At 67.0% G+C, this 45,608-nt stretch carries 39 protein-coding genes and 1 pseudogene; 23 read left to right on the forward strand and 17 right to left on the reverse strand.

Features of this window, described 5'->3' with window-relative positions:
- Positions 1-281 (reverse strand): annotated as a pseudogene (locus tag ACPXB3_RS19965) (HNH endonuclease); the annotation flags it as partial.
- Positions 282-448: 167 nt separating this feature from the next.
- Between ACPXB3_RS19965 and ACPXB3_RS19970 the strand changes: the two are divergent.
- Positions 449-1,981, forward strand: coding sequence for an ATP-dependent DNA ligase (locus ACPXB3_RS19970; protein WP_425729258.1), 1,533 nt, complete (start codon positions 449-451; stop codon positions 1,979-1,981).
- 19 nt (positions 1,982-2,000) lie between these two features.
- Here the strand turns inward: ACPXB3_RS19970 and ACPXB3_RS19975 are convergent, their stop codons facing one another.
- Genes ACPXB3_RS19975 through ACPXB3_RS19990 form a run of 4 tightly spaced genes read right to left on the reverse strand, consistent with a single transcriptional unit; the run spans position 2,001 to position 7,226 of the window.
- Positions 2,001-4,085, reverse strand: a complete 2,085-nt coding sequence (locus ACPXB3_RS19975; protein WP_425729260.1) for an iron ABC transporter permease — start codon at positions 4,083-4,085, stop codon at positions 2,001-2,003.
- Between the two features lie 19 nt (positions 4,086-4,104).
- Positions 4,105-5,088, reverse strand: coding sequence for an ABC transporter substrate-binding protein (locus tag ACPXB3_RS19980; RefSeq protein WP_425704079.1), 984 nt, complete (start codon positions 5,086-5,088; stop codon positions 4,105-4,107).
- Between the two features lie 29 nt (positions 5,089-5,117).
- Positions 5,118-5,963, reverse strand: a complete 846-nt coding sequence (locus tag ACPXB3_RS19985; RefSeq protein WP_425729262.1) for an ABC transporter ATP-binding protein — start codon at positions 5,961-5,963, stop codon at positions 5,118-5,120.
- Positions 5,964-6,023: 60 nt separating this feature from the next.
- A complete protein-coding gene (locus ACPXB3_RS19990; RefSeq protein WP_425729264.1) occupies positions 6,024-7,226 on the reverse strand; it encodes an MFS transporter in 1,203 nt (400 codons plus the stop codon).
- Between the two features lie 91 nt (positions 7,227-7,317).
- Here ACPXB3_RS19990 and ACPXB3_RS19995 point away from each other — a divergent pair, with 91 nt between their 5' ends.
- Positions 7,318-8,007 (forward strand): FadR/GntR family transcriptional regulator, encoded by a 690-nt coding sequence (locus ACPXB3_RS19995; RefSeq protein WP_425704076.1) that lies wholly within the window; start codon positions 7,318-7,320, stop codon positions 8,005-8,007.
- A 30-nt stretch (positions 8,008-8,037) separates the two neighbouring features.
- On the opposite strand, the gene mgrA is transcribed toward ACPXB3_RS19995, so the two are convergent.
- Both mgrA and ACPXB3_RS20005 read right to left on the reverse strand, forming a co-directional pair.
- On the reverse strand, positions 8,038-9,093 hold the full coding sequence (gene mgrA, locus ACPXB3_RS20000; RefSeq protein WP_425729266.1) for an L-glyceraldehyde 3-phosphate reductase: 1,056 nt from the start codon (positions 9,091-9,093) through the stop codon (positions 8,038-8,040).
- A 46-nt stretch (positions 9,094-9,139) separates the two neighbouring features.
- On the reverse strand, positions 9,140-9,898 hold the full coding sequence (locus tag ACPXB3_RS20005) for an SDR family NAD(P)-dependent oxidoreductase (RefSeq protein WP_425729268.1): 759 nt from the start codon (positions 9,896-9,898) through the stop codon (positions 9,140-9,142).
- A 182-nt stretch (positions 9,899-10,080) separates the two neighbouring features.
- Here ACPXB3_RS20005 and ACPXB3_RS20010 point away from each other — a divergent pair, with 182 nt between their 5' ends.
- The 3 genes from ACPXB3_RS20010 (at position 10,081) to ACPXB3_RS20020 (ending at position 11,930) form a co-directional block, all read left to right on the forward strand.
- Positions 10,081-11,160, forward strand: coding sequence for an aldo/keto reductase (locus ACPXB3_RS20010; RefSeq protein ID WP_425704073.1), 1,080 nt, complete (start codon positions 10,081-10,083; stop codon positions 11,158-11,160).
- 99 nt (positions 11,161-11,259) lie between these two features.
- Positions 11,260-11,517 carry a FitA-like ribbon-helix-helix domain-containing protein gene (locus ACPXB3_RS20015; protein ID WP_425704072.1) on the forward strand — a complete coding sequence of 86 codons (258 nt, stop codon included), beginning with the start codon at positions 11,260-11,262 and terminating at the stop codon, positions 11,515-11,517.
- Positions 11,514-11,930 (forward strand): type II toxin-antitoxin system VapC family toxin, encoded by a 417-nt coding sequence (locus ACPXB3_RS20020; protein WP_425704071.1) that lies wholly within the window; start codon positions 11,514-11,516, stop codon positions 11,928-11,930. The genes ACPXB3_RS20015 and ACPXB3_RS20020 overlap by 4 nt, the downstream gene beginning before the upstream one ends.
- Before the next feature lie 37 nt (positions 11,931-11,967).
- On the opposite strand, the gene ACPXB3_RS20025 is transcribed toward ACPXB3_RS20020, so the two are convergent.
- The gene (locus tag ACPXB3_RS20025; RefSeq protein WP_425704070.1) at positions 11,968-12,390 is read right to left on the reverse strand and encodes a YccF domain-containing protein; all 423 of its coding nucleotides are present in this window, start codon (positions 12,388-12,390) and stop codon (positions 11,968-11,970) included.
- 81 nt (positions 12,391-12,471) lie between these two features.
- On the opposite strand from ACPXB3_RS20025, the gene ACPXB3_RS20030 reads away from it, so the two are divergent.
- Positions 12,472-12,726 (forward strand): hypothetical protein, encoded by a 255-nt coding sequence (locus ACPXB3_RS20030; RefSeq protein WP_425704069.1) that lies wholly within the window; start codon positions 12,472-12,474, stop codon positions 12,724-12,726.
- 88 nt (positions 12,727-12,814) lie between these two features.
- Positions 12,815-14,113 (forward strand): GAF domain-containing protein, encoded by a 1,299-nt coding sequence (locus ACPXB3_RS20035; RefSeq protein ID WP_425704068.1) that lies wholly within the window; start codon positions 12,815-12,817, stop codon positions 14,111-14,113.
- Between the two features lie 13 nt (positions 14,114-14,126).
- On the opposite strand, the gene ACPXB3_RS20040 is transcribed toward ACPXB3_RS20035, so the two are convergent.
- Entirely contained in the window at positions 14,127-14,288 is a 162-nt protein-coding gene (locus ACPXB3_RS20040; protein ID WP_425704067.1) for a hypothetical protein, read from the reverse strand.
- A 356-nt stretch (positions 14,289-14,644) separates the two neighbouring features.
- Between ACPXB3_RS20040 and exaC the strand changes: the two genes are divergently transcribed.
- Both exaC and ACPXB3_RS20050 read left to right on the forward strand, forming a co-directional pair.
- Complete coding sequence (exaC, locus tag ACPXB3_RS20045; RefSeq protein WP_425704066.1) at positions 14,645-16,168, forward strand: acetaldehyde dehydrogenase ExaC; 1,524 nt, start codon at positions 14,645-14,647, stop codon at positions 16,166-16,168.
- Between the two features lie 30 nt (positions 16,169-16,198).
- Entirely contained in the window at positions 16,199-16,624 is a 426-nt protein-coding gene (locus ACPXB3_RS20050) for a DUF779 domain-containing protein (RefSeq protein ID WP_425729270.1), read from the forward strand.
- 19 nt (positions 16,625-16,643) lie between these two features.
- Here ACPXB3_RS20050 and ACPXB3_RS20055 read toward each other — a convergent pair whose 3' ends face one another.
- Both ACPXB3_RS20055 and ACPXB3_RS20060 read right to left on the reverse strand, forming a co-directional pair.
- Positions 16,644-17,444, reverse strand: coding sequence for a PIG-L deacetylase family protein (locus ACPXB3_RS20055; RefSeq protein WP_425704064.1), 801 nt, complete (start codon positions 17,442-17,444; stop codon positions 16,644-16,646).
- A 7-nt stretch (positions 17,445-17,451) separates the two neighbouring features.
- Complete coding sequence (locus ACPXB3_RS20060) at positions 17,452-18,690, reverse strand: MFS transporter (RefSeq protein WP_425704063.1); 1,239 nt, start codon at positions 18,688-18,690, stop codon at positions 17,452-17,454.
- 92 nt (positions 18,691-18,782) lie between these two features.
- Between ACPXB3_RS20060 and ACPXB3_RS20065 the strand changes: the two genes are divergently transcribed.
- Positions 18,783-19,655 carry a LysR family transcriptional regulator gene (locus ACPXB3_RS20065; RefSeq protein WP_425704062.1) on the forward strand — a complete coding sequence of 291 codons (873 nt, stop codon included), beginning with the start codon at positions 18,783-18,785 and terminating at the stop codon, positions 19,653-19,655.
- Positions 19,656-19,834: 179 nt separating this feature from the next.
- Positions 19,835-21,145 carry a DUF222 domain-containing protein gene (locus ACPXB3_RS20070; RefSeq protein WP_425729272.1) on the forward strand — a complete coding sequence of 437 codons (1,311 nt, stop codon included), beginning with the start codon at positions 19,835-19,837 and terminating at the stop codon, positions 21,143-21,145.
- 131 nt (positions 21,146-21,276) lie between these two features.
- Here ACPXB3_RS20070 and ACPXB3_RS20075 read toward each other — a convergent pair whose 3' ends face one another.
- Together ACPXB3_RS20075 and ACPXB3_RS20080 are read right to left on the reverse strand one after the other, a co-directional pair.
- Positions 21,277-21,672, reverse strand: a complete 396-nt coding sequence (locus ACPXB3_RS20075) for an ester cyclase (RefSeq protein WP_425704060.1) — start codon at positions 21,670-21,672, stop codon at positions 21,277-21,279.
- A gap of 61 nt (positions 21,673-21,733) precedes the next feature.
- Entirely contained in the window at positions 21,734-22,534 is an 801-nt protein-coding gene (locus tag ACPXB3_RS20080) for an SDR family NAD(P)-dependent oxidoreductase (RefSeq protein WP_425729274.1), read from the reverse strand.
- Positions 22,535-22,622: 88 nt separating this feature from the next.
- Here ACPXB3_RS20080 and ACPXB3_RS20085 point away from each other — a divergent pair, with 88 nt between their 5' ends.
- From ACPXB3_RS20085 to ACPXB3_RS20100, 4 genes are all read left to right on the forward strand, one after another.
- Positions 22,623-23,276: a TetR family transcriptional regulator gene (locus ACPXB3_RS20085; RefSeq protein WP_425704058.1), complete on the forward strand. Its 654-nt coding sequence runs from the start codon at positions 22,623-22,625 to the stop codon at positions 23,274-23,276.
- Positions 23,277-23,363: 87 nt separating this feature from the next.
- A complete protein-coding gene (locus tag ACPXB3_RS20090; protein WP_425704057.1) occupies positions 23,364-25,562 on the forward strand; it encodes a DUF2254 domain-containing protein in 2,199 nt (732 codons plus the stop codon).
- 350 nt (positions 25,563-25,912) lie between these two features.
- Positions 25,913-30,532: a glutamate synthase large subunit gene (gene gltB / locus ACPXB3_RS20095; RefSeq protein WP_425729276.1), complete on the forward strand. Its 4,620-nt coding sequence runs from the start codon at positions 25,913-25,915 to the stop codon at positions 30,530-30,532.
- Positions 30,525-31,979: a glutamate synthase subunit beta gene (locus ACPXB3_RS20100; protein WP_425704055.1), complete on the forward strand. Its 1,455-nt coding sequence runs from the start codon at positions 30,525-30,527 to the stop codon at positions 31,977-31,979. The genes gltB and ACPXB3_RS20100 overlap by 8 nt, the downstream gene beginning before the upstream one ends.
- Positions 31,980-32,348: 369 nt before the next feature.
- Here the strand turns inward: ACPXB3_RS20100 and ACPXB3_RS20105 are convergent, their stop codons facing one another.
- Positions 32,349-32,570 carry an RNA-binding S4 domain-containing protein gene (locus ACPXB3_RS20105; RefSeq protein ID WP_425704054.1) on the reverse strand — a complete coding sequence of 74 codons (222 nt, stop codon included), beginning with the start codon at positions 32,568-32,570 and terminating at the stop codon, positions 32,349-32,351.
- A 56-nt stretch (positions 32,571-32,626) separates the two neighbouring features.
- Here ACPXB3_RS20105 and lysX point away from each other — a divergent pair, with 56 nt between their 5' ends.
- Together lysX and ACPXB3_RS20115 are read left to right on the forward strand one after the other, a co-directional pair.
- Positions 32,627-36,046, forward strand: coding sequence for a bifunctional lysylphosphatidylglycerol synthetase/lysine--tRNA ligase LysX (gene lysX / locus ACPXB3_RS20110; protein ID WP_425729278.1), 3,420 nt, complete (start codon positions 32,627-32,629; stop codon positions 36,044-36,046).
- On the forward strand, positions 36,046-36,945 hold the full coding sequence (locus ACPXB3_RS20115) for an alpha/beta fold hydrolase (RefSeq protein WP_425729280.1): 900 nt from the start codon (positions 36,046-36,048) through the stop codon (positions 36,943-36,945). The genes lysX and ACPXB3_RS20115 overlap by 1 nt, the downstream gene beginning before the upstream one ends.
- Before the next feature lie 15 nt (positions 36,946-36,960).
- Here ACPXB3_RS20115 and ACPXB3_RS20120 read toward each other — a convergent pair whose 3' ends face one another.
- Positions 36,961-37,542 (reverse strand): TetR/AcrR family transcriptional regulator, encoded by a 582-nt coding sequence (locus tag ACPXB3_RS20120; protein ID WP_425704051.1) that lies wholly within the window; start codon positions 37,540-37,542, stop codon positions 36,961-36,963.
- A 225-nt stretch (positions 37,543-37,767) separates the two neighbouring features.
- Here ACPXB3_RS20120 and ACPXB3_RS20125 point away from each other — a divergent pair, with 225 nt between their 5' ends.
- The 5 genes from ACPXB3_RS20125 to ACPXB3_RS20145 all read left to right on the forward strand — a co-directional run bounded on the left by ACPXB3_RS20125 (position 37,768) and on the right by ACPXB3_RS20145 (position 42,970).
- Positions 37,768-39,279, forward strand: coding sequence for a M28 family peptidase (locus tag ACPXB3_RS20125; RefSeq protein WP_425704050.1), 1,512 nt, complete (start codon positions 37,768-37,770; stop codon positions 39,277-39,279).
- Between the two features lie 56 nt (positions 39,280-39,335).
- On the forward strand, positions 39,336-40,484 hold the full coding sequence (locus ACPXB3_RS20130; RefSeq protein WP_425704049.1) for a lipase family protein: 1,149 nt from the start codon (positions 39,336-39,338) through the stop codon (positions 40,482-40,484).
- 43 nt (positions 40,485-40,527) lie between these two features.
- Entirely contained in the window at positions 40,528-40,779 is a 252-nt protein-coding gene (locus tag ACPXB3_RS20135; protein ID WP_425704048.1) for a type II toxin-antitoxin system Phd/YefM family antitoxin, read from the forward strand.
- 98 nt (positions 40,780-40,877) lie between these two features.
- Positions 40,878-41,375 carry a ribonuclease E activity regulator RraA gene (gene rraA, locus ACPXB3_RS20140; RefSeq protein ID WP_425704047.1) on the forward strand — a complete coding sequence of 166 codons (498 nt, stop codon included), beginning with the start codon at positions 40,878-40,880 and terminating at the stop codon, positions 41,373-41,375.
- A 41-nt stretch (positions 41,376-41,416) separates the two neighbouring features.
- Positions 41,417-42,970, forward strand: coding sequence for a succinic semialdehyde dehydrogenase (locus ACPXB3_RS20145; protein ID WP_425704046.1), 1,554 nt, complete (start codon positions 41,417-41,419; stop codon positions 42,968-42,970).
- A gap of 18 nt (positions 42,971-42,988) precedes the next feature.
- Here the strand turns inward: ACPXB3_RS20145 and ACPXB3_RS20150 are convergent, their stop codons facing one another.
- Together ACPXB3_RS20150 and ACPXB3_RS20155 are read right to left on the reverse strand one after the other, a co-directional pair.
- Positions 42,989-43,555, reverse strand: coding sequence for an Rv1733c family protein (locus ACPXB3_RS20150; protein ID WP_425704045.1), 567 nt, complete (start codon positions 43,553-43,555; stop codon positions 42,989-42,991).
- A 185-nt stretch (positions 43,556-43,740) separates the two neighbouring features.
- On the reverse strand, positions 43,741-44,199 hold the full coding sequence (locus ACPXB3_RS20155; protein WP_425729282.1) for a DUF3224 domain-containing protein: 459 nt from the start codon (positions 44,197-44,199) through the stop codon (positions 43,741-43,743).
- A gap of 177 nt (positions 44,200-44,376) precedes the next feature.
- Between ACPXB3_RS20155 and ACPXB3_RS20160 the strand changes: the two genes are divergently transcribed.
- Positions 44,377-45,608 (forward strand): DUF222 domain-containing protein (locus ACPXB3_RS20160; protein ID WP_425729284.1); only part of this gene is annotated, 1,232 nt, incomplete at its 3' end.

Below are 45,608 nucleotides of genomic sequence, written 5' to 3' on the forward strand. Positions count from 1 at the left end.
ATCGGCTCCGACACCCGCAACCCGACGACCATCATGTCGGTCACCGACCGAAACCCGAACCGGCGCTCCGCATTCCGGTCCGATAACTCGACGATCTGCCGGTCACCCTGAAACGTCAACCGGTTGATCGCCCGTTCATTGGCTGCCGCGACCTCCAACAGTGTCTCGTCGGAGCACGGCGACAGATCCGTCGCGGCCAGGTCATCGATGAGGGCGTGCAACTGCGCAAGCTTGTCTTCGACGCTGGTTCCCGGACCACCAGTCGAATCGGTTGCGCTCATTGTCACCCCCCAGTGAAGCGATCAAACATCAGTTCGTCGCTGGTGCGTTCGAGTCTACGCCCGATACGGCCGCATGACAACACCTGATCGAAAATACATTTGACGAATTTCGTCCGCAGGTCGGTATCGTCACAGTCATGGTGAGCTCCGCTGTTCAGAGGTCGTCGATGAGATTCCGCTCGGTGGTCGAGGCGTCGGCGACGGTTGCGGCGACGCGGTCCCGTACCGCGAAAACGGTTGCGCTGCGCGAACTCCTGGCCGCTGCTGGAGCCGATGCGGAGATCGTGGTGGCGTGGATGTCGGGGGAGATACCGCAGGGGCGTCTCGGGATCGGGTGGCGGACGCTGCGCGACCTGCAGGAGCCGCCGCGCCCGGACGACGACGCCGTGTTGACCGTCGCCGAAGTCGACGACGCCTTCTCCCGGCTCGCGTCGACGACCGGCTCGGGATCGGTCGCGGCGCGAGGGGAGTTGCTCCACAACCTCTTTGGTCGCGCTACGGCCGACGAACAGAACTTCTTGTACCGTCTGCTCACCGGCGAATTGCGCCAGGGTGCGCTGGCCGGCGTGATGGTGGAGGCGATCATCGCCGTCTCCGGACAGCCCCCGGCACTGGTACGCCGCGCGCACATGCTGACCGGGTCGCTGGCGGAGACCGCGACGCTCGCCATCGAGGGCGGCTCGAACGCATTGGCAGCGGTCGGATTACAGGTCGGGCGGCCCGTGTCACCGATGTTGGCCAGTCCGGCGGAGGATCTCGATGCGGCCCTGGAAAGTCTCGGCCCCGATCTGGTCGTCGACCACAAACTCGACGGCGCACGCATCCAGGTCCACCGGAACGGTGACGACGTTGCGGTGTTCACCAGAACACTCAACGACGTCACCGCGCGCGTACCCGATCTCGTCGCGGCGGTGCGTGAACTGCCGGTACGCACGGTGATCCTCGACGGCGAGACACTCACCCTCTCCGACGACGGCCGGCCCCGGCCCTTCCAGGACACGATGAGCCGCTTCGGCTCGATGATCGCCGCCGACCCTTACGTCGACGACGGGCCACGTCTGCTGCGTCCGTTCTTTTTCGACTGCCTGCACCTCGACAGCGCCGATCTCATCGATCGTCCGCTCGCCGAGCGCCTCGATGCACTCGATTCGATCGCGCCGCATCTGCGGATCACGTCGATGCGCAACCCGACGGCCGCACAGGCCCAGGACACGCTCGACGAGGCGCTCGCCGCGGGGCACGAGGGCGTCATGGTGAAGTCGCTCTCGGCGCCGTATGCGGCCGGACGCCGCGGAAAGGCTTGGCAGAAGGTCAAACCGGTGCACACCATCGACCTCGTCGTCCTCGGCGCCGAATGGGGATCGGGCCGGCGCACCGGCTTCCTGTCGAATCTGCATCTGGGTGCGCGCGATCCCGACGGCGGACCACCGGTGATGGTCGGCAAGACCTTCAAGGGCCTCACCGACAAACTGTTGCAGTGGCAGACCGACGAGTTCCCGAAGCATGAGGACCATCGCGACGCCCACACCGTGTATCTACGGCCGGAGATCGTCGTCGAGATCGAACTCGATGGCGTCCAACGGAGTTCACGGTATCCCGGCGGCGTGGCGTTGCGCTTCGCGCGCGTCCTGCGCTACCGCCCCGACAAGACCGCCGACCTCGCCGACACCATCGATGCGGTGCGCGCGCTGCTCCGCTAGGGCCCCAGCCGTGGTGAACTCAGCCCTCGCTCTTCGCGCTCTTCAACAGGAACAGGAAGTACGGTGCGCCGACGATGGCGACGACCAGGCCGGCAGGCAACTGGGTCGGCGCGAACAGTGCGCGGCCGAGGATGTCGGCGACCACCACGATGATCGCGCCGAGCACCATGGTCAGCGGGATGACCAGCGCATGACGTTTGCCGACGAGCAGGCGGGCGGCGTGCGGTGCGATCAACCCGACGAACGCGAACACCCCGACGGCGGCGGTGGCGGCAGCGGTGAGCAGGGCCGCCAGCCCGATGTGGATCAGTCGGGAGCGCTGAACCGAGACGCCCAGCACATGTGGTGTGGTGTCATCGAATTGGAGGACATCGAGATCCCGTCGGGTCCGTATCGTGACGACGACGCCGATCGCGATGAGGACGAGCAGTGGGACCAGTTGTGCGCCGGTGGTGCTGTACGTCGAGCCGCCGAGCCACGTCATCGCTCGCGATTGATTCCACGGATCGCTGCGGATGAGCAACAGGGTGGTGACCGCGCCTGCACCCGCCCCGAGCGCCACGCCGACGAGCACGAGCTGGAACTGGTCCTTGCGCCCGAGGAGGACGAGCAAGACCAGCGCCACCAGTGCCCCGATGGTGGCGGCGAGGTAGATGACGAGGTCGCTGGGCGCCGACGACAGCGTGATGACCGCGACTGCCCCGACGCCCGCCGATGAGCTCACGCCGAGAATTCCCGGGTCTGCCAACGGGTTTCGGGTGACGGTCTGGACGAAGAGCCCGGCCATGCCGAGTGCGGTGCCGGCCAGCAGGGCGCCGGCGACCCGTGGCAGCCGGGTCTCGATGATCAGGTCGACGCGCGGCGAGGCGACGCCGCGGCACCAATTCCACAGGTCGCCCAGGAGCAGTATTCGGTCGCCGAGGAGTAGCGCCGCCACCAGCGCGACGACGAGAACGACTGCAGCGGCGACGATCACCAGCGTCCGGGCGCCGTGCTCGGGTGAGACGATGCCCGCACGCAGCGAGGCGATCGACTCGCCCCGGCCGCCGCCGCGCGGCAGCCGACGCGCGAGGACGATGAGAAAGACGGCGCCGATGACGCTGGTGAGCACGCCGGTGGGGATGCCGATGCCCTTGACGGCACCGAAGACGCCCCGGAGTGCGACATCTGAGGTGAGTACGAGCGCGGCACCGGTCAGCGCGGCAGTCGAGAGGAAGACGCGTTGACGCCGGAGTCCCGGGATGCGGTGGGTCAGTAGCCGCATGAGAGCGGGCGCGCACAGACCGACGAAGCCGATCGGGCCGGTGACCGTGATGGCGGCGGCGGTGAGGAGTACCGACAACACCAGGACGCTGTATCTGGTCGAGGTGACCGGAACGCCGTAGGACGCCGCGGCGTCGTCGCCGAGTTGCAGTAGGTCCAGTCGGCGTCCGTAGACGAGGAGTCCGCAGGCTGCCACCGCCGCGACCGGGATCATGGTGGCGACGCCGCCGATGCCGTTCTGCGCGAGACTGCCTGAGCCCCAGACGAACATGCCCTGGGTCTGCCAGGTGTTGAGCAACAGGATGACCGAGGTGATGGAACTGAGAGCCATGGTCAGCGCGGACCCGGCGAGGACGAGACGCAGCACATCGGCCTTCTGGCCGGTGATGCCGAGAATGACTGCGGCCGCGCATAATCCGCCGCCGAAGGCGAAGAGGAAGCCGACACCGGTGCTGGACGACAGGCCGCATGCCGCGGCGATCGTCAAGACGAGGTAGGCGCCGGCGCCGACGCCGGTCGTCTCCGGTGAGGCCAATGGATTTCGGGTCACCGACTGCAGGGCTGCACCGGCCATCCCCAACGCGGCGCCGACCAGCGTCGCCGCCAGCAATCGCGGTAGCCGTGAGCTGAGGACGATATCGGAGGTCTGGGAGATGCCGTTCCCCCACAACGCTTTCCACAGCGTGGCGACCGACAGATCGGCGCTGCCCTGGGTGAGGTGAACGACCGCGATCACGCCGACCCAGACGAGCAGCAGCACGGTGAGTATCATCACACGGTTGCGCTGGGGTGTGCGCGCCGGTGACGGAGCGTCGGCCCGAGAAGCTGTCTGTGTCTTCATGATCGCGGTCGTTCCCTGGTTACGACAGTGCCGAGGTGACCTGGTCGCTGAAGGCGATCAGTGACTGCGGGCCGCCGTACATCCACACACCCTTGCTGACGCCGCGCACCCGGCCGTCCTTGACGAACGGCAACGACTGCCAGACGGGGTTGCTCGCCAGGTTCTTCTCGACCGGATCGGTATCTTCGTTCCAGTACAGGAACCACGTGTCGGCCGGAAGTCTGGTCAGCCCTTCGACATCCACATAGCTGAGCCCGGTCTTGCCGTCGCCGTTCGGCCATGCGGGTTGCAGGCCCATCCGCTCCAGGACCGCCTCCGGGGTCGAACCACGCGCGTGCATGCGGATCGAGACGGTGCTGCCCTCCGCCGAGACCGAGGCGAACACCGCGTGCTGACCGGCGTGACCGTTCTTCTTGAGGGTCTCGGCATTCTTGGTCAGGGCCGCGTCGAGGCGCTTGTTGAGGTCGTCGGCCTGCGTTTGCTTGCCCACGGCGGTTCCCAGAGTGCGTGTGGTCTGCTGCAGGCGGCCGATGGGATCAGTGGGGTCGGAGGTCGAGAGGACCACGATGGGCGCGATCTTGCCGAGCCGGTCGCGCACCGAATCGGGGATCGAGCGCGTCGAGGCGATGATCAGGTCGGGTTGCAGGTCGGCGATCGTCTCGAGGCTGGGCTCGAGTCGCTGCCCGACATCGGTCGGCGTCGATGTCAGTGGGACCGTCGGGCCGTCATATTGGTTGTAGCCCTTGACATCGGACAATCCGACGACGGTGTTGCCTGCGCCGATGCTGTTGAGGATCTCGGCGTACTCCCACTCCAGGGAGACGATCCGGTGTGCCTGGCCGTGCGGCAGGGTCACCGTTCCACCGGCACTGTTGTCGAGGGTGACCGGAGCTCCGGAGGAGCTCGCGTCGCTCGTGGTGGAATCGTCCGTCGTTCCGCAGCCGACCAACAGTACGAAGACCGCCAGCAAGGCCGAGACGACGGCAGTACGCCGTATTGTCATGTGAATTCTCATCCCTTTCGTGACGCGCGTCAGTGGCCCGGAGCAGCCATGACCGGCTGGCGGGATCCGACGCGGGTGGTGCGGGCACGGCGTGCCCGCACTTCGAGAAGACCCGTGGTCGGGTCCTCGGTGACAGAGATCGGCAGACCCCAGACCTGGGTCAGCAGGTCGGGTGCCAGTGCCTGTTCGGGCGTACCTTCGGCGACGACCCGGCCGGAATCGAGAACGACGATCTGGTCGGCGATGTCGGCGGCATGGTTCAGGTCGTGCAGTACGACGCCGACCGCCGCGCCGTGGTCGTCGGCCAGTGACCGGATCAGTTCGAGTACCTCGATCTGATATCGGAGGTCCAGATGATTGGTCGGTTCGTCGAGCAGGAGGACTTCGGTCTGCTGGGCCAGTGCGCTGGCGAACCACGCTCGCTGGAGCTGACCTCCGGAGAGCGTCTCGAGGGGCATGTCGGTCATGTGCGCCAAACCGGTCGCCGCGATCGCCCGGGCGATCGCCGCTGCACCGTCCTCGTCGCGCCCGCGCCAGCCGGAACGATATGGGTGCCTTCCGAATTCGACGATATCGCGCACGGTGATGCCCACCGGAGTGGGTCGCTGTTGGGACAGCAGCGTCACCCGGCGTGCGAATTCGCGTGCCGAGAGGGCACTCGCATCGGTGTCGTCGCCCAGGGTGATCGCCCCCGACGATCGGCGAACCAGTCGCGAGAGCGCGCGCAACAGTGTCGACTTGCCGGAGCCGTTGGGGCCGACGAGGGCGGTGACCTCGCCGCCGCGAAGGGTGAAGTCGGCCCCGTGGACCACCTCGTGGCCGCTGAACTCGACCGACACTCCCTGCGCCTGCATGAAAGGGCTGCTCAATTCCACCCGGTCCATTATGCAGGTAAGGCTCAGCTAAGCAAAATGTGGCTGGTTACGCCACCTCACTCATCGCTTCGTGGCCGGCCGCGACGCGGTCAGGCCGGCCACGGACAGGGCGGCGACGACCGAAAGGCACGCAACCACGAGCAGCGTCGGTGCCAGACTCGACGTGCCGTGGTTCGCGATGATCTGGCCGAGCAGCGGCGGCAGCACGATCGAGCCGGCCAGTGCCCCGGCGACGACGTAGCCGAAGACCGATCCGCGGGCGTACCCGCTGGTCAACAGCCATGTGAGGCCGTTGGGGAAGATGGGTCCGATGAACAGTCCGGCCAGTGGATAGGCCCACAAGGCCGACGACGGCACGGCGACGGCGATCAGCAGCGCAGCGGTCATTCCCGAGCAGCTGCCGATCACGATCACCGACGGCCGCAGTCGGGAGCTCAGCGGGATGGCGATGAAGCGTCCGACGACCATGGCCAGCCAGTAGCCCGATGTCGCGAGGGTGGCGACGGTGGCGTCGACGCCCTGATCGGCCAGCCGGGTCGGCTCCCAGCTGCCGATGCCCGACTGGACGCCGAAGTGGGCGATGTAGAGCACCAGGAAAGCCGCCACGATGTAGAGACCACGCCGGTCGAGCCGCGAGCCGTTCGGTGCGGGCGTCGCACCGCCGGCGCCGGAGCCGCCCATACCGAATCTGCGCGGTATCCCGCCGAGTCCGGCGCCGGCGCAGAGCACCAGGACCGCGATCGTGCAGAAGACGAGCTGATACCGGTCGCTGCCGACGACGGCGACGAGAGCAGGGCCGGCCACCGTGCCGATGCCGAAGCAGCCGTGCGCCAGGTTGACCATCGCCGGACCCCGCCGACCATGCGCGACGATGAACGACTGGCTGACCGACGTGTCGCAGACGCCGAGCCCGAGTCCGGCGATCAGCGCCCCGGCGAGCAAGGCCGGCCAGGATGCCACCGAACCCACGAGAAGCGCGCCGGCGGCGATCAGGACGAACGAACCCGCCAGGCCGCGACGATATCCGTATGCGAAGACGATGCGCTGGGTGACGACCGCGCCGACGACCGATCCGGCCGATTGGATCGCAAGTGGGAAGCCGGCCTGGGCGCCGGCCGCCCCGAAGCGCTCCCCGAATTCCGGGATCAACGGTCCATAGGACGCCATCAGGGCGCCGATGCAGGCCATGGCCAGACAACATCCGGCACTCGCACGGCGCGCGTACACGACCGGCGGCACCGCGTGCTGGATCTTCGTGGACATCGGAAATAGAGACTAACAGCAGCCCTTTTGCGCCGGATCGAGGTTGCCGCACAATGAAGGGCATGCAACTCGACCGGGTACGAAGAGGGTCATGACGGCTACGAACGGCAGGGCGCGCCGAATAGGGCTCGTAGAACAGGTCATCGAGCTCCTCCAGGCCCGGCTCGGCGCCGACCACTGGCCGGTGGGCACACGGCTACCGGTGGAGGACGAGCTCGCGCGCGAGTTCGGTGTCAGCCGCATCACCCTGCGACAAGCCGTGCAAGCACTCGTGCACGTCGGACAGCTCGAAACCATCCAGGGCAGTGGCACATTCGTGCGCGCCGCATCCGAGGTCGAGGCCGTGGTCAGTCGGTTCCTCTCGACCAAGGACCTGCGGTCGGTTCTCGAGGTGCGCCAGGCGCTGGAGTCGCAGGCGGCGGCACTCGCCGCCGGGCGAGCGATTCCGGCGCAACTGGCGCAGATGGGTGCAGCCATCGAACGTGGTGAGCACGCCGCGGCCGCCGGGGATCTGCTCAAATCCAGCGAGGCGTCGATCGATTTCCATCGCACCGTGGTGGCGGCGAGCCACAACGCGCCGCTGATCTCGCTCTACACCGGCATCCAGAACTCGGTGCTGCAGTCGATCCATCAGGCGGCGCCCGCCGACGAGGCACGATCCTTCGTCGACGGGCACCGGGAGATCCTCGATGCCATCGCCGGCGGAGACGCGGACGGCGCCCGGCACCTCGCGTCCGAGCATCTCCGCCATGTCATCGACCGGTTCGACGCTGTGGAATAGCCCTGTGGAATAGCCCTGTGAACCAGTTCTTCAGCTCTTGAGCGCGGCCGCCCACAGGTTGATGTCGGAGTCCACGGCGAATTCGTCGATCGAGTGCAGCTCGTCGTCGGTGAAGTCGAGGTTTTTCACCGCGGCCAGGCTGTCCTCGAGTTGCTTGACGCTGGAGGCGCCGATCAGGGCGGAGGTGATCGCCGACCCCTTCGACTGCTTGCGGAGCACCCAGGCGATCGCCATCTGTGCCAGCGTCTGGCCGCGCGAGCCGGCGATGTCGTTGAGGCCACGCACCCGGCGCATGTTCTCGTCGGACAGGAAGTCCTTCGACAGTGACTTGCCCTCTGCGGCACGAGAATTCGCGGGCACCCCGTTGAGGTATTTGTCGGTGAGCATGCCCTGGGCCAACGGTGAGAAGGCGATGGAGCCGACACCCTCGCGCTCGAGCACCTCCAGCAGGCTCGGGTGCCCGTTCTCCACCCAGCGGTTGAGCATCGAATACGACGGCTGATGGATCAGCAGCGGAGTACCCAATTCCTTCAGGATCGTGACCGCCTCGACCGTCTTCTCCGGTGAATACGACGAGATCCCGGCATACAGGGCGCGGCCGGACCGGACCGCGGTGTCCAATGCGCCCATCGTCTCCTCGAGCGGGGTGTCGGGGTCGGGGCGGTGGCTGTAGAAGATGTCGACGTAGTCCAGACCCATCCGGTTCAGGGACTGATCGAGGCTGGCCAACAGGTACTTTCGGGAACCCCAGTTGCCGTACGGGCCCGGCCACATGTCGTAGCCGGCTTTGGACGAGATGATCAATTCGTCTCGGAACGGCCGGAAGTCCTGGGCCAGGTGGCGGCCGAAGTTGGTCTCCGCGGAACCGTAGGGTGGCCCGTAGTTGTTGGCGAGGTCGAAGTGGGTGACGCCCAGGTCGAAGGCGCGGCGCAGGGTGGCCCGCTGGGTGTCGAATGCCTTGTCGTCGCCGAAGTTGTGCCACAACCCGAGCGACACGGCGGGTAACTGCAGGCCGCTGCTGCCGACGCGGCGGTAGGGCATGGATTCGTAACGGTCCTGTGCGGGTTGAAGAGCCATGACAATCATCTTGCCACCGCGGCCGCCGAGTTCTTGGCCGAGGGCGGAACGATGTTCAGCCGAAGTACTGACCGCCGTTGATGTCGATGACCGTGCCGGTGACGAACTCGGAGAGGCCACCGGCCAGCCACAGTGCGGCACCGGCCACGTCGGCCGGCTTTCCGGCCCGGCCGGCCGGAATCGACTGCACGGTCGCCGCTTTGGATGCGGCGGTGGTGAAGGTGTCGTGGAAGGGCGTGTCCTCGATGAAGCCGGGGGCCAGCGCATTGACCGTGATACCGCTGGGGGCCAACTCTTTTGCCAGCCCACGGGTGAAGCCGAAGATGGCGGCCTTGGCCGTCGCGTATGCGGTCGCACCGGGGTGCCCGCCGGTCCGGCCGGCCAGGGAGGCGATGTTGATGATCCGCCCACCGTCGTTGAGTATCGGCAGGGCGTGGTGGATCATCAGGAAGGTGCTGTCGACGTTGAGTGCCATCACCTGACGCCACAGGCCGAAGTCCATGTCGGCGACCGGGGATCGTTGCACCAGACCGCCGACGTTGTTGACCAGCACGTCGAGCTCACCGACCGCACGGTGCACGGCCTGCAGGGTCGCCACGACCTCGTCCTCGGAGGTGGCGTCGAGGGCGAGCGCGACCAACGGCGATCCCGAGAACTCCTCGATCTGTGCGCGGAATCCGTCGTCGGGTGCGTGCGTGCGATATGTCACCGCGACCCTGGCGCCGGCCTTGGCGAACTCGAGGGCGATGGCGCGGCCGATGCCGGTCCCGCCGCCGGTGATGAGTGCGGTCTTGCCGTCGAGCAGTGGGGTCACGTGCGTGGTCTCCGATACGGGTTTCGTGATGGTCTCGATGGGTACGCCGATGTATGCGGCCGGTCAATCCTATGGTCGCCGACCGGCATCGGCTCGGCACCGACGAATTCCGGCGTCGGGGTGCAGGATTGACGGCTCCGACCACTGTTTCGCCCCGACCACGGTTCGCCAAGGAGAGATACATGACTCAGGACTTCTACCGGCAACTGTCGCCCACCTGTGGCCTGCGCGTCAGCCCGATCAGCTTGGGTGCGATCACCTTCGGTGGCGCGCACGGCATGGAGTATTTCGGACACGTCGACCCCGATGGCGCGGCAAAGCTGTTGTCCACCGCACAGGATGCGGGCGTCAACATGGTGGACGTCGCCAACTACTACTCGACCGGTGTCGCCGAAGAGGTGCTGGGCCAGGCACTGACGAAATCCGCGGACTTCGCCGACCTGCTCGTGACCTCGAAGGTGCGCATGGTCGTCGGCGACGGACCGAACGACGGTGGGCAATCGCGCTGGCACATCCTGGACCAGATCGACAAGACGCTGGGCCGCCTCGGCCGCGACCATCTCGATCTGTACTACCTTCACGAGTGGGACGGGCAGACCCCGCTCGAGGAGACGCTGCAGACGCTGGATCATCTTGTGCGAGTTGGCAAGATCCGCTACTACGGGGTCTCCAACTACACATCGTGGCAGCTGATGAAGGTGTTGATGACGTGCGAGCGGCACAACCTCATCAAGCCGGTGAGCCAGCAGATCTACTACACGCCGCAGGCCCGCGACGCCGAGTACGAGATGATCCCCGCCGGCATCGACCAGGGGATCGGCACCCAGGTGTGGAGCCCGATGGCGATGGGGCTGCTCACCGGCAAATACCGGCGCAACAGCCGGCCGAAAGCGGGTGCCCGGATGGTCGACGGCGACGGCTCGGACGTGCAGATCCCCGACCGCGAGAATCTGTACGACATGGTCGACCGCCTCGACGAGATCGCCGGCGAACGCGGCGCCACCATCCCGCAGGTGGTGCTGGCGTGGCTGCTCGCGCGTCCCGGGGTCACCAACCTCGTGGTCGGCGCTCGCAACACGGACCAGTTGAGCGACTCGCTGGGTGCGCTCAAGCTCGAACTCACCGACGACGAGATCGACCGCATCGCGCAGGTCAGTCCGCCGCCGGTGCGTTACCCCTTCTGGCACCAGGCCGATCTGGCGTCGGACCGGCTCAGTGCCGCCGATCGCTCGATCATCAGCACGACGGCCGCGCAGGTCTGATCAGAGCTCACCGAGGCGTGTGATATCAGGTAGGCTCAAGCTGCCATCATTGATAGCAATGCGAATGCATTGATAGCACCGGAAGAGGTATGGCAGCTCATGAAGAACGTGACGATCCGAAATCTGAGCGACGAAGTACACCGCGCCATCCGCCGGCGCGCGGCCGGGAACGAACGAAGCGTCGAGGCTGAGATGCGTGCCATTCTCACCGAGGCGGTGAAGCCGGCCGAGCGAGTCAAGCTCGGCACGCTGCTTGCGGGCGTTATCAGCGAAAAGGAGCGGCTCACCGACGACGAACGGGCAGCCTACTTCGGTCGCGACAAGACCCCGCACGAGCCGACGGTGTTCGGCCAGTGATCATCCTGGACACCAACGTCATCAGCGAGCCCACCACCAAGACCCCGGACCAGCGGGTCATGGCGTGGCTGGACGCCCAAGCCGGCGAGACCCTGTACTTGTCAGCTGTCACTGTCGGCGAACTCCGGTACGGCATCGCGACGATGCCCGTCGGCCGCCGCCGCGACGAGTTCACCGATTGGCTGGAGAACTACACCGTGCCCGCCTTCGCCGGCCGAGTCCTGGCCTATGGCCTGGATGCGACTGCGGAATACGCGCGCCTGATGTCGCAGGCCCGCTCCGCCGGGCGTGCCGTCGCCGTTGCCGACGGCATGATCGCCGCCACGGCGGCCGCCGCAGGCTTCGCCGTCGCCACCCGCGACCGTTCGCCGTTCGAAGCCGCCGACGTGCCGACCATCGACCCATGGCAATAACGGCCACAACGATTCTCGGGTTCTCGCGCACGGGGGGTCAGTACCGCTGCGGCGGTGGCGGCGTGGCGATGTAGCCCGACCGCTGCTGATCGGCGTCGACGATCTGCGCGCCGAGCGGCAGCAATGACACCGGCACCATCTTGAAGCTCGCGATGCCCAGCGGGATGCCGATGATGGTCAGGCACATCGCGATCCCGGCGGTGATGTGCCCGAGTGCCAGCCAGATGCCGGCGACGATGAGCCACACGATGTTGCCGATGGTCGACGCGGCGCCGGCCTGCGGCTTGCGGACGACGGTGCGCCCGAACGGCCAGAGTGCGTAGTTGGCGATACGGAACGAGGCGATGCCGAACGGGATCGTGATGATCAGGATGCAGCAGACGATGCCGGCGAGGACGTACCCGATGGCCATCCAGAATCCGCAGAGCACCAGCCAGATGATGTTGAGAAGTGTGCGCATATGCCCATTGTCCGTTGCCGGGGCCCGGTTGGAGCAGACAATCCCCAACGTTGGTCCGCGTGCGCTCGCTAACCTGTGGCCATGGCCCCCGAAGCCGAGCACGCACGCGTCACCCTGTGGTGGGTCATCACCACATTGGTGCTGGTGATCCGTCTGCTCGCCACGATCGCGACGATCTTGCTGGTGATCGGCTGGGCGGTGGCGGCCATCCGGGATTCGATGATGAACGGCTTCCTGTGGCCGGCGGTCGGCAGCGGGGTCGCGTTGCTGATCAGCACCTATCTCTACAGCTACCTGCGGGCCCGGTATCCGCGCCGTAACAGCTGGCTTCCGTGAGCTGAGCGTGGCTCACCCGGGCGCTGTAGCCCAGATCACACGCCGGTTGGCATAATCGACGTCTACAGAGGCAATCAAGGGACGATCTATGACCGAACTCGGCTCGTCACGCGTCCGGCGCGCCTATGAGGATTTCCTCTCGGGCATCACGCCGCCGTCCGACGCGGTGCGCTCTGTCGTGCGTGATTCGTGGACGAGGTCGCTCAAGCGCGGAGTGGACCCGACCGAGGCGCTGCCCGAGGACGACGGCAGCGCAACCATGACGATGGCCGAGTTCAACCGCTATCGGCAGGCCCATCCGATCACCTCGGTGCGGCCGCTGGTGCAGTCGTTGATGCTCGACGACATCGCCGACTCGGGGGTGGTTGTCGCCCTGACCGATCAGGCCGGCCGATTGTTGTGGGTCGAGGGCAGTACCGAGGCCGTCGACCGGGCCGGCCACATCAACTTCGTCGAGGGTTCGGTGTGGAGCGAGGACGTCGTCGGGACCAACGCCCCGGGGCTGGCGCTCGCGGTCGGCAAGGGTGTGCAGGTGATCGGCCCCGAACACTTCGCGGGGTCGGTACAGGAATTCAGTTGTGCCGCTGCGCCCGTCCACGATCCGGTGACAGGTCATGTCATCGGCGTCGTCGACGTGACGGGCGGTCGTGAGGTCGCCGCACCGTTCGCGCTGGCCGCGGTGCGGTCCGTCGTGGCTGCCGCCGAGCGGGAATTGCGCTCGCATGCGGTCGATCTGGCGGATCCGGCAACCTTTGGAGCCCGCGCGGATCGGGGCGATGCCCGGCTCTCGGTCTTGCACGGCAACGGTTTGCACGGCAACGGTTTTCGGTGGCGCCGTGAGGGTGACCCGATGGGGGAGCGGACGTTGTCGCGACGGCACGCCGAGATCTTGTTGCTGTTGCAGGAGTATCCCGAGGGGCTCAACACCGAACAACTCGCCATTCATCTCGCCGGTGACGGCATCGACCCGGTGACCGTTCGCGCCGAGATCTCGCGGTTGCGCCGCGACCTGGGCACCGACGTCCTCTCCTCGCGCCCGTACCGGCTGACCGTCGACATGTCCTCGGATGTCGGCGACCTGCGTGCACGCATCGCCGAGGGTGCAGCGCTGTCGTCGGTGATCGACGAGCTCGGCCGCGGTGGCCTGTTGGCGGCGTCGACGGCGCCCGGCGTGAGCGAGATCTTCGAGGTGGTGCGCGAGGATGTGCGGTCGCGGGTGATCGCCGAGGGCGACGTCGGCGCGCTGCGTGCGTGGACTTCGTCGGTCCATGGCCGCGACGATCTGGTGGCGTGGCGCCGACTCGAGAATCGACTCCCCGTGGGCCATCCGGACCGGCCCGTGGTCGGCGGCCGGATCAGATTGCTCGACAAGCGCTACGGTGTCTGACCGGCCGACCCGGTCAGTACGAGCCGATCAGCAGGAGAACGAGGGCGGTCCCGCCGACGATGCACGCCAGCACCAGTAACGCGCCGACGCCCAGGGAGCCGAGCGACGCACCTCGCGACTCCGTGGAACTGCGTGCGGAACGGCTCGGGGCGGCGCCGTGGTGAGCCAGAACCATCGTGACCCCTCCTGGGGTGTTGACTACAGTGAATCAGATTCTCGAAACTGCATTGCACGGTGTCAAATCGGTGTGAGTCCTTAGTACCGCGAAAGGGTTCGCCCGGTCCAGTACTTTTCCGTCATTTCACCCTTTCGACCGACGCAGGCAACTTCGGCCTCGTGGCGGCCGACGGCGCCGGGCGACGCCCTGATCAGCGGTTCTGTCGTCACCCAATATCGAGTACCCACTTGCAACGTCAGTGCAACCAGGCCGCTCGTACTCTGTGTGTCAGATCACACCGAACGATGATGCGGCGGTGTGGCACACCCGAGCGGGGACCGATCCCGCGATGGCATTGAGGGAGCTGGGAACACATGACTGTTTACGCGAAGCCGGGCACCGACGGCTCGGTGATGAGCTTTGAGTCGCGTTACGACAACTGGATCGGTGGACAATGGGTGCCGCCGGTCAAGGGTCAGTACTTCGAGAACCCGTCGCCGGTCGACGGCAAGACGTTCTGCGACATCGCGCGGTCGACGGCCGAGGACATCGATCTGGCACTGGATGCGGCGCACAAGGCCGCGCCGCAGTGGGGCAAGACCTCGGTGGCCGAACGCTCACTGGTGCTGCTGCGTATCGCCGACCGGATCGAGGAGAACCTCGAGAAGATCGCCGTGGCCGAGACCTGGGACAACGGTAAGGCCGTCCGCGAGACCCTGGCCGCCGACATCCCACTGGCCGTCGACCACTTCCGCTACTTCGCCGGCGCGCTGCGCGCCCAGGAGGGCTCGATCTCCGAGGTCGACGAGGACACCGTCGCCTACCACTTCCACGAGCCGCTCGGTGTGGTCGGCCAGATCATCCCGTGGAACTTCCCGATCCTGATGGCCGTGTGGAAGCTCGCCCCGGCGCTCGCGGCGGGCAACGCCGTCGTACTGAAGCCGGCGGAGCAGACCCCCGCGTCGATCCTGTACGTGATGAGCTTGATCGCCGACCTGCTGCCGGCCGGCGTCGTCAACATCGTCAACGGATTCGGCGTGGAGGCAGGCAAGCCGCTGGCCTCGAGCAACCGGATCCGCAAGATCGCATTCACCGGTGAGACCACGACCGGCCGCTTGATCATGCAGTACGCGTCGGAGAACCTCATCCCGGTCAGTCTCGAGCTCGGTGGCAAGAGCCCGAACATCTTCTTCAACGATGTGATGAGCGCCGACGACGGATTCCTCGACCGCGCCCTCGAGGGCTTCGCCATGTTCGCGCTCAACCAGGGTGAGGTGTGCACCTGCCCGAGCCGCGCGCTCATCCAGGAGGACATCTACGACAACTTCCTCGAGAAGGCCGTCGACCGTGTCGCCAAGATCAAGCAGGGCAACCCGCTCGACACCGACACGATGATGGGCGCGCAGGCGTCCAACGACCAGTTCGAGAAGATCTCCTCGTACCTGTCCATCGGCAAGGAAGAGGGCGCGAAAATCCTGATCGGCGGAGAGCCCGCCGACCTCGGTGGCGATCTCGAGGGCGGCTACTACATCAAGCCGACGGTGTTCTACGGGAACAACAAGATGCGCATCTTCCAGGAAGAGATCTTCGGCCCGGTGCTGGCCGTGACCACGTTCAAGGACTACGCCGACGCCATCCACATTGCCAACGACACCTTGTACGGACTCGGCGCCGGAGTCTGGAGCCGGGACGGGGCCACCGCCTACCGCGCCGGCCGCGAGATCCAGGCCGGCCGGGTGTGGACCAACACCTATCACGACTACCCGGCCCACGCGGCCTTCGGTGGTTACAAGCAGTCGGGTATCGGTCGCGAGAACCATCTGATGATGCTCGAGCACTACCAGCAGACCAAGAACCTGCTGGTCGGTTACGCGCAGAATGCGAAAGGCTTCTTCTGAGTCCACCCCGAAAGAGAGCAGGTGAAACCCGTGTCAGAACAACACGACGTTCCTGATCGGGTGGTCGCCACAGACGCCGCCGTGCAGCTCCTGACCACGTTGTCGGAGCTGCACGGCGGTCTCATGATCCACCAGTCCGGTGGCTGCTGTGACGGCTCGGCCCCCATGTGCTACGCCGTCGGTGAGTTCCGGGTGGGCCAGCGCGACGTCCTGGTCGGCGGCGTCGTTCTTCCCGAACCGCTTCCGGCGGTGCGGGTTTGGATCAACGGAGACCAGTTCGAGCTCTGGAAACACACCCAGCTGATCCTTGATGTGGTGGCCGGACGTGGCGCCGGATTCAGTCTCGAAGCTCCCGAAGGTGTCCGATTCATCTCGCGGGCAAGGGCTTTCGACGACGAGGAAAATGCGCTACTCGCGCAGAACCCGCCACTGACCGGTGCGAGCGCGGGGATCTGATCGACGGCCGGGCGCCCGACTACCCGACGGGTGGTTCGTCGACCCACCAGCCGCGCACCATGCCGGGTGGGCGCCCGGGCTCGAGGTAGTGCTCGGTGCCGAATGCGAAGCCGAAGGCCTGCACCGGCAGCGACATCAGCTGCCGGACGTCGCTCTGGCTGCCGTGACACGCCAGCGCCTGCCGTTTGGCCACCACATCGTCGCCGAGATCGACGGCCCAGTGCAGTTCGGACTCGGGTGTGCCGATCGGATTCCCGTCGTCTCCGTGTGCGTCCGGGTCGTACCCATCCATGCCCATCTCGGTGGCGAGGACGAACAGCTGCCGCATCAGATCGCGGTTCATCGACACCTCGAGGTATCGAGGTCGTCGGGCGGCGAGGTCCACCGCGGCCAGCGTGGTGCGGTGCAGCATGACGTGGTCGGGATGCCCGTAACCACCGTGCCAGTCGTAGCCGATGACGGCATCGGCGTCCTCCTCGTCGAGCAGGTCGGCCAGGCGGCGTGCGGCCTCGCCGACGTCCGCGCGTGAGAAGACGCCGTCGGTGTCGTTCTGCGCCCAGCCGGTCATCCCGGAGTCGGCGTATCCGAGCCACGCGACCCGAGCCGTGCCGGTGATGGCCGCCGATGCCTCGGCCTCGCCGCGTCGTCGGCTCGCCACGGTCTCGCCGGGTGCCAGATCGTCCGGCACGTCCCCCGGATCCCCGTCGGTGCAGTAGACGACGACCACCCGGTGGCCCTCGCGGGCGGCGCGGATCATGGTGCCTGCGGTCGCGGTGCCCTCGTCGTCGGGATGGGCATGGACGAAGACGATGGTGCTCACGGGTAGATCATGTCACCTGTGCTGTCCGCGGCCGATCGGGACCGGACGCGAGGGTGCATCCCAGGCCGATCAGGACGAGCACTGCGACATACACCGCGACACCGACCCAGCCGTACGCCGAGAACACCAGGCCGCCAAGGGCTCCCACCACCGAGCTGCCCAGGTAGTAGTGGAACAGGTACAGCGACGACGCCTCGGCGCGATGCTCGGTGGCCCGCGCCGACACCCAGCCGCTGGCCACCGAGTGTGCCCCGAAGAAGCCGGCGGTGAAGGCGAACATACCCACCAGAATCGACCAGAGTTGGTCGGGCACGGTCATTCCCAGGCCCGCGAGCATGATCACGACCGAGGTGCTCAGCACCACGGGACGGCCGACACGGTCGGAGAGCCGGCCGGCGAGCGCCGACGATGCGGTACCCGCGAGGTACATGAAGAAGACCGAGGCGACCACGGCCTCGCTGAGATCGAACGGATCGCGCAGCAATCGGTACGTGATGTAGTTGTAGACGGTGACGAACCCGCCCATCAGCACGAAGCCGGTGAGGAACAGCGGCAGCAGGCGCCGATCACGCAGGTGCGCCAACAGGTTTCGGGTGGTGATGGCCGGCGAGACGCGTCGGGGGACATGGAACCGCGATGCCGGGACCGTCCGCCAGAAGACGAGCGCGAAGCCCAGCGACACCAGGCAGGCTATCTCCAGGGCCCACTGCCACGACATGACATCGACGGCGAATCCGGGGATCAGCCGGCCGACGAGTCCGCCGATCGTCGTGCCCGCCACATACCGTCCCATCGCGGTGCCGAGCGAACGGCCCTCGACCTCCTCGGCCAGGTAGGCCATCGCGACGGCGGGCACCCCGGCGCACAGCACACCCTGCAGTGCGCGGCCGGCAAGCAGGATCTCGATCGTCGGCGACCACGGCAGCGCGATGCCGATGGCCGATGCCGCCGTCGCCGAGATGACCATGATCCGCACCCGCCCGAAGCGTTCGGAGAGGACGCTGGCCGGGATGATCGCGACCGCGAGCAACCCGGTGGTCAGCGATACCGCGAGCGCCGAGGTGGTCGGTGACGTGCCGAAATGCTGCGAGATCTGCGGGAGCAGCGCCTGCACGTAGTAGAGCGCCATGAACGTCGTCATGCCCGCCGCAAAGAGGGCGAGCGTGGTCCTCCGATACCCGGCCGAGCCCAGGGCGTAGCGCGCCGGGGCGGGCGCAGGCAGGGCGGTGGGATCGGCGGAGGTCACTCGTCCAGGTTCCTGCTCCGTCCGGCGAAGGCAAAATGAATGATTGTGTGCGAGGCGATTCAGAAATGAATAAGTGCAGTTAGGGTTGCAGCGTGCAGGAAGAGATTGAGTGGTTTGTCACGGTCGCGGAGACGGCGAGCCTCACCGAGGCCGCGGCGCGGCTGCACGTCTCGCAGCCGACGCTGTCTCGGTTCGTGGCTCGCCTCGAACGCGATCTCGGTGTTGCGCTCTTCGACCGCCACGGTCGGCGATTGGTGCTCAATCCCTTCGGGCAGGTGTACCTCGAGCGGGCGCGGCGAGCCCGGGCACAACTCGACGCCGCCCGCCACCAGATCGACGAAATGCGCCGCCCGGCCCGCGGCGTTGTGCGGCTGGCATTTCTGCATTCGTTCGGGCTCGCGCTCGTACCGGATCTGATCCGGGGGTTCCGGGAGGAGAATCCCGGTGCAGGTTTCACGCTCGCCCAGGATTCGGTCGCCACCGTCCTCGATCATGTCGAGAAGGGCGCCGCCGATCTCGCGCTCGTCGCACCCCGGCCGATGCGGACCGACATGGCGTGGCAGCCGATCACACAGCAGGATCTCGCGCTCGTCGTCGGCCGCGGTCACCGGTTCGCCGGGCGGCCCAGCATCGGGCTGGCCGAGGCCGCCGACGAGGAATTCATCGTGATGCAACGGGGATTCGGTATGCGCCGCATCTTCGATGAACTCTGTGCGGCCGCCGAGATCACCCCGACCGTCACGTTCGAGTCGACGGAATTGGCGACCATCACCGGACTGGTGGGCGCGGGCCTGGGCGTCGGCGTCGTTCCCCTCGACGACGCCACCCGGCGTACCGACGTCTCCTTCGTCCCGCTGGCCGGCGAGAGTCGGGAGATCGGACTGACGTGGTTCCGGTCGCGACCGCTTTCCGATGCGGCGCAACGATTCCGGGCGTTCGTGGTCGAGTACGCCGCCCGGCGGTGAGGGTTGCCGACTTCGGGCCCGCGCTACCACATCGCACCGACAGAAACGTGCACCCGCCGAAGCCGCGAAACATGTTGTCCACAAGTAGTATTCGATACAAAGATGCCACAGATCTGGGTGCCATTGCCGGCGCATGCGGGTAAGATGGAGACATCGCATCGATCGCCAAGGGGGGCACCATGATCGCCGACGACACCATCGAAAGCACCGATACCGCAGCAATTCTGGCCGGCATTGTCGACCAGCTCACCGAACTCCGCACCAACCCGGACATGAGCGGGCCGCAAGCACACGCCGCACTGCAACAGATCCTGCTGATCCGCAACCTCGCCGACCATCACGCAACCACGTTCACCGGTGAACTCGACCGCCTCAACGTCGCCGACGGCCACGGCCGCCGGTTGCGGGAACTACTGACCGTGATGGGGTGCGCACCCGCCGTCGCCGCCCGGTTCGTGCGGATCGGCACCGCCACCGACATCGACCCACTGCTACGCCACGCCGCCGACGGTTCCATCTCGTCCGAACACGCCGACGCGATCGTGCGCGGCCTGTCGCACATCGACTCCCGATCTGCTGAGCCCGTGGCCCCCGACATGCGGTCGGCGCAACTGATGTCACTGATGTCGTGGTCGTCGGCAGGGATGACGCCGGCCCAGATCGCCGATCACGCCCGAACGATCGCCAACGAACTCGCCGCCGACACCGACGACGGTAAACCGGCGGCCGAAGACAAGTCGATCAACGAACTCGGCCACCACAAAACCGATGATGGCCGTCTCGATGTGCGCGCCAACCTGGATGCTGTCGCCGGGGAGAAACTGCACAGCCTGGTCGAAACACTGTCGGCCCCGAAACCTCAGCCCGACGGCTCCCACGATCCGCGGTCGGCACAACACAGGCGCGCCGATGCCTTCGAATCCATCTTGGAACTCGCTCAGAAGGGTCTCATCGACGAGACGGTGTCGTGCAAACCGACCGGCGGGGTCCTGTTGACGATTCCTGCCGATGCCCCGAAACTGTCCGCGCTCGAGTTCATGGGCTCGGTGACACCTGCGACGGCGAAGACGTTGGGTTGCGATGCCGCGGTCACCGTCGTCATCGTCGACGGCGAACAGGTGCCGCTGAACGTCGGACGGGAGAAGCGGCTGTTCACGCCGTCGCAGCGGAAAGCGTTGCTGCTCAGGGATAAGTGCTGCGTGAAGTGTGGTGCGCCCGCGTCACGCACCCAGGCGCACCACCTCGTGTCGTGGGCTGATGGTGGGGCTACCGACCTCGACAACGGTTGCTTGCTGTGCACGGCCTGTCACCACGATGTCCATGACCGGGCCGGCGCCGGGAGCGCAGCGAGCGGGCCGAATGATCACTGGGATGTGGTGATGGGATTCGATCGACATCCGTGGCTGATCCCGCCCGCCGCCGTCGATCCCCGACGACGACCACTACCGGCCTACAACCGACGCACCCTACGTCTCGACGACGCTGCCTGAAACCGGCTACCTAGAACCGGCCGCCTGAACAGGCGTGCCCGCAACGACTTTCTGACCCTGCACCCGGCTTGCCGGGACCGCAATTGTTGTTTGAGAACTTCATAGCGCGCCGGCCCACGACTCGGGATCTTTCACCCCAGCGCAGCGGCGACGTCGGCGGTGTCGAGCATCACGCGTTCACCGATCACCTTGCCGTCGTCGTCGAAGTCGACGATCGCGACCATCTCGAGGGCGATGGTGTTGCCGGTGGCCGGCATCCCCGCATAGGGGCCGTCGTGGGTGCCGTCGAATCGAACCAGCATGGCGCCGGTGTGCCCGTCCTGGCCGAGTGGGGTGATGGTCGTGCGTAGATCGCTGAATGCACCGAAGAGCGACTCTTCTCGTCGCCGGAGTGCCTCCAGCCCATTCTGCGGACCGGTCAACGGTGAGAGGTAGTCGGCGGGCTCGGCCCACAGTGCGACCACGGCGGTGGGGTTGTGCTCGTTGACCGCGGCGGTCGCAGCGGCGGCGAAATCGTGGATGTACATGGTGTCTCCTGCTTTCTCGAGGGTGAAACCTGGCATGCGGATCGGCTGCGCGGACCGGCGGCTACCCGGCCGTCGGGCGCACGGACCGCTCGGCGGCGCCGATGGCGACGCGTGCGGGTAGTCGGGGGCTGATCATGGCGACAGCGGCGTTGGAGATTCCGTCGACGACGCTGGGGCGATGGCGATGTAGGGCGCGCAGTGCGGTGTCGACGACGTCGCCGGGACTGCGGCGTCGGCCCACCGACGCCGCCTCGCCCGCAATGTCGAAGAACTCCGTGTCGGTGGCGCCCGGACACACCGCGATGACGCGCACCCCGGTCGCCTTGGTCTCCGCCCACAGTGCGCGGGTGAACGACAGAACGAATGCCTTGGTCGCGCCGTAGACCGCCATGTGCGGGATCGCTTGAAACGCGGCGGTACTCGCGATGTTGATCACGGTGCCCTGGCGCCGGGCGGTCATTGCGGGCAGGAACAGCGTCGTGAGCTCGGCCAACGCCGTCACATTGAGCTGGATCTGCGCGACGACGTCGGCGGCACGCGCGGCGACGAGATCGCCGTGAGCGCCGACTCCCGCATTGTTGACCAGGATGTCGACTTCGAGCCCGGCTGCGACGACCTCGTCGTGGAGCTGCGTGCCGGCGCCGGGGATCGCGAGGTCGCAGGGGATCACGTGCACCTGCGAGTCATGGCGCGTCTGGAGTTCGGTGGCCAGTTCGGCGAGGACGGCCGCCCGGCGGGCGACGAGGACCAACCGCGCGCCGTGGGCGGCCGCCCGCTGCGCGAAGGCTCGTCCGATGCCCGATGACGCCCCGGTGATCAGCACCGTCTTGCCTGTGAAGAGTTCGGTGGCGTACACGCTCATGATGCTCCCTAAGTTATTTAAACCGACCAGACGGTATGTTACTGGTATCTTGATCGATGAGACACCGAAGCGCAAGGAGGGATCGAGAATGAGTGACCGTTCAGGGCGTGCGGTGGGACGTCCGCTCGGACCGACGGCCAAGGGGGCCGGCACCCGCAAACGCATCATCGAGTCGGCGGCGACGGTCTTCGCTCAGATGGGGTACGACAAGGCACGGATGACCACGCTCGTCGACGCCACCGGCCTCACCAAAGGTGCGGTCTACTTCCACTTCGACAGCAAAGAGGCTCTGGCGCTTGCGGTTCTGGAGACCAAGCATGCGGAATGGCTCGCCGACGTCAACGCGCGGCTGGCCGGCCTACCCGAGGGGCGACGTCGTCTGGAGGGACTCCTGCCGACGATGCTCGCGATTCACGACGACGATCGTTCGGTGTGGGCGGTGTCGAAGCTGAGCCGTAGCCTGGCAGATCTGGAATCGGACAATCCGATGCGCAGGCACATCGCCCGATTGAGTCAGACGTGGGTCGAGATGGTCGCCGACGTCATCCGGCGGGCGCAGGAACTACGCGAGGTGCGCGGGGACATCGATCCGGTCGGTGCGGCGGTCGCACTGGTGGGTGCGTTCGACGGAGTGAAGGCGATTCACGACACCCTCACCGAGGGTGGGGAGGAACCCTTCGCCTCGGGTGCGTCGGCTCTGGGTTCGATGATCCTCACCGGGCTGATGACACCGGATCGGTGATCGGTGGCCAATGGTGACGTGGCACCACCGGCCTCGACATAGACTTTCGTCCATGTCTCGGCAGTGCCGCCTCCCGGGCTCGTCGTCGTGAGCCAATGGTTCACGCGTACCGTCGTCGATCCGGGCCGATTGCCGCTGTTTCTGTTCCTGGTCGCATTCATCCTGACTTTCCTGTTCATCCGGCTCAGCGTGCGCCTGATCCGGGCCGAGGTCAGCTGGTGGCCGGGAAACGTCGCGCCGGGCGGAATGCATCTGCATCACGAGTTCTTCGGGGTGATCATGATGCTGCTGTCCGGCTTCGGTCTGGTGTCGCTCTCCCGGTTCGACACCCCGATCGCCGACTGCGTCCTCGCCGCCGTCTTCGGCATCGGTTGCGCGCTGGTGCTCGACGAGTTCGCGCTCATCTTGCATCTGCGAGATGTCTACTGGGAGAAGGAAGGTCGTGCGTCGGTCGACGCGGTCTTCGTCGCCATCGCGATCGGCGTGCTGTTCCTGCTGGGCCTGCGGCCGCTGGGTTTGTCCGACGCGACCTCCGAGATCACGCAAGGCTCCGACCTGCAGACCCGGATTGCGGCCGGGGTGATCGTCGCAATCAACGTCGCGCTCGCGCTGATCACCCTGATCAAGGGCAAACTGTGGACCGGACTCATCGGCATGTTCGTCCCGATCCTCCTGCTGTTCGGCGCCTTTCGCGTCGCGCGCCCGCGATCGCCGTGGGCGCGCTGGTTCTATCGGCGTGCAGAGGGCAAGCTGGACAAGGCGATCCGACGGGAGATTCGCTACCGGGAACCGCTCATCCGCTGGAAGATCGTCGTGCAGGAGGCGCTCGCCGGGCGGTTCGGGGTGCCCGACCTGCCGCCCGCGCTCCCGATGACGCCGACTCCGCTTGCGCCGAAGGCCGCCGCACCGAACGCGATCGCCACCGCCATCCGGTGGCGCCGGACGTGCCGCGAACTGCGGGTGGTGCCGACGTGGCGGCTGCCGGTGATCCTGGTGGTACTCGCGGTCATCGCGGCGATCCTGTGCATCACCCTCGACGAATCCCTCGGCCTGCAAGTGGATTCGGGAACGCTGGCCACCGTGCTCGGTGTGATCGCCGGTGCGATGGCGACCCTGACCGGTCTGGTGTTCACCGCTGTCACCCTGGCCATGCAGTTCGGGGCGTCGCAGATCTCGGTGCGGGTGATCCCGCGTCTGCAGCGCGAGCCGGTGATGCGATGGTCGATCGGATTCTTCTTGGCCACCTTCGTGTTCAGTGTGATGGTGGCGATGGACCTGGCCCTCGCCGAACCCGACGACACCACACCGGGGGTGTCGACCGCGATCGCGGCACTGCTGACGGTGGTGTCCGCGTTCCTGTTCATCGCCCTGGTGGCGAAGGTGGGTGCAATCCTCAACTCGGCGCAGCTGATGCGCTGGATCGCCGCCGACGGCCGCGCCGCCATCCGCAGACAGTATCCCGCCGACCCCGACGACCGGCCAGACGATCTGCCCGACGGCCTGCCCGACGGCCTGGCGCCGGAAGCGGACCCGCCGATCACCGTGGAGCCGAACGCGATACCGCGCAAGATCATTCACCTCAAGGAGACCGCAACGCGTGGCCGGGTCCTGCTGGCGGTCAACGTGGCGCGGCTACAGCGTCAGGCGGTTGGCGCCGGGGTGCGGTTCGAATTGCTCGTCGCCGTCGGTGATCATGTGCCGCATGACATCGGCGTGATCGCGGTGGTCGGGGATCGCCGCGACGAGATCGCCGACCACAAGGTGTTGCGGTGTCTGCTCTTCGGCGACACCCACCAGCCGTCGGTGAGCCCCGCCGCCGCGCTGCAGTCGATCTCCGATATCGCACTCAAGGCGATATCGAGTGCCGGCAACGATCCGAGCACCGTCGTGCTGGCGCTCGATCACACCGAGGACCTGCTGACGATGCTGGCCCCGCGGGTGCGTGCCGCGCTGCGCTCGGAGCGCGCGACCCTGGTCGACGGCTATCGGCGGAGCTGGGCCGACTACGTGGCCGTCGGGACCGACGAGATCCGCAGGCACAGTCGCGGGCAGGCGCAGGTGCAGCGACGGCTGCGCGTCCTCTACGAGACGCTGATGAGTCGCTGTTCGGCCGATCAGCAGATGCCGTTCCGGGAGCGCCTTGCTGCGTTGGACACCCAGATAGCGCACGAATGGCGGGTGCCGCTAGACCGGCGGCTGGCGTCCGCACCAGACCGCCAGGGCTATGGGTCGGAGCGGGGCACCGAGCGGGGCATGCAGCGGGATTCGCGGGATAGGTCCGAATAGTCCGAATACCGAAGCCGGCCCGTTCGGCGACGCCGCTCCGGTCGGCGGCGCCGATAGCGGTCATACGCTGCGACGTCGGCGTCGATGTGGTAGCCGGATTTCGGTACTGGGCACCCTGCGTGAGAAAATATCTGACAATGCTTAGCGAGCAGGGTGTTTCCTGCCTGGCAACGACTGCCGGGACCAGGTGTCAGCAACGGCGCTGACCTCGGGGACGCCACCGCCTGATCTCCGAAAAGTGCCAGGTCAGCCCATGGACGGGCCTTTCGGGACACGGTCGGCGGTGCGGTGTCCGAACAGACGTATACGGGTGAATCGGTGCGCAAGGTCGCGCGCAAAGTGAGGCAGATATGAAGCATGCTCCCGGTCCCACGGGCCTATATGACCCCATCCACGAGCACGACTCCTGTGGAGTCGCGTTCGTCGTCGACATGCACGGACGACGCAGCCGGGACATCGTGGACAAGGCGATCACCGCGCTGATCAATCTGGAGCATCGTGGTGCCGCGGGCGCCGAGCCGAACACCGGCGACGGTGCCGGGATCATGATCCAGGTTCCCGACCGCTTCTTGCGTGAGGTCGTCGACTTCGAGCTGCCGGCCGAAGGTGCCTACGCCACCGGCATCGCGTTCCTGCCGCAGGGTTCCAAGGACGCTGCCGAGGCGTGCGCGGGCGTCGAGAAGATCGTCGAGGCCGAGGGTCTGCGCATTCTCGGCTGGCGTGCGGTGCCGGTCAACGAGAACGGGCTCGGTGCACTCGCCCGCGACGCGATGCCGACGTTCCGTCAGCTGTTCATCGCGCTGCCCGAGGATGCCGACGATCCGGACGGCATGGTCCTCGAGCGCCGGGCGTTCGTGGTGCGCAAGCGCGTGCAGAACGAGCTCGGCACCAAGGGCGCCGGTGCGGACGGCCCGGGCCGCGAGACCGTGTACTTCCCGAGCCTGTCGGGCAAGACGTTCGTCTACAAGGGCATGCTGACGACCCCGCAGCTGCGCGAGTTCTACCTCGACCTGCAGGACTCACGGGTCGAGAGCGCGCTGGGACTGGTGCATTCGCGTTTCTCCACCAACACCTTCCCGTCGTGGCCGCTGGCCCATCCGTTCCGGCGGGTCGCCCACAACGGCGAGATCAACACCGTCACCGGTAACGAGAACTGGATGCGGGCCCGTGAGGCGCTCATCGATACGGAGTTGTTCGGCGAGAGTGGGGCCGATACCGGGAGTGTTTCCGAGAAGATCTTCCCGGTGTGCACCCCGGGTGCCTCCGACACCGCGCGCTTCGACGAGGTGCTCGAGATGCTGCACCTCGGCGGGCGCAGCCTGCCGCACGCGGTGCTGATGATGATCCCGGAGGCCTGGGAGCGGCACGAGTCGATGAAGCCCGAGCACCGGGCGTTCTACGAGTACCACGCCACCCTGATGGAGCCGTGGGACGGACCGGCGTCGGTCTGCTTCACCGACGGCACCGTGGTGGGTGCGGTGCTCGACCGCAATGGGTTGCGCCCCAGCCGGGTCTGGGTCACCAGGGACGGTCTGGTGGTGATGGCGTCGGAGGTCGGCGTCCTCGACATCGACCACTCCGAGGTGGTGCAGAAGCTGCGCCTGCAGCCCGGACGCATGTTCCTCGTCGACACCGCCGCCGGCCGGATCGTCGACGACGAGGAGATCAAGGATCAGCTCGCCGCCGAGTATCCGTACCAGGAGTGGCTCGACGCGGGCCTGGTGCACATCGACAATGTGAAGTCGCTGCCCCACGAGCACATGTCTCATCCGCGGGTCACGCTGCGGCAGTTGACCTTCGGCTACACCACCGAGGAACTCGATCTGCTCGTCGCGCCGATGGCCCGCACCGGGGCGGAGGCCATCGGGTCGATGGGCACCGACACCCCGATCGCGGTGCTCTCCGCGCGGCCGCGCATGCTCTTCGACTACTTCCAGCAGTTGTTCGCGCAGGTCACCAATCCGCCACTGGACGCCATCCGCGAGGAGATCGTCACCGCGATCGGCGGCACCATCGGCTCGGAGGCCGACCTGCTGCACCCGAGCGCGGCGGCCTGCCGCCAGATCGTGCTGCCCACACCGGTTCTCGACAACGATCACCTCGCCAAACTGGTCCGCGTCGATGACGACCCGAACCTGCCGGATTTCCGCAGCGCCCACATCCACGGCCTCTACCCGGTGGCGCAGGGCGGCGCCGGACTGCGCCAGGCACTCGACGACGTGCGCGCGCAGGTCACCGCCGCGATCGCCGACGGCGTGAACCTGATCATCCTGAGTGACCGGGAATCCGACGAGAACCTCGCCCCGATCCCGTCGTTGTTGCTGACCGCCGCGGTGCACCATCACCTGGTGCGCGAGCGCAATCGCACCCGCGTCGGCCTGGTCGTCGAGTCGGGCGACTGCCGCGAGGTCCACCACCTCGCCGCCCTGATCGGCTTCGGAGCGGCCGCGGTCAACCCGTACATGGCCTTCGAGTCCATCGAGGACATGGTCGAGCGGGGGGCGTTGGGCGACATCGACTTCGAGACCGCCCGCGCCAACTACATCAAGGCCGGGAGCAAGGGCGTGCTCAAGGTGATGAGCAAGATGGGTATCTCCACCCTCGCCTCCTACACCGGTGCGCAACTGTTCCAGGTGATCGGTATCGACCAGGACACCGTCGACGAATTCTTCACCGGCCTGCGCAGTCAGCTCGGCGGTATCGGACTCGACGAGATCGCCGCCGACGTCGCCGCGCGACATGCGCTGGCCTTCACCGACCGTCCCAGCGAGCGGGCGCACCGCGAACTCACGGTGGGCGGCGAATACCAGTGGCGCCGGGAGGGCGAGTACCACCTGTTCAACCCGGACACGGTGTTCAAGCTCCAGCACTCCACCCGCACCGGGCAGTACCAGGTGTTCAAGGAGTACACCAAGCTGGTCGACGATCAGGCGCGCAAACTGGCGACGCTGCGTGGGCTGTTCGACTTCAATTTCGGTGACCGCGACCCGATCCCGATCGACAAGGTCGAACCGGCGTCGAAGATCGTCAAACGGTTCTCGACCGGCGCGATGAGCTTCGGCTCGATTTCCGCCGAGGCCCACGAAACCCTCGCGATCGCGATGAACCGCCTCGGCGGACGCTCGAATTCCGGTGAGGGCGGCGAGGACACGCGCCGGTTCGATCCGGACGAGAACGGCGACTGGCGGCGCAGCGCGATCAAGCAGGTCGCATCCGGCCGGTTCGGTGTCACCTCGCACTACCTGAGCAACTGCACCGACATCCAGATCAAGATGGCCCAGGGCGCCAAGCCCGGCGAAGGCGGTCAGCTGCCGCCGCACAAGGTGTACCCGTGGATCGCCGAGGTGCGCGGCTCCACGCCGGGCGTCGGGCTGATCTCGCCGCCGCCGCACCACGACATCTATTCGATCGAGGACCTCGCACAGCTGATCCACGACCTGAAGAACGCGAATCCGCAGGCTCGGATTCACGTGAAACTCGTCAGCGAGATCGGTGTGGGCACCGTCGCCGCGGGTGTGTCCAAGGCCCACGCCGACGTGGTGCTGATCTCCGGTCACGACGGTGGCACCGGTGCCTCGCCGCTCACCTCGCTCAAACATGCGGGCGCGCCATGGGAGATCGGTCTGGCCGAGACCCAGCAGACGTTGCTGCTCAACGGTCTTCGCGACCGCATCTCGGTGCAGGTCGACGGTCAGCTCAAGACGGGCCGCGACGTGGTGGTCGCCGCTCTGCTCGGCGCCGAGGAATTCGGTTTCGCCACCGCACCATTGGTGGTGTCGGGCTGCATCATGATGCGCGTGTGTCACCTCGACACCTGCCCGGTGGGTGTGGCCACCCAGAATCCGCTGCTGCGTGAGCGTTTCACCGGCAAACCGGAGTTCGTCGAGAACTTCTTCATGTTCATCGCCGAGGAGGTGCGCGAACTCCTCGCGCGCCTGGGCTTCCGCACCCTGCGGGAGGCGGTCGGCCGCGTCGAGGCCCTCGACACCGGAAAGGCGCTGTCGCACTGGAGTTCGGACAAGGCCGGCAGGCTCGACCTGTCTTCGGTGCTCGCACAGCCCGAATCGCCGTTCATGAATCAGGACCTGTACTGCTCCGGCGTGCAGGATCATGGACTCGACAAGGCGCTCGATCAGCAGCTCATCGCGCAGAGTCGCGAGGCGATCGATCACGGTACCCGGGTGAGCTTCTCGTCGAAGATCACCAACGTGAACCGCACCGTCGGCACCATGCTCGGCCACGAGGTCACCAAGGCCTATGGCGCACACGGTCTTCCGGACGGCACGATCATGATCGACTTCACCGGATCGGCAGGCAACAGCTTTGGTGCGTTCGTGCCCAAGGGCATCACTTTGCGGCTCGAGGGCGACGCCAACGACTTCGTCGGCAAGGGCCTCTCCGGCGGCCGCATCGTGGTGCGTCCGGCGCGCAACGCCCCCGAAGGCTTTGTCGCCGAGCGCAACATCATCGCCGGCAACGTCATCGGCTTCGGCGCGACCGCGGGCAAGATCTTTTTGCGCGGCGTGGTGGGCGAGCGCTTCTGTGTGCGCAACTCCGGAGCCACCGCCGTTGTCGAGGGCGTCGGCGATCACGGCTGCGAGTACATGACCGGTGGCCGCGTGGTGGTGCTCGGGACGACCGGGCGCAACTTTGCCGCGGGTATGTCCGGCGGGCTTGCCTTCGTGCACGACCCGGCGCAGAACTTCGCCGACAACCTGAACGGCGAACTCGTCGAACTCGAGCCGCTCGACGCCGACGACATCGAGTTTCTTGCCGGGATCATCACCGAGCACCGCGACGAGACCGAGTCGCCGGTCGCGGCAGCGCTGCTCGCCGACTGGGAGACCGCACAGACCCAGTTCGCCAAGGTGATGCCGCGTGACTACAAGCGGGTGCTCGCGGCGGCGACCGCCGCCGAGCGAGATGGACGAGACGTGAACGAAGCGATCATGGAGGCCGCACGTGGCTGATCCCAGAGGATTCCTCAAGCACACCGAGCGTGAACTGCCCGAGCGCCGGCCGGTCGACCTGCGCCTGATGGACTGGAAAGAGGTCTACACCGACTTCGATCACGGTGCCCTCGAGACCCAGGCCAGCCGATGCATGGACTGCGGTATCCCGTTCTGCCACAACGGTTGCCCGTTGGGGAACCTGATCCCGGAGTGGAACGACCTGGTCCACAAGGGTCGTTGGGACGACGGCATCGAACGGTTGCACGCCACCAACAACTTCCCGGAGTTCACCGGGCGGTTGTGTCCGGCGCCGTGCGAGGCGTCGTGTGTGCTCGGCATCAACCAGCCGGCGGTCACCATCAAGCAGGTCGAGGTCGAGCTGATCGACAACGCCTGGGAAACCGGTCTGGTGACGCCGGTGGTGCCGTCCGAGCACACCGGCAAGAGTATTGCCGTCGTCGGTTCGGGACCCGCGGGACTGGCTGCGGCGCAGCAGCTCACCCGCGCCGGACACACCGTCTACGTCTACGAGCGCGCCGACCGGATCGGTGGGCTGCTGCGGTACGGCATCCCCGAGTTCAAGATGGAGAAGCGCCACATCGATCGCCGTCTCGAGCAGATGAAGGCCGAGGGGACGGTGTTCCGTCCGGGCGTGAACGTCGGGGTCGACGTCACCGTCGCGCAGTTGCGTGAGGACTTCGACGCGGTGATCCTGGCGATGGGTTCGACGATCGGCCGTGACCTGCCGATCGGTGGCCGGGATCTCGACGGCATCCACCAGGCGATGGAGTTCCTGCCCCAGGCCAATCGGGTGCAGCTCGGTGACACCGTCGAGGGACAGATCACCGCGAAGGGCAAGAAGGTCGTCATCATCGGTGGCGGCGACACCGGCGCCGACTGCCTGGGCACGTCGCTGCGTCAGGGCGCCGAGATCGTGCACCAGTTCGAGATCATGCCGATGCCACCGCATGAGCGCGCCGAGTCGACCCCGTGGCCGACGTATCCGTTGATGTACCGCGTGTCATCGGCTCACGAAGAGGGTGGCGAGCGGATGTTCTCGGTCAACACCGAACAGTTCGTCGGCGAGAACGGCAAGGTCACCGCACTCAAGGCACACGAGGTCGTGATGCGCGAAGGCCGTTTCGAGAAGGTCGAGGGCAGCGATTTCGAGCTCGAATGCGACCTCGTCCTGCTGGCGATGGGCTTCGTCGGACCCGAGCGCGGCGATCTGCTCGACAAGCTCGGCGTCGAGTACGACCAACGCGGAAACATCAAGCGTGACGACGAGTTCCGTGCTTCCGGCCAGGAGAACGTCTTCGTCGCCGGGGACGCCGGCCGCGGACAGTCGCTGATCGTGTGGGCCATTGCCGAGGGTCGTTCGGCCGCTGCCGCCGCCGACAACTATCTGGCCGGCCGGTCGGATCTGCCCGCGCCGATCGTTCCCACGCAGGTCGCCCAGCGCTGAGGATCTCGTCTGGTCCGGGTTCTCGCAGCCGAGTGATCTTCGCCACGTTCTGATTCGACCCAGTTCAACGGGGTGCGAGTCGCTGCCGGTCAGGTAACGATTTGCATGCCAATATCGACGTACACGGGTGTGGTGGTGGTCGTCATGATTACCGCTACAGTAAAACGAAGTCGGTATCCGTTGTATTGATCAGGGAAGCGTCAGGTCATGAAGTTGGCTGATACATTCCATGGACCCCGTCGTCCCGCCAGGCTCGGTGCGCTCTCCATTCGTCGCACTCGGCGCCAGGCTCGTACGTTCCCGGCCGAGGCCGAACGGTTGATCACGGCCGCGGAGCTTCGCCGCCTCAACGGCTGATCGATTGCCGCCTCATTCGGCGGCGACACGCGCGGACCGCCCCGCGAATTCGACGACGTCGGCGACGTGTAACTGACGCCCGCGGCGGGTCTCCACCTCGCCGTTGACCGACACGAGTCCGTCGGAGATGACTTCCTTGGCCTCCGCGCCGGAGTCGATGAGGCCGGCCAGTTTCAAGAACTGGCCGAGCCGGATTGCCTGATCGTTGATCACCACGTCCCACACACCGGCCATCCTGCCCGAATGCAAGCGTTTCCGGCGAACCGAACCGCAGTCTAAGGTTGTGATTCATGGTGGTCGAGACGCGTGCTGAGCAGACCGCCGAGGCGAGGCGGCACCTACCGGCGAGACCGGACCCGAAGGCGGCCGAACGTCGATCGGCCGAGCTGCTCGATCAGATCCGGAGTCCGCGGGGATTCGGCCGCGGCGCACCGCGGATCGCCGGCACCGTCGTCGGCGTGCTGGCCGCGATCGCCTTGGCGTCCAGCGTTTTTCCGTTCTTCCGGCATTGGATCCATGTACCGCGTGACTACGTGGACAACTACATCGTCGCGTTGCCGGATACGAGTTTCGCGTGGGCCTATGTGCTCGCGATCCTGGCGATCGCACTCGCGGCCCGCAAACGGATCGCGTGGTGGATCTGCGTCATCCTGGTGCCATTGTTCCTGATCTCCAACGCATTGCTGTTCGTCCCGGCGATCGGCGCCGATCTGAATATCTCACGGACCGAGCGCATCAACATCGGCATCGGTCTGGCCATCGATGCGGCAATCCTGATCTTTCTGCTCCTGACCTACCGGCAGTTCTATACGCGGGTTCGTCGTGGCGCATTGCTGCGCGCGAACGGCGTGTTGATCGGCGGTCTGGCCGTCGCCACGCTGATCGGCTGGGGTCTGGTGGAGCTGGCCCCGGGCAGTCTGCAACATGGCGAACGACTGGCGTACGCGTTCAACCGCGTCGTCGCCTTCGCGACAATCGACCAGCGCACCTTCGACGGCCACACCCACCCGTGGATCAACGGATTGCTCGGGCTTCTCGGAGCGCTGGCGCTGATCGTCGCGGCACTCGTCCTGTTCCGGTCACAGCGACTGCAGTCGCTGATGACCGCAGAGGACGAACGGCTGATCCGGGCGCTGATCGACCGGTTCGGCGCCGACGACTCGCTGGCCTACTTCTCGACACGGCGCGACAAGGCGGTCGTGTTCTCCCTCGACGGACGTGCCGCGATCACCTATCGCGTGGAACTCGGTGTCGGCCTGGCCGGTGGCGACCCGATCGGCGACCCGGCGTCGTGGCCGGGGGCGATCGCGGAGTTCCTGACCCTCTGCGAGCGCTACGGCTGGCATCCGGCGGCCATGGGCGCCGGTCAGCGCGGCGCCGCCGCCTATGACGCCGCCGGATTCGGCACGCTCACCATCGGTGACGAGGCGATCATCCACACGGCCGAGTTCAGTCTCTCGGGATCGACGATGAAAAGTGTGCGGCAGGCCGTCACCCGTAACCGCCGCGCCGGCGTGACCGTGCGGGTGCGCCGCCACCGTGAACTGTCGGACGAAGAGATGGCGCAGGTGATCGCGCGCGCCGACGCGTGGCGTGACACCGACGAGGAACGCGGCTTCGCAATGGCGCTGTCGCGACTCGGCGATCCGGCCGACGGCGATTGCCTGCTGGTCGAGGCGATCCAGCACGGTGCCCACGGCACGGCCGGGGACGCGGAGGCCGGCGACGAGAAGGTTGTCGGCATGCTCTCGTTCGTCCCGTGGGGTCGACGCGGGATCTCGCTGGACGTCATGCGCCGCGACCGCAACGGCGTCAACGGCGTCGTCGAGACGATGGTCGCCGAGCTGTGCCGGCAATCCGCGCTGGTCGGCATCAGTGAGATCTCGTTGAACTTCGCGACGTTCCGCGCGTTCTTCGAACAGGGCAGTCAGATCGGGGCCGGACCGGTGACGCGGGCGACCTACTCGCTGCTCATGTTCGGCTCCAGGTTTCTGCAGATGGAGTCGCTCTACAAGTCCAACGCGAAATACCTGCCCGATTGGCAGCCACGCTTCTTGTGCTTCGAGGATGCCCGCATGCTGCCGCGCGCCGGGCTGGCCAGCGTCGTCACCGAGGGCTTTGTGCAGCTGCCGCGGCTGCGTCGCAAGGAACGCAATGCCGACGGCGGGTCGTCGGTGCCGGCCGGCATCGACGTCGACGAACTCATCGCCGAACTTGCGGCCGAAGCCGATCGGGAAGCCGTCACGGTGCATCGGCCCGAGCAGGTGCGGGTGCGCATGGCGAAGCTCGATCGCCTGGTCGCCGAAGGATTCGATCCGTATCCGCCCGCAGACGCCCCGACCCACACCGTCGCGCAGGCGCGGGAGGAGCCGGCGGGCACGCAGGTGACCATCGCCGGCCGGGTCACCCGGCTGCGCGACTTCGGCAAGGTGATCTTCGCCGACCTCCACGATTGGTCCGGCGAGGTCCAGCTGCTCGTCGAGAACTGCCGGATCATCCCGGGAACCCCGGATTTCGGTGATGACGTGGATCTCGGCGACCTGATCGAGGCGCGCGGCATCCTGGGGGAGAGCCGCTCGGGCGAACTGTCGGTGCTGATCGATGCGTGGCGGATCAACGGCAAGTGCCTGCGTCCACTGCCCGACAAGTGGGCCGGCCTCGCCGATCCGGAAGCCCGTGTGCGGCAACGCTATCTGGATCTCGCCACCAACGCGCGCAGTCGTGAGCTGCTGCGGACACGCAGCGTGGTGGTCAAGGCATTGCGCGACTTCCTCTCGGCGCGTGACTTCTTGGAGGTGGAGACGCCGATACTGCAGCAGGTACATGGCGGCGCCAACGCAACTCCGTTCCATACCCACATCAATGCCTACAACCTGGACCTGTATCTACGGATCGCCCCCGAGCTCTACCTCAAGCGGCTGTGCGTCGGCGGGGTGGAGAAGGTCTACGAGATCGGCCGCAACTTCCGCAACGAGGGCGTCGACTTCAGCCACAACCCGGAGTTCACCAGCCTGGAAGCATATGAGGCACACAGCGATTACCTGAAGATGCTGGACCTGACCCGGGAGATGATCCAGTTTGCCGCGACTGCCGCGCACGGTGAGCCGGTGATCTACCGGACCGGCGCCGACGGCAACCCGGAGCGAATCGACATCTCCGGGGCGTGGCCGGTGAAGACGGTGCACGAGGTCGTCTCCGAGGGCGCGGGGGAGGAGATCACGCCCGAGACGAGCGCCGAAGACCTGCGACGGATCTGCGATCGCCTGGAGATCGCGCACCGGCCGGATTGGGATGCCGGCGCCCTCGTGCTGGAGCTGTATGAGCATCTCGGCGAGGACCGCACGACGTTCCCGACGTTCTACATCGACTTCCCGACGTCGACGTCGCCGCTGACCCGCGCGCACCGCAGCCGCGCGGGCGTCGCCGAACGGTGGGATCTCGTGGCGTGGGGGGTGGAGCTCGGCACCGCCTACACCGAGCTCACCGACCCGGTCGAACAGCGCAGACGGCTGACGGCGCAATCGATCCTGGCCGCCGACGGCGACGCGGAGGCGATGGAGCTCGACGAGGACTTCCTCGAGGCGCTCGAGTATGCGATGCCACCGACCGGCGGTCTCGGTATCGGCGTCGACCGCGTCGTCATGCTGATCACCGGGCAGTCGATCCGCGAGTCGCTGGCCTTCCCGCTGGTCAAGCCCGACGAGGGGTGATGACCGAGCCGGCCGGGCCCCGATCCGGAACGTCGGTGCCGGGTCGGTTCGTCGAGGTCGACGGCCGACGCATCCACGTCGTCGACGAGGGTGCGGGGCCGCCGGTGCTGCTGATGGCCGCATTGGGCAGCAACTGGTTCGATCTCGATCCGCTGGCCGCGCGGCTGGTGGCCCGCGGCCATCGCGTGGTCCGTTACGACCGGCCCGGCTACGGGATGTCCGAAGCGCCTCGGGCCCATCATGTTCCGTCGCTGGATGGTGAGATCGACCGGATGCTGGCCGTTCTCGACGCGGTGGGTGTCGCCGGATCGGTGATCCTCGTCGGGCATTCGCTGGCGTCGTTGTACGTCGAGGGATTCGCGCGAACCCGCCCTGACCGGACCGCCGGTGTGCTGATCCTCGACGGGTCGTATGTGCTGGTCCCGTGGCGCATTCTGCCCACCGGTGTCCGGGTGGGCAACGCGCACCGGGCGATCGGCCTGCTGCGGACGATCGGCCGGTGCAGCGGAATTCGCCCGGCGGATGGTGCCGCAGTGCGTGAGCGGGTGCTGCCGCGGCCTCCCGAGGGGTTCGACGAGTCCCAACGGCGCTGGGCCGGCAGGCTGTTCGGCGGACCGTCGATGCTGCTGGCGACGCTGACGGAGAACGCCGCCTTCCCCGCGATCAACGCAGCGCTCCGGCGGATGCGACATACACGCCCGATGCCCGAGGTGCCGACCATCGTGCTGGCTGCGGTGTCGGGACCGGCTGTGTGGCAGCGCTATTGGTGCTGGAAGCAGCGGCGCTACGCCGCGGATCTCGGTGCGCAGTTCCGTACCGTGGCCGCCCGCCACTTCGTGGTGCTCGATCGACCCGACGAGGTGGCCGAGTTGGTGGGCGAGGTCGGCGGGCGGACATAGGTGGTTCCGACGAGCTCAGGTTGTCGACGTGCCCGGCGCTCGTCGACTCCCGGGCCGGAGCAGGCTGCGTGCGAGCCAACCCGACAGCAGGGGTTCGAGGTCCGGTAGTGCCGGTTCGGCGTGCGTATCGAGGGCGTCGGAGGAGAGTTGGCGGACGGCGTAGACGGCCGCGAGGAAGACCTCGAACGGGAGATCGGGGTCGAGATCGGCGTCGTCGACGGCCAATTTGCGATGCTCGTCACGGAGAAATGTCGCGATGAATTCCATTGCCGCCCGGCGGCGTCGGCGCGCGGACGGCCCGGCTGCGTCGAACTCGAGCTGGAATGCACGGGCGACGACGAGGTCGCGCTGCAATGTCTCGAGGTAGGCGCGCAGCACCAGGGGAATGTCGCGGCTGACGGCGGTGTGGGTCAGCCGCGCCGTCATCTCGGTGACCAGTACCGAGATGAATCGGTCGTAGGCGGCGTCGGCGCAGGCGTCGATGTGCTCGAAGCAGTCGTAGAGCGCCGAGCGTGACATCCCGGAGCGTGCCACCACCTCCTTGACGCCGACCGCCTGGTAGCCGTACGCGGCCACCAGTTCGGTGTAGGCGATCATCACGCGCTCGGACTGGATGGCGCGGACCTTCTCGCGACTCAGGCCGTGCGGACCGCGCGGCAGGCGCTCAGGTGTGCTGAAGAAGACGCCCTCGGTGATCCTGGGAATGGGCGATTCGGCCGAATCGGACGTGGACGTAATACCTCCTGTAGTAAAGTACCGAACCGTACGTTACTTGGCGTGCGGACGGATCGAGTTGGTGTGCGGACGGATCGAGGGAGTGCAGTGCGTTCGAGAATAGTGGTGCGGCGAGTCATCGGGGCCGTCGTGGCCGTCGCGGCAGCGTGCGTCGGGCCGCATGTGGCGCCGGCGCACGCGAGCCCGGCGAGCCCGATGAGCAGCGAGTCGATCTATTCCACCGTGGGCGACCTGACGTCGTCGGGTCCGCGGGCAACCGGGTCACCGGGTGGCCGCCGCGCCGCCGACTATGTGGCCCAGCGCTTCCAGGCCGCCGGGCTGTCCGACGTCCACTTCGAGGAGGTCACCTCCTACGATTGGACGCCGTCGAACTACGGGCTGCGTGTCGGTGACACCCCGATCGACGCCTTCCCGGTATCGCACTCGTTCATCCCGGCCGATGCCGGCGCCGGGCACCGCAGCACCGGGATGACCGGGCTCACCGCGCCGGTCGCCGACATCGGGAACGGCAAGGTCGCCGGTCACGATGTGCGCGGCAAGATCGTCCTGTTCGACCTGGACTTCTTGCTACCCACCGCAGGCATGCTGCCATTGGCCGAGTACATCAACGATCCGGGGAACTCGCGATTCGATCCGGAGACGATGCTCGCCGCCAATCCCTACCTGACGTCACTGGAATCGACTGTCCGCGAGGCGCAACAGGCCGGCGCCGTCGGCTTCGTCGGTGTGCTCGACGACTACTTCGACTCCAATCGCTATCACAACGAGTACTACCGGCGACTCGCGATGACGATCCCCGGAATGTGGGTGACCCGCGCTGACGGGGCTCGGATGCGCGAAATGCTTGCCCGGCAGGGGAATCGAGCACGAATCGATCTCACCGTGGACCGGCGGGCGGTGACCGCTCGCACCGTGGTCGGCATGCTGGCAGGGCGTACCCGCGACACGGTCATGGTGCAGTCGCATCATGATTCGGTGACCACCGGCGCCGTCGAGGACGGCACCGGCACCGCCGAGGTGATCGCGCTCGCCGACCACTACGGTGCGGCGGCCCGGCGGCCGGGATACCGTCCGCGCGACAAGAGCCTGATGTTCGTCACCTTCGACTCCCACTTCACCGGATATCAGTCCCATCAGGCATTCGTCGACAAATATCTCGTGCGCCGGGCCACGCCGTGGAACATCGTGGCCAACACCACGATCGAACATGTGGGGCGCCATGCCAAGCGCGCCGCGAACGGCCGTCTGATCACCACCGATCAGCCCGAGCCCAAGGGCATCTTCGAGAACGTGAATCTCGCTCTCAAGGCCGACATGGCACGTTCGTTGAGCCGCAACGATGTTCGGGCCGCCACGATGCTCAATGCCGCGCCCTTCCAATACACCGGCGGCGGCGTGCCGACCGACGCGTCGTTCGCCCTGGTCGCCGGGATACCCGTCGTGAGCTTCATCGCCGGACCGCTGTACATGTATGACGACGCCGACACCCTCGACAAGGTCGACCGCAGCCAACTCGCCCCGGTGGCCGCGTTCTTTGCCGACACCCTTGATCGTCTCGACGCGCAGCCGAGCCGATCGATCGGCCTGGTACCCCGGTGACCCTAATGCCGGCGGCACGTGGGAAGCGGTGCAGCGCAGGCGTTGTGATCCTGGCGATGACCGCGGTTGCGGCGTTGGCGGGCGCGGGCGGGGCGCGTGGTGCGCCGGTGGTGGTCCCGACCGTTCTCGCGGCCACGCCGGTGACCGATCCCGTCGTCGCACTGCCACAGGCGGTCTCGACCACGCTGATCCGTTATTCGTCGACGTCGGTGCGGGGGCAGCCGACCCAGATGACCGGGACGCTGCTGCTGCCACGGTCCGCGCCGCCTCCCGGTGGCTGGCCATTGGCCGTGTGGAATCACATGACGGTCGGTGCAGCCGACGTCTGTGCCCCGTCATCGGCGCGGGCCGGTGATCCCGAGCTGGCGCACATGACCTCCGGGAATCGGATTGTCGGCAGGCTGCTCGACGCCGGAATTGCGGTTGTACGACCAGATTTCGAAGGGATCGGGGCGCCGGGGCCGCATCCGTATCTGATCGGCCGGTCGCTGGCGCGGTCGACGATCGACGCGGCGTTGGCGGTGCGGCACACAGACTCGCGGATCGGCCGCGACGTCGTGCTGGCCGGCCACTCCGAGGGGGCGGTGGCGGCACTGTTCGCGGCCGCGTCGCCCGCGGTCGAGTGGGGCGGCCTGCGGCTACGCGCGGTGGCCGCGGTGACCCCGCCGACGCACATGGGCGACATCGTCTCCGGTGTCGGACAGCTACCGTTCGGCGGCGCGCCGACCGCCGACCTCGTCGGACTCGCCGCCCTGCTGATCCACGGCGCCGCGGCCGCCGACCCGGGCTTCGCCGGCCTGGTCGAGCGTGGGGGCCTCAGCCCCGCCGCGAGGCGACTGCTCCCGCACCTCGAAAGTCGTTGTTACACCGGGTTGTCGGCATCGGACTCGTTCGGCGGCATGGCCCCGACCCAGCTCCTCGGGCCGCGCGGGGTGTCGGCACGCGCACAGCTGGCGGCCATCGTCGACCGCAATGATGTTGCCCACCTGAGGTTTCCGGCCGGGTTGCCGATTCGTGTCGACGCGGGAGCCTACGACGCGGTGGCCCCGCTGCCGGTGGTCGCGGAGCTGGTCGGGAAGTATCGGCGCGCCGGCACGCCCGTGGATTTCGCGGTCCACCCGGCCGGCCACACGCCGGTACCCACCGACCCGCGTACTGCGACGGCGATCGCCGAGTGGCTGACGGCTCGGCTCGAGCCGCGGTAGCACGATCGGGCATAGGCTTTCGGTATGGAGACCATCGGAGTGCGTGAGCTGCGGTGAGAACGCATCGCGATACCTCGCGCGAGTCGAGGCCGGCGAGACGTTGGATGTGGCGAACAATGGACGCCTCGTCGCGCATCTGGTGCCGGCCGCCGAAAGCGAAGGCTCCCGATCGGCATTGATCGACGCCGGGGTCCTCGTTCCCGCCCGCCGCCCCGGGATGCTCACCGCAGTCAGCCCGATCCGCAGCCGTCACAACCTCACCGCGATCCTCGAGGACGTTCGCGGCTCGCGGTGACCGTCGAGCCGCTCACCTCGGCGTCCACGATCACTTCGTCACCACCCGCCACTGCGCCGTCGCGTGAGCGGCATTACCTGTTGGTTTCGGTAACACCTATGCTGTTCGGTATGAGTGAGCTCACCTTTACCCCGACCGCCGACCTGGTCGACGAGATCGGTGCCGATGTGCGGAGCTGCGATACCCAGTTTACCCAGTACGGCGGGGTGCGCGAGTTCGTCGGCCACGTCACCACGGTCCGCTGCTTTCAGGACAATGCGCTGCTCAAGTCGATCCTGGGCGAATCGAATCCGGGTGGCGTGCTCGTCGTCGACGGGGACGCATCGGTGCATACCGCACTGGTCGGCGACCTGATCGCCGAGCTCGGCCGGTCCCACGGCTGGGCCGGCGTCATCGTCAACGGCGCGATCCGCGACGCGAAGGCGATCGGCGGGATGCAGATCGGGGTGAAGGCGCTGGGCACCAATCCGCGCAAGTCCACCAAGACCGGCGCCGGGGAGCGCGACATCCCGCTCGAACTCGGCGGCATCACCTTCGCCCCCGGCGACACCCTCTATTCCGACGACGACGGCATCGTGCTCGTCGCCGCCGTCTGACCCGACCACCCGTTCTGTCCGATCGCGCGAGGAGATTGATCATGGCCCGACCCACACCCGAATACTTCGCCCGGCTCGGCGCGCTCGCCGCGATCGACAACGCGGCGGACCGCCCGACCCGTCCGGTGCTCGAGGCGTTCAGTGGCGTCGAGATGGCCACCATCCCGGTCGGCACCGCCGACGACCTCGAGACCGCGGTGGCACGTGCGCGCGCCGCACAGGAGGGCTGGGCTGCCCGCAGCCCGCAGGACCGTGCCAAGGTGATCGACCGGTTCTCTGAGTTGGTACACCGAAATGCGGTGTCGCTCATGGACATCGCACAGGCCGAGACGGGTAAGGCCCGCGCGTACGCCCAAGAAGAGGTCATCGACGTCGCGCTGTCCGCGCGGTACTACGCCGCCAACGGCCCCAAGCTGCTCGCCGATCGCAAGGTGAAGGGCATCCTCCCGGGTGCCACCAAGGTGCGGGTGCGGTATCAGCCCAAGGGTGTCATCGGCGTCATCAGTCCGTGGAACTACCCGCTGACGCTCGCGGTCTCCGACGCGGTCGCGGCGCTGCTCGCGGGCAACGGCGTCGTCATCAAGCCGGACAGCCAGACGCCGTATTGTGCACTGGCCCTCGCCGAACTCCTCTACGAGGCGGGCCTGCCGCCGGAGCTGTACGCGGTGGTGCCCGGACCGGGCAGCGTCGTCGGGCAGGCGATCGTCGCGACCACCGACTATGTGATGTTCACCGGATCGTCGGCGACCGGCGCCACCCTGGCCGAGCAGGCCGGCCGACGGCTGATCGGATTCTCGGCCGAACTCGGCGGCAAGAACCCGATGATCGTGACCGCCGGCGCCGACATCGACCGGACCGTCGAGGGCGCTGCCCGCGCCTGTTACTCGAACTCGGGCCAGTTGTGCATCTCGATCGAACGGCTTTACGTCGATGCCGCCATCGCCGACGAGTTCATCGAGAAATTCGGCGCGTTTGTCCGCAAGATGCGCCTGAGCGCCTCCTACGACTTCAACGCCGACATGGGCTCGCTGGCATCGGCGGCCCAGGTCGACGCGGCGCAGGCGCACGTCGACGACGCGGTGGCCAAGGGTGCCACGGTGGTCGCCGGCGGTAAGCGCCGTGCAGATCTCGGGCCGTTCTTCTTCGAGCCGACCGTGCTCACCGGCGTCACCGACGCGATGGAGTGCTTCGCCGACGAGACCTTCGGGCCGGTGGTGTCGGTGTATCCCGTCGACTCCGTCGACGAGGCGATCAAACTCGCCAACGACACCGCATACGGGCTGAACGCGAGCGTTTGGGCCGGCAGCAGCGAAGAGGCGCAGCGCATCGCGGAGAAGCTGCGCGCCGGCACCGTCAACATCAACGAGGGCTACGCCGCGGCATGGGCGTCGACGGCGGCCCCGATGGGCGGCATGGGCATCTCGGGTGTCGGTCGCAGGCACGGCGAGGAGGGGCTGCTCAAATACACCGAGTCGCAGACCATCGCCGAGCAGCGGTTCATCGGTATCGATCGCGCCCCCGGCATCCCGCGGGGCCTCTACCGCGCGGCGAGCCCGTACGCGATGCGTGCCCTGAAGTATCTGCCCGGCCGCTGACGGGCCCTGGCGGAGAGTTCAGCGGGCGGCCCAGCCGTTGGCTTTGCCGGCGAGCGCCCACTCGCGGTCCCAGAGCGCGTCATGGGTGCGGGTGACGCGACGTCGCACGAGGCCGGTCGCGATGATGACAAGGGTGAGTACCGCCAGCCACGTCAGTCCACCGACCCAGACCGCGCCCAGCACACGTTCGGTGACGCCGGGATGGTTGTGCAGGCGGGTGCCGTCCGCAGTGGTCCAGGCGTCGAGGACGGCGCCGGTCTTGGTGCCGTCGGCCACCGACATGGTGTCGGTATGGCGACCCGAGGAGGTGCGCCAGGCGAGGGTCGCAGTGGTTCCCACGGCGGTGGCTCCAGGGTCGGTGACGTGGACGACCGTGGCGCTGATCGGGATCGCGTCGTCCGCCCGGGCGGTGACGGCCCGGTAGGTGGCGTTGCCCGCCCACACGCATAGCGGAATGGCCAGCAACACCAGGGCCACCGAAATCACCGCCGCGGTGGCGAACATTCGATCGCCGCGCCGCATCAACGCATTGTGCGACCACGGCAGGTACGCGTCCCGGCGCCGATACGCCGTCCGATCGTCCATCACAGTCCTCGCGATCCCCAAACCTGTTCACCATCCAGAATTCGCCTGTCGGGCCGTTTTGACAAACTCGATCCCCAGTCCAGGGCCGAACTGTGAGTAACGAAACACCGCGCAGAGCGGTCATCGAGCCGCAACAGCCGCGACCGATCGGTCGCGGCTGTTGCGGTGTATGGCGAGTTGCCTGGTCAGCCCATCGTGTAATGGAAGGTGATGGGGTAGCCGGCGTCGCTGTGTCCGGCGATCTCGATCTGCGCGTATCCGCGCATGGCCGCCAGCCCGCCGGTGCCCAGGTTCTCGACGATGTCGAGCCGCTCGTAGACCCCGGTCGCATTGTGGAAGCCGTTGTGGCGCAGCACCAGCGTGCCCTCGTGGCCGTCGATGGAGCCCTCGAATGCCTCGAATCCGAAGGTGGGTGCATCGCCTTCGGCGCTATAGGCGAGCAGGTAGGACAGGCGGCCGGTACCGGAGACGTCGCCGTCATAGCTGTAGGTGACGTCGGCGCGAGCGAAGCCGTGCGTCGGGTAATCCTTTCCGCTGATCTCGACGGTGTGGTCGTCGGCGAGGTAGATCGTTTCCTCTTCCCAGGAGGCGACCTGGAAAGTCGCTGCGACGGTGTGGGTTTGGATGTCGGGAGTGGCATTCATGAACCCAGCCTGCCCGTGGCGGGCGGGGGTGTCTTGGAGAAACGCGACAGCCCGTCCATACCCGCGAAACTTGTCAAAAGTATTTTCGATCAGGTGTTGCCATGCGGATAGATCGGGCGTAGACTCGAATGCACAAGCGACGAACTGATGTTTGATCGCATTCACTGGGGGGTGACAATGAGCGCAAGCGATTCGAGTGGTGGTCCGGGAACCAGCGTCGAAGACAAGCTTGCGCAATTGCACGCCCTCATCGATGACCTGGCCGCGACGGATCTGTCGCAGTGTTCGGATGAGTCGTTGTTGGAGGTCGCGGCAGCCAATGAACGGGCGATCAACCGGTTGACGTTTCAGGGTGACCGGCAGATCGTCGAGTTGTCGGATCGGAATGCGGAGCGCCGGTTCGGGTTTCGGTCGGTGACCGACATGATGGTCGTCGGGTTGCGGGTGTCGGAGCCGATGCGCCGTCGCAAGCAGATGACCGCCACCGCGACCTATCACGGGTTGACCGGTGAACCCCTCGCCCCGAAGTACCCCACGTTGGCGCAGGCGTTCGCCGAGGGGGCGGTCGGGCCCGCACATGCGCGGGTGGTGATCGACGTCCTCGACGACATCCCGCACCAGGTCGACCACGACATCAAGGTCAACGCCGAAAAGCAGATGGCCGACTACGCGCGCGTGCACACCCCCGCGGAGTTGACCGCGATCGGTGCCCGCCTCATGGCACACCTCGACCCCGACGGCGAGTTGACCGACGACACCGACCGGCAGCAGAAACGCCAAGTGTTCCTCGGCCGCCAAGACACCCAGCAGATGTCGAAGATGACCGGCAAAATGACCCCGGAATGCCGCGCCGACCAAGAAGCCGTCTGGGCGGTGTGGGCAGCCCCCGGCATGAACAACCCCGACGACCCCGACTCACCGTCGGGTTCCGTCGAAGACGCCGACCCCGAAAAATTGGCGGCCGCCGCCGACCGTGACACCCGCAGCCAAGCCCAACGCAACCATGATGCGATGCAGGCCGTGTACAAGCTGGCCCTGACGTCGGGGGAACTCGGCGAATCGCATCGCGGGCTACCGGTGCAGCTGATCATCAAAGCCGACCTCACCGACCTGATCAACGAAACCGGCCACGGCGTCACCGCCACCAACAGCCTGCTGCCCATCAAAGACGTCATCCGGTTGGCCGCCGACGCGCAACCCTGGTTGGCGGTGTTCGGTGAGCACACCACCGTGCCGCTGTATTTGGGTCGCGCCCGGCTGGCGAGCCGCGGGCAACGCATGGCGTTGTTCGCCAAACCCGACGGACAAGTGTGCTCGCACCCCGGGTGTTCGCAACCGGCCGCGCATTCGGAGATCCACCACGCCACCCTGGATTATGCGAAGGGCGGGTTGACCAACATCGACGACCT

The organism is Gordonia sp. DT219 (genome assembly GCF_049847065.1).
In the GTDB taxonomy this organism is placed as follows: domain Bacteria; phylum Actinomycetota; class Actinomycetes; order Mycobacteriales; family Mycobacteriaceae; genus Gordonia.

What these genes read in the sequence shown, in the direction of transcription:
- ACPXB3_RS20150 (WP_425704045.1), bottom strand. Translation starts at nt 43,555, where the DNA reads ATGGACGATCGGACGGCGTATCGGCGCCGGGACGCGTACCTGCCGTGG.
- ACPXB3_RS19970 (WP_425729258.1), top strand. Translation starts at nt 449, where the DNA reads ATGAGATTCCGCTCGGTGGTCGAGGCGTCGGCGACGGTTGCGGCGACG.
- ACPXB3_RS20155 (WP_425729282.1), bottom strand. Translation starts at nt 44,199, where the DNA reads ATGAATGCCACTCCCGACATCCAAACCCACACCGTCGCAGCGACTTTC.
- ACPXB3_RS19995 (WP_425704076.1), top strand. Translation starts at nt 7,318, where the DNA reads ATGACGGCTACGAACGGCAGGGCGCGCCGAATAGGGCTCGTAGAACAG.
- ACPXB3_RS20010 (WP_425704073.1), top strand. Translation starts at nt 10,081, where the DNA reads ATGACTCAGGACTTCTACCGGCAACTGTCGCCCACCTGTGGCCTGCGC.
- ACPXB3_RS20025 (WP_425704070.1), bottom strand. Translation starts at nt 12,390, where the DNA reads ATGCGCACACTTCTCAACATCATCTGGCTGGTGCTCTGCGGATTCTGG.
- ACPXB3_RS20015 (WP_425704072.1), top strand. Translation starts at nt 11,260, where the DNA reads ATGAAGAACGTGACGATCCGAAATCTGAGCGACGAAGTACACCGCGCC.
- ACPXB3_RS19980 (WP_425704079.1), bottom strand. Translation starts at nt 5,088, where the DNA reads ATGACAATACGGCGTACTGCCGTCGTCTCGGCCTTGCTGGCGGTCTTC.
- ACPXB3_RS20080 (WP_425729274.1), bottom strand. Translation starts at nt 22,534, where the DNA reads ATGAGCGTGTACGCCACCGAACTCTTCACAGGCAAGACGGTGCTGATC.
- exaC (WP_425704066.1), top strand. Translation starts at nt 14,645, where the DNA reads ATGACTGTTTACGCGAAGCCGGGCACCGACGGCTCGGTGATGAGCTTT.
- ACPXB3_RS20145 (WP_425704046.1), top strand. Translation starts at nt 41,417, where the DNA reads ATGGCCCGACCCACACCCGAATACTTCGCCCGGCTCGGCGCGCTCGCC.
- ACPXB3_RS20035 (WP_425704068.1), top strand. Translation starts at nt 12,815, where the DNA reads ATGACCGAACTCGGCTCGTCACGCGTCCGGCGCGCCTATGAGGATTTC.
- lysX (WP_425729278.1), top strand. Translation starts at nt 32,627, where the DNA reads ATGGTGGTCGAGACGCGTGCTGAGCAGACCGCCGAGGCGAGGCGGCAC.
- ACPXB3_RS19990 (WP_425729264.1), bottom strand. Translation starts at nt 7,226, where the DNA reads ATGTCCACGAAGATCCAGCACGCGGTGCCGCCGGTCGTGTACGCGCGC.
- ACPXB3_RS20040 (WP_425704067.1), bottom strand. Translation starts at nt 14,288, where the DNA reads ATGGTTCTGGCTCACCACGGCGCCGCCCCGAGCCGTTCCGCACGCAGT.
- ACPXB3_RS20070 (WP_425729272.1), top strand. Translation starts at nt 19,835, where the DNA reads ATGATCGCCGACGACACCATCGAAAGCACCGATACCGCAGCAATTCTG.
- ACPXB3_RS20030 (WP_425704069.1), top strand. Translation starts at nt 12,472, where the DNA reads ATGGCCCCCGAAGCCGAGCACGCACGCGTCACCCTGTGGTGGGTCATC.
- ACPXB3_RS20075 (WP_425704060.1), bottom strand. Translation starts at nt 21,672, where the DNA reads ATGTACATCCACGATTTCGCCGCCGCTGCGACCGCCGCGGTCAACGAG.
- ACPXB3_RS20120 (WP_425704051.1), bottom strand. Translation starts at nt 37,542, where the DNA reads ATGATCGCCTACACCGAACTGGTGGCCGCGTACGGCTACCAGGCGGTC.
- ACPXB3_RS20130 (WP_425704049.1), top strand. Translation starts at nt 39,336, where the DNA reads ATGACCGCGGTTGCGGCGTTGGCGGGCGCGGGCGGGGCGCGTGGTGCG.
- ACPXB3_RS20105 (WP_425704054.1), bottom strand. Translation starts at nt 32,570, where the DNA reads ATGGCCGGTGTGTGGGACGTGGTGATCAACGATCAGGCAATCCGGCTC.
- ACPXB3_RS19975 (WP_425729260.1), bottom strand. Translation starts at nt 4,085, where the DNA reads ATGAAGACACAGACAGCTTCTCGGGCCGACGCTCCGTCACCGGCGCGC.
- ACPXB3_RS20115 (WP_425729280.1), top strand. Translation starts at nt 36,046, where the DNA reads ATGACCGAGCCGGCCGGGCCCCGATCCGGAACGTCGGTGCCGGGTCGG.
- mgrA (WP_425729266.1), bottom strand. Translation starts at nt 9,093, where the DNA reads ATGATTGTCATGGCTCTTCAACCCGCACAGGACCGTTACGAATCCATG.
- ACPXB3_RS20085 (WP_425704058.1), top strand. Translation starts at nt 22,623, where the DNA reads ATGAGTGACCGTTCAGGGCGTGCGGTGGGACGTCCGCTCGGACCGACG.
- gltB (WP_425729276.1), top strand. Translation starts at nt 25,913, where the DNA reads ATGAAGCATGCTCCCGGTCCCACGGGCCTATATGACCCCATCCACGAG.
- rraA (WP_425704047.1), top strand. Translation starts at nt 40,878, where the DNA reads ATGCTGTTCGGTATGAGTGAGCTCACCTTTACCCCGACCGCCGACCTG.